This window comes from Glutamicibacter sp. GQ173 (assembly GCF_059759215.1).
The window spans coordinates 1-57,671 of record NZ_JCAXDT010000005.1 but is presented as its reverse complement, the minus strand read 5'-3'; the positions used below and the strand labels follow the sequence as shown (position 1 = coordinate 57,671).

Annotated in this window: 48 protein-coding genes (1 of these 48 running past the window's edge); 36 read left to right on the top strand and 12 right to left on the bottom strand. The window is 55.8% G+C overall.

The window, feature by feature from the left end:
- Positions 1-101: the 3' end of a GTPase gene (locus AC6CHO_RS09555; RefSeq protein WP_498214796.1), read on the top strand. The gene continues 1,543 nt to the left of window position 1, outside the view; the window shows 101 of its 1,644 coding nt (coding positions 1,544-1,644); the start codon falls outside the window, past its left edge; it ends in the stop codon at positions 99-101.
- Between the two features lie 6 nt (positions 102-107).
- On the top strand, positions 108-1,118 hold the full coding sequence (gene thiL, locus AC6CHO_RS09550; RefSeq protein WP_498214795.1) for a thiamine-phosphate kinase: 1,011 nt from the start codon (positions 108-110) through the stop codon (positions 1,116-1,118).
- Positions 1,119-1,145: 27 nt separating this feature from the next.
- Here thiL and AC6CHO_RS09545 read toward each other — a convergent pair whose 3' ends face one another.
- Positions 1,146-1,871, bottom strand: a complete 726-nt coding sequence (locus tag AC6CHO_RS09545) for an IclR family transcriptional regulator (protein ID WP_060701426.1) — start codon at positions 1,869-1,871, stop codon at positions 1,146-1,148.
- A 123-nt stretch (positions 1,872-1,994) separates the two neighbouring features.
- Here AC6CHO_RS09545 and leuC point away from each other — a divergent pair, with 123 nt between their 5' ends.
- From leuC to AC6CHO_RS09515, 6 genes are all read left to right on the top strand, one after another.
- Entirely contained in the window at positions 1,995-3,434 is a 1,440-nt protein-coding gene (gene leuC, locus AC6CHO_RS09540; RefSeq protein WP_146278130.1) for a 3-isopropylmalate dehydratase large subunit, read from the top strand.
- Positions 3,435-3,448: 14 nt separating this feature from the next.
- Positions 3,449-4,054: a 3-isopropylmalate dehydratase small subunit gene (leuD, locus tag AC6CHO_RS09535; protein ID WP_498214794.1), complete on the top strand. Its 606-nt coding sequence runs from the start codon at positions 3,449-3,451 to the stop codon at positions 4,052-4,054.
- Positions 4,055-4,312: 258 nt separating this feature from the next.
- The gene (gene murA / locus AC6CHO_RS09530) at positions 4,313-5,632 is read left to right on the top strand and encodes a UDP-N-acetylglucosamine 1-carboxyvinyltransferase (RefSeq protein WP_498214793.1); all 1,320 of its coding nucleotides are present in this window, start codon (positions 4,313-4,315) and stop codon (positions 5,630-5,632) included.
- 16 nt (positions 5,633-5,648) lie between these two features.
- On the top strand, positions 5,649-6,413 hold the full coding sequence (locus AC6CHO_RS09525; protein WP_498214792.1) for a lysophospholipid acyltransferase family protein: 765 nt from the start codon (positions 5,649-5,651) through the stop codon (positions 6,411-6,413).
- A gap of 37 nt (positions 6,414-6,450) precedes the next feature.
- Positions 6,451-7,485 (top strand): NAD(P)H-dependent glycerol-3-phosphate dehydrogenase, encoded by a 1,035-nt coding sequence (locus AC6CHO_RS09520; RefSeq protein WP_498214791.1) that lies wholly within the window; start codon positions 6,451-6,453, stop codon positions 7,483-7,485.
- Positions 7,485-8,597: a D-alanine--D-alanine ligase family protein gene (locus AC6CHO_RS09515; RefSeq protein WP_498214790.1), complete on the top strand. Its 1,113-nt coding sequence runs from the start codon at positions 7,485-7,487 to the stop codon at positions 8,595-8,597. Before AC6CHO_RS09520 ends, AC6CHO_RS09515 begins: the two co-directional genes overlap by 1 nt.
- Positions 8,598-8,684: 87 nt before the next feature.
- Here the strand turns inward: AC6CHO_RS09515 and AC6CHO_RS09510 are convergent, their stop codons facing one another.
- Positions 8,685-9,200 (bottom strand): DUF3515 family protein, encoded by a 516-nt coding sequence (locus AC6CHO_RS09510; RefSeq protein ID WP_257746349.1) that lies wholly within the window; start codon positions 9,198-9,200, stop codon positions 8,685-8,687.
- 159 nt (positions 9,201-9,359) lie between these two features.
- On the opposite strand from AC6CHO_RS09510, the gene AC6CHO_RS09505 reads away from it, so the two are divergent.
- The 4 genes from AC6CHO_RS09505 to rsmD are packed head-to-tail and all read left to right on the top strand — an operon-like array spanning position 9,360 to position 14,107.
- Positions 9,360-10,331, top strand: a complete 972-nt coding sequence (locus AC6CHO_RS09505) for an LCP family protein (protein WP_498214789.1) — start codon at positions 9,360-9,362, stop codon at positions 10,329-10,331.
- A 23-nt stretch (positions 10,332-10,354) separates the two neighbouring features.
- Positions 10,355-11,323: a DAK2 domain-containing protein gene (locus AC6CHO_RS09500; RefSeq protein WP_498214788.1), complete on the top strand. Its 969-nt coding sequence runs from the start codon at positions 10,355-10,357 to the stop codon at positions 11,321-11,323.
- Complete coding sequence (locus AC6CHO_RS09495) at positions 11,316-13,502, top strand: ATP-dependent DNA helicase RecG (RefSeq protein WP_498214787.1); 2,187 nt, start codon at positions 11,316-11,318, stop codon at positions 13,500-13,502. Before AC6CHO_RS09500 ends, AC6CHO_RS09495 begins: the two co-directional genes overlap by 8 nt.
- A gap of 14 nt (positions 13,503-13,516) precedes the next feature.
- Positions 13,517-14,107 carry a 16S rRNA (guanine(966)-N(2))-methyltransferase RsmD gene (rsmD, locus tag AC6CHO_RS09490; RefSeq protein ID WP_498214786.1) on the top strand — a complete coding sequence of 197 codons (591 nt, stop codon included), beginning with the start codon at positions 13,517-13,519 and terminating at the stop codon, positions 14,105-14,107.
- Here rsmD and AC6CHO_RS09485 read toward each other — a convergent pair.
- A complete protein-coding gene (locus AC6CHO_RS09485) occupies positions 14,078-14,860 on the bottom strand; it encodes a spermidine synthase (RefSeq protein ID WP_498214785.1) in 783 nt (260 codons plus the stop codon). The genes rsmD and AC6CHO_RS09485 overlap by 30 nt on opposite strands.
- On the bottom strand, positions 14,857-16,068 hold the full coding sequence (locus AC6CHO_RS09480; protein ID WP_498214784.1) for an aminotransferase class I/II-fold pyridoxal phosphate-dependent enzyme: 1,212 nt from the start codon (positions 16,066-16,068) through the stop codon (positions 14,857-14,859). The genes AC6CHO_RS09485 and AC6CHO_RS09480 overlap by 4 nt, the downstream gene beginning before the upstream one ends.
- Before the next feature lie 112 nt (positions 16,069-16,180).
- On the opposite strand from AC6CHO_RS09480, the gene coaD reads away from it, so the two are divergent.
- Both coaD and galU read left to right on the top strand, forming a co-directional pair.
- The gene (gene coaD, locus AC6CHO_RS09475; protein ID WP_498214783.1) at positions 16,181-16,648 is read left to right on the top strand and encodes a pantetheine-phosphate adenylyltransferase; all 468 of its coding nucleotides are present in this window, start codon (positions 16,181-16,183) and stop codon (positions 16,646-16,648) included.
- A 92-nt stretch (positions 16,649-16,740) separates the two neighbouring features.
- Positions 16,741-17,640, top strand: coding sequence for a UTP--glucose-1-phosphate uridylyltransferase GalU (gene galU / locus AC6CHO_RS09470; RefSeq protein WP_498214782.1), 900 nt, complete (start codon positions 16,741-16,743; stop codon positions 17,638-17,640).
- 221 nt (positions 17,641-17,861) lie between these two features.
- Here galU and AC6CHO_RS09465 read toward each other — a convergent pair whose 3' ends face one another.
- Entirely contained in the window at positions 17,862-18,581 is a 720-nt protein-coding gene (locus tag AC6CHO_RS09465) for an SGNH/GDSL hydrolase family protein (RefSeq protein ID WP_498214781.1), read from the bottom strand.
- A 553-nt stretch (positions 18,582-19,134) separates the two neighbouring features.
- Here AC6CHO_RS09465 and AC6CHO_RS09460 point away from each other — a divergent pair.
- From AC6CHO_RS09460 to AC6CHO_RS09420, 9 genes are all read left to right on the top strand, one after another.
- The gene (locus tag AC6CHO_RS09460; RefSeq protein WP_498214780.1) at positions 19,135-20,265 is read left to right on the top strand and encodes an LCP family protein; all 1,131 of its coding nucleotides are present in this window, start codon (positions 19,135-19,137) and stop codon (positions 20,263-20,265) included.
- Positions 20,266-20,461: 196 nt separating this feature from the next.
- On the top strand, positions 20,462-21,250 hold the full coding sequence (locus tag AC6CHO_RS09455) for an ABC transporter permease (protein ID WP_498214779.1): 789 nt from the start codon (positions 20,462-20,464) through the stop codon (positions 21,248-21,250).
- Between the two features lie 10 nt (positions 21,251-21,260).
- Entirely contained in the window at positions 21,261-22,118 is an 858-nt protein-coding gene (locus AC6CHO_RS09450; protein WP_498214962.1) for an ABC transporter ATP-binding protein, read from the top strand.
- Between the two features lie 7 nt (positions 22,119-22,125).
- Positions 22,126-23,163, top strand: coding sequence for a glycosyltransferase family 2 protein (locus AC6CHO_RS09445; RefSeq protein ID WP_498214778.1), 1,038 nt, complete (start codon positions 22,126-22,128; stop codon positions 23,161-23,163).
- Complete coding sequence (locus AC6CHO_RS09440; protein WP_498214777.1) at positions 23,160-23,981, top strand: CDP-alcohol phosphatidyltransferase family protein; 822 nt, start codon at positions 23,160-23,162, stop codon at positions 23,979-23,981. The genes AC6CHO_RS09445 and AC6CHO_RS09440 overlap by 4 nt, the downstream gene beginning before the upstream one ends.
- 40 nt (positions 23,982-24,021) lie before the next feature.
- Entirely contained in the window at positions 24,022-24,912 is an 891-nt protein-coding gene (locus AC6CHO_RS09435; RefSeq protein ID WP_498214776.1) for a glycosyltransferase family 2 protein, read from the top strand.
- 241 nt (positions 24,913-25,153) lie between these two features.
- Positions 25,154-25,615, top strand: coding sequence for an FAD synthase family protein (locus AC6CHO_RS09430; protein WP_498214775.1), 462 nt, complete (start codon positions 25,154-25,156; stop codon positions 25,613-25,615).
- A 48-nt stretch (positions 25,616-25,663) separates the two neighbouring features.
- Positions 25,664-26,938: a CDP-glycerol glycerophosphotransferase family protein gene (locus AC6CHO_RS09425; protein WP_498214774.1), complete on the top strand. Its 1,275-nt coding sequence runs from the start codon at positions 25,664-25,666 to the stop codon at positions 26,936-26,938.
- Positions 26,939-27,235: 297 nt separating this feature from the next.
- Positions 27,236-30,760, top strand: coding sequence for a CDP-glycerol glycerophosphotransferase family protein (locus AC6CHO_RS09420; RefSeq protein WP_498214773.1), 3,525 nt, complete (start codon positions 27,236-27,238; stop codon positions 30,758-30,760).
- A gap of 76 nt (positions 30,761-30,836) precedes the next feature.
- On the opposite strand, the gene AC6CHO_RS09415 is transcribed toward AC6CHO_RS09420, so the two are convergent.
- Both AC6CHO_RS09415 and AC6CHO_RS09410 read right to left on the bottom strand, forming a co-directional pair.
- Positions 30,837-32,051, bottom strand: coding sequence for a CDP-glycerol glycerophosphotransferase family protein (locus AC6CHO_RS09415; protein ID WP_498214772.1), 1,215 nt, complete (start codon positions 32,049-32,051; stop codon positions 30,837-30,839).
- Between the two features lie 135 nt (positions 32,052-32,186).
- On the bottom strand, positions 32,187-33,422 hold the full coding sequence (locus AC6CHO_RS09410; RefSeq protein ID WP_498214771.1) for a CDP-glycerol glycerophosphotransferase family protein: 1,236 nt from the start codon (positions 33,420-33,422) through the stop codon (positions 32,187-32,189).
- Between the two features lie 390 nt (positions 33,423-33,812).
- Between AC6CHO_RS09410 and AC6CHO_RS09405 the strand changes: the two genes are divergently transcribed.
- The 8 genes from AC6CHO_RS09405 (at position 33,813) to AC6CHO_RS09370 (ending at position 40,387) form a co-directional block, all read left to right on the top strand.
- Positions 33,813-34,376: a YceD family protein gene (locus AC6CHO_RS09405; protein ID WP_498214961.1), complete on the top strand. Its 564-nt coding sequence runs from the start codon at positions 33,813-33,815 to the stop codon at positions 34,374-34,376.
- Positions 34,377-34,378: 2 nt separating this feature from the next.
- Positions 34,379-34,582, top strand: coding sequence for a 50S ribosomal protein L32 (rpmF, locus tag AC6CHO_RS09400; protein ID WP_060701450.1), 204 nt, complete (start codon positions 34,379-34,381; stop codon positions 34,580-34,582).
- A 24-nt stretch (positions 34,583-34,606) separates the two neighbouring features.
- Positions 34,607-35,284 (top strand): ribonuclease III, encoded by a 678-nt coding sequence (rnc, locus tag AC6CHO_RS09395; protein ID WP_498214770.1) that lies wholly within the window; start codon positions 34,607-34,609, stop codon positions 35,282-35,284.
- Between the two features lie 11 nt (positions 35,285-35,295).
- Positions 35,296-36,216, top strand: coding sequence for a bifunctional DNA-formamidopyrimidine glycosylase/DNA-(apurinic or apyrimidinic site) lyase (gene mutM, locus AC6CHO_RS09390; RefSeq protein WP_498214769.1), 921 nt, complete (start codon positions 35,296-35,298; stop codon positions 36,214-36,216).
- Between the two features lie 1,268 nt (positions 36,217-37,484).
- Positions 37,485-38,054 (top strand): DUF4190 domain-containing protein, encoded by a 570-nt coding sequence (locus AC6CHO_RS09385; protein ID WP_498214768.1) that lies wholly within the window; start codon positions 37,485-37,487, stop codon positions 38,052-38,054.
- Between the two features lie 378 nt (positions 38,055-38,432).
- Positions 38,433-39,263, top strand: coding sequence for an alpha/beta fold hydrolase (locus AC6CHO_RS09380; RefSeq protein ID WP_498214767.1), 831 nt, complete (start codon positions 38,433-38,435; stop codon positions 39,261-39,263).
- Positions 39,264-39,807: 544 nt separating this feature from the next.
- Complete coding sequence (locus AC6CHO_RS09375; RefSeq protein WP_498214766.1) at positions 39,808-39,957, top strand: hypothetical protein; 150 nt, start codon at positions 39,808-39,810, stop codon at positions 39,955-39,957.
- Between the two features lie 217 nt (positions 39,958-40,174).
- Positions 40,175-40,387, top strand: a complete 213-nt coding sequence (locus AC6CHO_RS09370) for a hypothetical protein (protein ID WP_498214765.1) — start codon at positions 40,175-40,177, stop codon at positions 40,385-40,387.
- Here the strand turns inward: AC6CHO_RS09370 and AC6CHO_RS09365 are convergent.
- Together AC6CHO_RS09365 and AC6CHO_RS09360 are read right to left on the bottom strand one after the other, a co-directional pair.
- Complete coding sequence (locus AC6CHO_RS09365; RefSeq protein WP_498214764.1) at positions 40,384-41,229, bottom strand: sulfurtransferase; 846 nt, start codon at positions 41,227-41,229, stop codon at positions 40,384-40,386. The genes AC6CHO_RS09370 and AC6CHO_RS09365 overlap by 4 nt on opposite strands.
- A gap of 147 nt (positions 41,230-41,376) precedes the next feature.
- Complete coding sequence (locus AC6CHO_RS09360) at positions 41,377-42,192, bottom strand: serine hydrolase domain-containing protein (protein WP_498214763.1); 816 nt, start codon at positions 42,190-42,192, stop codon at positions 41,377-41,379.
- A 149-nt stretch (positions 42,193-42,341) separates the two neighbouring features.
- On the opposite strand from AC6CHO_RS09360, the gene smc reads away from it, so the two are divergent.
- The gene (smc, locus tag AC6CHO_RS09355) at positions 42,342-45,911 is read left to right on the top strand and encodes a chromosome segregation protein SMC (RefSeq protein ID WP_498214762.1); all 3,570 of its coding nucleotides are present in this window, start codon (positions 42,342-42,344) and stop codon (positions 45,909-45,911) included.
- Between the two features lie 207 nt (positions 45,912-46,118).
- Here smc and AC6CHO_RS09350 read toward each other — a convergent pair whose 3' ends face one another.
- Complete coding sequence (locus AC6CHO_RS09350; RefSeq protein ID WP_498214761.1) at positions 46,119-47,720, bottom strand: tetratricopeptide repeat protein; 1,602 nt, start codon at positions 47,718-47,720, stop codon at positions 46,119-46,121.
- Positions 47,721-48,066: 346 nt separating this feature from the next.
- On the opposite strand from AC6CHO_RS09350, the gene AC6CHO_RS09345 reads away from it, so the two are divergent.
- A complete protein-coding gene (locus AC6CHO_RS09345) occupies positions 48,067-49,527 on the top strand; it encodes a glycosyltransferase family 2 protein (RefSeq protein ID WP_498214760.1) in 1,461 nt (486 codons plus the stop codon).
- Positions 49,528-49,629: 102 nt separating this feature from the next.
- On the opposite strand, the gene AC6CHO_RS09340 is transcribed toward AC6CHO_RS09345, so the two are convergent.
- Entirely contained in the window at positions 49,630-50,898 is a 1,269-nt protein-coding gene (locus AC6CHO_RS09340) for an MFS transporter (protein WP_498214759.1), read from the bottom strand.
- A gap of 328 nt (positions 50,899-51,226) precedes the next feature.
- Here AC6CHO_RS09340 and AC6CHO_RS09335 point away from each other — a divergent pair, with 328 nt between their 5' ends.
- Positions 51,227-52,450 carry a polysaccharide pyruvyl transferase family protein gene (locus AC6CHO_RS09335; RefSeq protein ID WP_498214758.1) on the top strand — a complete coding sequence of 408 codons (1,224 nt, stop codon included), beginning with the start codon at positions 51,227-51,229 and terminating at the stop codon, positions 52,448-52,450.
- 91 nt (positions 52,451-52,541) lie between these two features.
- On the opposite strand, the gene AC6CHO_RS09330 is transcribed toward AC6CHO_RS09335, so the two are convergent.
- The gene (locus tag AC6CHO_RS09330; RefSeq protein ID WP_498214757.1) at positions 52,542-53,471 is read right to left on the bottom strand and encodes a GT-D fold domain-containing glycosyltransferase; all 930 of its coding nucleotides are present in this window, start codon (positions 53,469-53,471) and stop codon (positions 52,542-52,544) included.
- Positions 53,472-53,946: 475 nt separating this feature from the next.
- Here AC6CHO_RS09330 and ftsY point away from each other — a divergent pair, with 475 nt between their 5' ends.
- On the top strand, positions 53,947-55,128 hold the full coding sequence (ftsY, locus tag AC6CHO_RS09325; protein ID WP_498214756.1) for a signal recognition particle-docking protein FtsY: 1,182 nt from the start codon (positions 53,947-53,949) through the stop codon (positions 55,126-55,128).
- A 361-nt stretch (positions 55,129-55,489) separates the two neighbouring features.
- A complete protein-coding gene (locus tag AC6CHO_RS09320; RefSeq protein ID WP_498214755.1) occupies positions 55,490-57,628 on the top strand; it encodes an acyltransferase family protein in 2,139 nt (712 codons plus the stop codon).
- The last annotated feature ends 43 nt before the right edge of the window (positions 57,629-57,671 follow it).

Sequence of the window (57,671 nt, the reverse complement as noted above, 5' to 3'; positions counted from 1 at the left end):
GGCAAGTCCGCTCCGCCGTGGTTGAACCGGTCGACCAGTATCTGAATACCTACAACAGCTATGCCGCCATTATTACCTCAGCAGCAAAGAAAGCCGAATAGAACTCTGTGACTATTAATCAGCCTGAAGCAAACGTCGGAGACCTTGGCGAGCAAGGAATACTTGATACTATTCTTCCGCTCCTTGACTCGCGCGCGGCTAACCTTGGTCCAGGCGATGATGCTGGCGCACTGAGTGTCCAAGGAACAGAAATCCTCGTTTCGGTCGATACCCTTGTTGAAAACCAGGACTTCAGGTTGATCTGGCCTAGCGGTCTTGAGCACCGTGCGTACGACATTGGCTGGAAATCCATTGCCCAGAACGTTTCGGATATCAATGCGATGGGTGGCCGTTCCACCGGTGCGGTGATTTCCTTGTCGCTGCCTCCAACAACGTCTCTGGAATGGGTCAAGGATTTCGCCCAGGGGATTGCGGACGCAATCAATTCGCTGGGTGCCAAGGAGTTGACTATTCTCGGTGGAGACCTCGGAAAGTCAACGGAGATCTCGGTGACGACTACCGTACTGGGAGAAACCGCGCATGGAAAGGTTCTGCGCAGCGGTGCCAAGCCAGGCGACTTGATTGCGGTGGCAGGGCGTCTGGGGGACGCCGGAGCTGGCCTGTCGGTTTTAGAGCATGGCAGCAGTGCAAGTTCGTGGAGCAGGGCGGTGCGCCGCATAGCTGAAGCACAATGCAAGCCGGTACCGCCTCTTGGCTCTGGCCCCCGTGCCGCAGAAGCTGGTGCCCACGCCATGATGGACATCTCTGATGGCCTCGTGCGCGACACAGCGCGACTTGCCAAGAGCAGCGGTGTCAGTATCGATTTCGAGCGCCAGATACTGCAGAAATTTGCAGCTCGGCTAGCCCCCGCCGCGCAGCTGACCAAGACCGACCCGATGGAATGGGTGCTCCATGGCGGTGAAGATTTCGGACTACTTGCTGCTTTCCCGGCAGATGCTGAGGTGCCTGAAGAATTCACAATTCTCGGTGTCGCCAAGGCACGCAGCGGCCGACGTTCGTTGGTCACGGTTGATGGGAAAACCGTCACGGCAAACGCCGGTTTTGACCACTTCAACTAGCCCGTTGTTGAAGTTGCCGCCCGCTTCCTAGGCATGATCGTTTTGAACCCGAAGCAGCTCGGAAAGTTCATGGGCTGCACTGGTGACGGCTTCATGATGGATTTTTCCGGGCTGCCTAGTGAGGCGTTCAATAGGTCCGGACAACGAGAGCGCGGCGATGACGCGGCCAGACTGTCCACGTACTGGAGCAGAGACGGAAGCGACGCCAGGTTCGCGTTCTCCCAGGGACTGGGCCCATCCACGTCGGCGCACGCCTGCCAAGATCGTTGGCGTGAAGCGGGCGTGGTGCAGCCCTTCGACCATCCGCTCATTGTCTTCCCATGCCAGAAGAACCTGCGCAGCGGAACCTGCCTTCATTGACAGCTGAGTTCCGACAGGAATGGTGTCGCGCAAGCCAATGGGGCGCTCGGCGCTGGCAATGCAGACGCGGAAGTCGCCCTGCTTGCGGAAAATCTGGGTGCTCTCGCCCGTGAGGTCGCGCAGCTTGATGAGGATCGGTCCTGCCGCGCTGACCAACCGGTCCTCGCCGGCAGCGCTTGCCAATTCCACGAGGCGGTTTCCGAGTTCAAAGCGTCCATGCATATCCCTGCCTACCAGCCCGTGGTGAACGAGGGACTGTGCGATGCGGTGCACCGTAGGGCGCGAAATATCGGTCAACTCCACCAACTGGGACAGGGATGTTGGACCATTTTCCAGCGCATTGAGGATGGCTGCCGCTTTGTCGAGAACACCTACACCGCTACCTATTGTCATGGTTCCAGTATCACGTCTCATTATTTGAGATTCAAGTCCGCATACTGGAAATGACTATCTGTGAAGTGTCAAAGTTGAACTACCACAATTTACGTAGCTTGAGGAGTGTGTCGCATGTCCGCCATGCAGTCGCCCCAGACATTGGCAGAAAAAGTTTGGAGCGCACATGTTGTGCGCCAGGGTGAAGGAAATGGAGAGTCACGCCAGCCGGACTTGATTTACATTGATCTTCACCTCCTACACGAGGTGACCTCCCCGCAGGCCTTCGAAGGCCTGCGCTTGGCCGGTCGTCAGTTGCGCCGTCCGGACCTGACTATCGCGACGGAAGATCACAACACTCCCACGCTCGAAATCGACAAGCCCATTGCCGACTTGACCAGCCGCACCCAGATTAATACCCTGCGTGAAAACTGCAAGGAATTCGGTGTTCGCCTGCACTCCCTGGGCGACAAGGAACAGGGCATCGTCCACGTGGTCGGTCCGCAGCTGGGCCTGACCCAGCCGGGCATGACCGTGGTCTGCGGCGACTCCCATACCTCAACGCACGGTGCCTTTGGCGCTCTGGCCTTTGGCATCGGCACCTCAGAGGTTGAGCACGTCATGGCCACCCAGTCCTTGAGCCTGAAGCCATTCAAGACCATGGCCATCAACGTCGAAGGCACGCTGAAGCCGGGGGTGACTTCCAAGGACATCATCTTGGCTGTCATCGCCAAGATCGGCACCGGCGGCGGCCAGGGCTATGTGCTTGAATACCGGGGCTCGGCCATCCGCTCGCTGTCCATGGACGCGCGCATGACCATTTGCAACATGTCCATTGAGGCAGGCGCCCGCGCCGGAATGATTGCCCCGGATGAGACGACCTTTGAGTATGTCAAGGGCCGCCCGCACGCGCCAAAGGGCGAGGATTGGGACGCGGCAGTCGAAGACTGGAAGAAGCTGCACTCCGATGAAGGTGCCCAGTTTGACGCAGAAGTGTTCTTGAACGCTGATGAACTCGAGCCATTTGTCACCTGGGGGACCAATCCGGGCCAGGGAGTCTCGCTGTCCCAGAGCGTTCCTTCGCCCGAAGATTTCGAAGACGAGAATGACCGCAAGGCCTGTGAGCGTGCGCTGAACTACATGGGACTAACCGGCGGTACCCCGATGAAGGATATCCGTGTGGATACGGTCTTCTTGGGTTCTTGCACCAACTCCCGAATGGAAGACCTGCGTGCCGCAGCGGAAGTCATCAAGGGCAAGGTCAAGGATCCGGCGATCCGGATGATTGTTGTGCCAGGATCCGCGCGTGTCCGCCTGGAAGCGGAAGCTGAAGGGTTGGACCAGGTGTTCAAGGACTTCGGGGCCGAATGGCGATTTGCCGGTTGCTCCATGTGCCTGGGAATGAATCCCGACCAGCTGGACGAGGGGGAGCGCTGCGCATCGACCTCCAACCGCAACTTTGAAGGCCGACAGGGCAAGGGCGGGCGCACCCACCTGGTTTCACCACTGGTCGCGGCAGCAACCGCAGTGCGTGGAACCCTGTCCTCGCCAAGCGACCTGGCCAACACTCCGGCCGCAGTCTAGAAAGGATTACCACGATGGAAAAGATTATTACCCACACCGGCATTGGTGTTCCGCTGCGGCAGAGCAACGTGGACACGGATCAGATCATTCCTGCCGTGTACCTCAAGCGCATCACCCGTACCGGCTTCGAGGACGCCTTGTTTGCCGGCTGGCGCCGCGATGAGAACTTCATCCTCAACAAGGAGCCGTTCAATGCCGGATCCGTGCTGGTAGCTGGCCCTGACTTCGGCACTGGCTCATCGCGCGAACACGCTGTCTGGGCACTGAAGGATTACGGCTTCAAAGCCGTGATTTCAGCTCGATTTGCCGACATTTTCCGTGGCAACTCCGGCAAGCAGGGATTGGTGGCAGCCGAAGTTGCGCAAAGCGACATCGAATTGATCTGGAAGGAGCTGGAAAACAATCCAGGCACTACCGTGACCGTGGATCTTGAATCCCGCACCGTTGCCTGCGGTTCGATTTCGGCACCCTTCCAGATCGATGACTACACCCGCTGGCGCTTGATGGAAGGCCTGGATGATATTGGCCTGACCCTGCAGCAGGAAGAGGCCATCACGGCCTACGAAGCCCGGCGTCCGGCACACAAGCCCGAGACGCTGCCCGCGCTGACTGCTGATTAAGATATTCTTTTCCAAGCTGGAATAATAGGCCCGCTCTTCTCCGTTCTTATAGCGGGAGAGCGGGCCTTCTGCTCTTCCTGGGACGCACGCACCGCTCAGTGTCGTGACGTGGCTGAAAGCATGCTCACAATGTGTGCGCCACGGGATGAACTGAACATACCAGCGGGTACATAAGCGGTATGCTTGCTTAGTCCTGCCAGTTCGAAAGCTCAGAAGCTTCGGCGGGCGATAACGACTACGCGATGAGGTAATTCATACATGGGTAAGATCTTGACGATCCATGGTGGTGTTCCACTTGAGGGCACCGTACGAGTCGGCGGAGCAAAGAACCTAGTGCCAAAAGCCATGGTCGCAGCTCTGCTTGGTGGCACTCCTTCGGTTCTGCGCAATGTGCCGGAAATCAAAGACGTCGTCGTAGTACGAAGCTTGCTTGAAATACATGGTGTCAAGGTTGACCAAGACCCAGCCACCGGTGATCTCACCATGGATCCAACCGAAGTCAAGACCGCCTCGAACCAGGCCATTGATGCCCATGCAGGCGACTCTCGCATTCCCATTCTTTTCTGCGGACCGCTGATCCACTCGTTGGGCGAAGCGTTCATCCCTGATCTTGGCGGCTGCCGCATTGGCGACCGCCCAATCGACTTCCACCTGGAGGTCCTGCGCGAATTCGGCGCAGTGGTGGACAAGGCTCCAGACGGCATCCGCATCTCGGCTCCCAACGGATTGACCGGTGCCAAGCTCTCCTTGCAGTACCCAAGCGTCGGCACCACCGAACAGGTACTGCTCTCGGCCGTTCGCGCCAAGGGTGTCACGGAAGTCAGCAACGCAGCCATTGAGCCGGAAATCCTGGATCTCATCTCGCTGCTGCAGAAGATGGGCGCTATCATCTCCGTGCACCGTGACCGCGTCATCCGCATTCAGGGCGTTGACCAACTCACCGGTTTTGACCACACAGCCCTCCCAGACCGCAATGAGGCCGCATCGTGGGCTTCAGCGGCACTGGTCACCAAGGGAGACATCTTCGTACAGGATGCGCAGCAGCGCGACCTGACCGCCTTCCTCCACGTCTACCGCCAGATCGGTGGCGAATTCGAGGTCAAGTCCAACGGCATTCGCTTCTACCACCCAGGCGGAGACCTCAATCCGCTGATCCTGGAAACAGACGTTCACCCGGGCTTCATGACTGACTGGCAGCAGCCGCTGGTTGTCGCACTGACCCAGGCCAAGGGCGTATCCGTGATCCACGAAACTGTCTACGAGAACCGTTTCGGATTCACTGACGCACTCGTGCGCATGGGCTCCACGGTCCAGGTGCACACCGACTGCCTCGGTTCCACTCCTTGCCGTTTTGGCCAGCGCAACTTCAAGCACTCCGCTGTTGTCGTAGGCCCTGCCAAGCTCACCGGCGCCGATATCGACGTTCCAGACCTTCGTGGCGGATTCTCCCACCTGATTGCAGCACTAGCTGCCGAGGGAACCAGCCGTGTCACCGGTATTGAAATCATCAACCGCGGATACGAGCACTTCATGGACAAGCTGCAGAGCTTGGGCGCCAATGTTGAGTTGAGCAACTAAAAAGGGGATCTTGTTCGTGGTTAAGATCCTGGCTCCGGGGGAGTCTGCAAAAACCAAACGAGTCTTTTCAGTCCTGGCAGGAATTGTCCGGCCAGTGATGAACGGGCTGATTGGCAGGTCATGGAAGGGTTTCGAAAACCTTCCGCAAGGCGGCTACATCGTCTGCCCCAATCACCTGACTGAAATTGATCCGCTGGTAGTTGGGCACGCGATTTACAGCAATGGCAGGCTTCCTCGTTGGCTTGCCAAGGAGTCGCTCTTCAAGCCACCGGTACTCGGCTGGTTCTTGCGCACCACCGGACAGGTTCCGGTTTCCCGGAGCTCGGCTAGTGCTGCAGAATCCCTGAGGCAGGCCCAGAAGGTTCTGGACGCCGGTGGAGTAATCGTGATCTATCCCGAAGGCACGCTCACCAGGGATCCAAACCTGTGGCCAATGATAGGCCGCACCGGTGCTGCACGTCTTGCCTTGCAGACTGGCGCGCCGGTTGTGCCCATGGCCCATTGGGGCGATCAGGAGCTATTGCCGAGATATTCCAAGAAGATGTATCTCTTCCCGCGCAAGCACGTCACCGTATCTGTTGGGACGCCGGTAAACTTGGATGACTTGCGGGAAGGACCTCGTACTCGCACCGTGCTCCAGGAGGCCACCAACCGCATCATGGATGCGATCACTGGTTTGCAGGCTGAATTGCGCGAAGAAGAACCGCCAGCCAAGCGCTGGGATCCCAGCGAACACGGTCAGGCGCAAACTGGCCGCAGCTTCGAAAAACCGGATAATTAATCATTACTCCACATCATCACTTTCTAGAGGACTGATAATGACAAAGCCGCTTCCACGTAAGATCGCCGTGATGGGTGCCGGCAGCTGGGGTACCACCTTTGCCAAGGTATTGGCAGACTCCGTTGCGGACCATGGCATCCCAGTGCAGATCTGGGCGCGCCGGGATGACGCAGCCAACGAGATCAATGAACGCCACACCAACTCCCGGTACCTTCGTGAAACCAAGCTCCCGGCCAACATTTCGGCTTCGTCAAACCAGCGCGAGGTCCTGGAGGGCGCGGACCTGGTCGTGCTGGCTATCCCATCTCAGTCGCTGCGCCGCGAACTGGCCGTTTTCAAGAAGTACTTTGAGCCAGAAGCCGTGCTGCTCTCGCTGATGAAGGGCCTTGAACGCGGTACCGATCAGCGCATGAGTGAAGTGATTGCCGAAGTTACCCAGTTCCCTGAGGATCGCGTAGCGGTGCTGTCGGGACCGAATCTCGCCATGGAAATCGCCCGCGAGCAGCCAACGGCTTCGGTGGTTGCCTGCACCGATCCGGAAACAGCACAGTGGATCGCTGAGCTTTGCTCTGCACCATATTTCCGTCCATACACCAACGACGATGTGCTGGGCGTGGAGCTTGGCGGCATTGTCAAGAACATCATTGCCCTCGCTGTCGGCATGTGCGATGGCATGGGCATGGGAGACAACACGAAGTCCACGGTGATCACTCGTGGCTTGGCGGAGACGACCAGGCTTGTGCTCTCGCTTGGCGGGCGCTTGGATACCCTGGCTGGCTTGTCGGGCCTCGGCGATCTGGTGGCAACTTGCTCTTCTTCGCTCTCGCGCAACAACACCGCCGGACGGTTGCTGGGGCAGGGGCTCTTCCTCGATGAAGTCAATGACCGCATGTCCCAGACTGCCGAAGGCATCAAGTCGGCCCGTGCCGTCTTCGACCTGGCTCGTGCGCACGAAGTAGAAATGCCAATTACCGAAGCAGTTGTCATGGTGCTTGAAGGCTCATTGAGCGTCGAAAACATGGCAGCGCGCCTGCTGTCACGTGAACTGAAATCCGAAGGGGAACTGAACTGATGACCGATCGCAAGCTTCGTGTCCTGCTCCTCTTTGGCGGACGCTCTTCCGAGCACTCGGTATCCTGCGTCACCGCGGCCGGCGTCATGCACGCCATCGATCGTGAACGCTTTGACGTCATTCCCGTGGGCATCACCCGCGATGGCGGATGGACCCTGTTGGACAAGGATCCGGAAGGATGGGCTCTGGACTCCGGGCAGCTGCCCGAGATTTCATCCATTGAGCACCCTGTACAGCTGTCTCCCGAACCAAATAAGACATCGCTCCAGGCTTTCGGCAACGCAAAGATTTCTGAAATTTCAGAAGTGGATGTAGTCTTCCCGCTGCTTCATGGTCCCTTCGGCGAGGACGGCTCGATCCAGGGGATGTTGGAAACCGCCGGAGTGCCTTATGTCGGCTCGGGCATCGCCGCCAGCGCCATGGGCATGGACAAGCACTTCATGAAGGTGATTTTTGAACAAGCCGGATTCAACGTCGGCCCATACGAAGTCATCACCAACAAGCAGTGGCTACGGGACAGCGAGGCGGCCCTGGCCCGTTGCCAGCATTTGGAATACCCGCTGTTCGTAAAGCCAGCCCGCGCCGGTTCGTCTGTCGGCATCACCAAGGTCGACGTTCCTTCTGGGCTTCGAGCTGCCGTGGAGCTTGCACGCGCCGAAGATCCCAAGGTGATTGTCGAGCAGGGAATTGCCGGTCGTGAAATCGAATGCGGAGTGCTCGAGGGCCGTGGTAGTTCTGCTGCGCGAGCGTCTTTGCCAGGCGAGATTTCCGTAGCTGATAACGGCCACACATTCTATGATTTTGAAGCTAAGTATGTAGATGGCGCCGCTGCGCAATTGAGCTGTCCTGCAGAACTCAGCGAAGAGGCCACCGCGGAAATTCGCGGGCTTGCAGTCAAGGCTTTTGACTCCTTGGATGCCGAGGGCCTTTCACGTGTTGATTTCTTCTACACGCCGGATGGCCAATGGATCATCAATGAAATCAACACCATGCCAGGCTTTACGCCCTCAAGCATGTACCCGCAGATGTGGGGCAAGACAGGCATTGACTACCGTGAGCTGATCAATGAGCTCATTGCCTTGGCAACTGAACGAAACGTCGGGCTGCGGTAAGTCTTCGATAGGCAACTAATAATGGTGTGGTGCTCTGAATTCATTCGGAGCACCACACCATTATTAGTTGTATATACAGCCTGCGGACTACAGCTGCTCTGATTTATCCACGCTGACACAGGCCTTCTGTGCCGGAATTTTTGCTGCGGCATCAGCGAGTGACGCGAGCACTGTGCTTGAAGGAATGACATTCGGATCAAGTACTACTTCGGTCGCCGGGGTACGGCCGTAAGTCGTCAGCGTCCATATTCCGGTCTTGTCGTCTTCGTGGGCAACCCAATCAACATCATTGACCGAAACACACGGGTCAGAGGTGGGTGTCGGCACTTGAACACCACAACGCAAAACCACTTTGGATGGATCGCCCCACGCGGAGGTCGACTGCGATGTAGTCGTGCGGCGATCAGCATCACCGATAACGTCTGGAAGAACTACCATCATGTCTGCGCAGAGTGGATTGGAAGCATCCGGAGCTGCGTCCACAGCTGCCACTGATGAGCATGCGGTGAGAAGAGGCAAAAATAGTGCTCCAACTATGGCGCTTCGGACTAATTGGCCTGCTTTTGGATTAAGTTTTGGTGACAGTCGGGCTGTGACACTGATTTTAGACACGTTATAAGCGTACATCGGCTATCTGAAAGATAAGATGTATTGAGTTGAAACTGTGAAAGGTAGCATATGTCCTTCGAAGAGCAGCCAGCAAGGCAGCAGGCAAAGAAGAAGCGCACTGGGCGTGTAGTACTTTTTAGTGTTCTATCCGTAATGGTGATCGCAGCGTTGGTTGCCGGGCTCTACGCCTGGAACCTGGCACGCACCTTCGACGAAAACAGCAACAAGCTTGCTGATGCTTTCCCGGCTGAGGAAACTCGTCCCGAGGTCAAGGACGAATCCAAGGACGCTGTCAACATTCTTTTGCTCGGAACTGACACTCGTGAAGAGCGCTCCGATGATGAGCAAGGCGATGATTTTGCAACGCTTCCCAATGGTGGCCGCTCCGACACGATGATGCTGGTTCACATCCCGTCAGATCGAAAGAACGTTTTTGTCACTTCGATCATGCGTGATACCTGGCTGGACATTCCGGGCGTTGGCACGGCCAAGATCAACCGTGCTTTTGCCAGTGGCGGCGTGCCCAAGGCTGTAGAGACCCTCGAGGGGCTTTTTGGCATCCGCATCAACCATGTGGCCTCCATTGACTTCGAAGGATTCAAGGGACTGACTGATGCCGTTGGCGGCGTGACTATTAATAACCCGATCGCCTTCACACCGGTACACGCCAAGGGATATTACTTCCCGGAGGGCGTTCAAAAGCTGGATGGCGATAACGCCCTGGCCTTTGTTCGCGAGCGCAAGGCCTTCACCGGCGCCGGAGGCAGCGATTACCGCCGCGTGAAAAACCAGCAGCTGTTCGTCAAGGCCCTGATCGGGCAAGTCCTGTCGAAGGAAACTTTGACAAGCCCGTCAAAGATCCAGAATGTTGTTAGCGAGATCGCACCGTATGTCGCAGTTGATGACACGTTGGATTCGGCTAAGATTGCGGGAATCGCCTCGTCAATGCTTAATATCCGCTCTGACGACATGACGTTCTTCACCCTTCCGAACAATGGTCCGGGACGTTCCGCTGATGGACAGTCGATTGTGATTCCAGATATGGAAACAATCAACAAGTTCGGCGAAGCACTTCAGAATGACACTGTGGACGAATTCGTAGCGTCAACAGACCTGTCACAGTAATACCACTTAAGGACCAACTTTCCATGACCCCCCAGAAGCTCGATACTTCCGTGCGTGCCATTGACGAATGGCTTGCACGGAGCGTCAAGAGTCTCGGGAACCATTCTGACCGGCTCAATGCCATCAATGTTTTCCCGGTGGCCGACGGCGATACAGGGAGCAATCTCTACCTCACCGCGCGGGCTGGCCATGATGCTGTCAGCGAATTGGAAAGTGACGATATAGGTGGTTTTCTCGAAGTTGCCGCGCGAGCCTCAATGGAATCAGCGCGCGGCAACTCCGGCACCCTTTTCGCCGTATTCCTCAGCGGCCTGAGCGAACCGTGGATAGGGCACGAGCGGTTGACAGCCCCATTGCTTGCCCTCGGCCTGGAGCGGGCAAAAGTCCGTTCCTGGTCCGCGCTGAGTGAACCGGTGGAGGGCACCATGCTTTCGGTGATCAATGCGATCGCCTTGGCCGCTGGGTCTACACTGGCCCATATCAAGACTGACCATGAAAGCCGTGCCGCATTAGACACGCTTTTGGTGCAGATGAAGCAGGCCGCGCAGCTGGCGGTCAAAGGTACCGAAACCGAGCTTGCGCCATTGCTTGAAGCAGGCGTTGTAGACGCAGGTGCTGTAGGCATGCTGATCATCATCGATGAATTATGCGCTGCAATCCGCAACGCGGACACCGACTTTACCTCTTATGAGGATTTCCACGGCTATAAGATCCAGGACCCCCATGTGCATCTGAATCGCGAGGCAGAATCGGGCGTCGAAGTAATGTGCACCGTTTCGCTGGACGCCCTGGGCGCAGCGACCTTGCGTGGCCAGTTGGATGCCATGGGCAATTCGGTGATCATGTCTCCGGTGAATCAGCTGGAAGAAGATACATATCGATGGCGTGTGCACGTGCATGTCGATGAAGCCCAGCCCGCGCTTGAACTCATTGGCAAGTATGGTGAACCAGTAAATGTCAGCGTAACCGACCTTTGCACTCACGATGACTAGTCAGGGTTCTGTGCAATTCGAGGATTCAGAGCTAGCCAGCTACTTGGGCGGCAAGAATGCCCAAGCCTTGGAGAAGGCTTTTGGCTACACAACGGTGGGGGATTTCCTCTGGCACTTTCCGCGTCGCTACGTCGAGGTGGGCGAACTTACCCCCATAGCCGAACTGCCATTCGATGAACATGTCACCGTCGTCGCGCAAGTAGTCGACGTCAGCCAACGACAGATGCACTCCCGCCGCGGATTCATTTTCGAGGTGACGGTCAGTGATGAGCTCAGCGCAGGCGGGCAAGAACTGAAAATGACGTTCTTCAACGGCTACCAAGCACGCACGGACTTGACCGTTGGAACGATCGCAATGTTCAGTGGAAAAGTGGGCTGGTACCAGGACCACCTCCAGTTGAGCCAGCCGGATTACGCGGTTCTTGACGAAGCCTCGCAAGCTGATCCTCGTCCAATCCCGATTTACCCGGCTTCAGCGAAGATGCCGAATAAGCGAATCCGCGATTTGATGGGTCTGCTGCTCCCGCACCTTTCAGAAGAAAACTTGCCTGAGTTCCTTCCCGAGGAAGTCCTGGGCTCCCATCGTTATCCCGAACGCCACAGGGCCTTTTTAGAACGCCACGCACCTCGTGAGATCAAGCACGCCTACATCGCGAGGCAGCGATTTGCCTTTGAAGAAGCATTCATTCTCCAGCTTTCACTGGCTGAGCGCAGCCGCCAGCTGGGCACACAGCCAGCGATTGCCCGTCCGCGGGTTGCCGGGAAGCTGGCCGATAGATTCGAAAGCCAGCTGCCTTTCGACCTGACCGTGGATCAGCTCCAAGTCGGGGATCAAATCGCCGCTGATTTGTCACAGGCCCACCCGATGCATCGCCTGCTGCAAGGCGAAGTGGGTTCGGGAAAGACCATCGTTGCGTTGCGAGCGATACTCCAGGTCATCGATGCCGGCGGCCAGGCAGCCCTCTTGGCCCCCACCGAAGTGCTCGCCGCGCAGCACTTTGCCTCCATCAGGAAAATGCTCGGTACGCTGGCGGAACCAGGCCTATTCGGCGAAGGCGAAGGCACCGGAGTTGCGCTGTTGACAGGTTCGGCAAAAACAGCTCAACGACGGGAGGCACTGCTGGGCATAGCCAGCGGAGAAACCGGACTGATCATCGGTACGCATGCCCTATTAGGCGACCAAGTCCAATTTGCCGAACTCGGACTCGTCGTTGTTGACGAACAGCACCGTTTCGGAGTGGAACAGCGCGATGCCTTGCGGGCAAAATCAGGCGATGCCCTCCCGCATACGCTGGTGATGACCGCGACCCCGATCCCTCGAACGGTCGCCATGACGGTCTTCGGCGATTTGGATACATCAACTATCAAGCGCCTGCCCGCTGGCCGTGCCCCGATTCAAACGCATATTGTTCCCATGCAGCTTTCCGGGTATCGCCAGCGGTTATATTCGCGGATGACCGAAGAAGTTTCCAAGGGGCATCAGGTCTATGTGGTGTGCCCGCGGATTACGGATACTGCTGCAGAGCAAGGCGTGCTTCTTTCAACCTATGATGAGCCATCTGGCCAAACCATGAGCGTCGAGGCGATGACAGAGCAGTTGGCTGGCATGCCTGAGTTTGACGGTATCCGTGTAGAGGCCTTGCATTCTCAACTTGATTCCGTGCAGAAACAACAAGTCATGGATTCCTTTGCCCGGGGTGAAATTGACGTACTTGTTTCGACAACGGTAATTGAGGTTGGCGTTGACGTGCACAACGCGACACTGATGGTCATCATGGACGCAGAACGATTCGGGATCTCGCAGCTCCATCAGCTGCGCGGGCGTGTCGGACGAGGCGGTTTGCCGGGGACTTGCCTGATGACGACCTGGCTCGATGCTGACCATGCTTCCGTCTCAAGGCTGAAAACAATTGAGTCCACGATGGATGGTTTTGAACTGGCGGAGGCAGACTTGGCCGAACGGCGGGAAGGGAACATCCTGGGCGTCCAGCAGTCAGGCAGCCAATCGTCCCTGAAGGAACTGAGCATCATCAAGGACCGCACGCTCATCGAGCAAGCGCGCAACCATGTCGATGCGCTGATGAAGATGCCGTTGTGGGAAGAAAAGTATCCGCGTCTTGTGGAAATAGCCGGAGCATGGGCCGACGAGTCAACCAAAGAATTCTTGAACAAGAATTAGCAGGAGAGAGTGGAATGAGCCGAATTATTGCTGGTGCAGCTGGAGGTCAGCCGCTGAAATCGGTTCCCGGGGACGCGACTCGACCGACAACGGATCGGGTCAAGGAAGCGCTTTTTTCCCGCCTTGAAAGCTGGAACCTTCTTGCCGGAGCACGGGTCCTGGACCTCTTCGCGGGTTCGGGCGCATTGGGAATTGAAGCCGCTAGCCGGGGAGCACGACAGGTAGTTCTTGTTGAGAAGGCGCCCAAGGCGGCCAGCGTCTGCCAGCAAAACGCGGCTCTAGTCAATAAGGTGCTGAAAACGTCAGCGGTTTCTGTTCAACGAGGCTCGGTTGATGCCGTTCTGGACAGCTATGTGAATGCTGCTTCTGGTCTGCCCAGCCGAACCTTCGACTTGGTCCTGCTGGATCCTCCGTATCCGCTGACCGAATCTGAGCTCGCGGTAACTTTGCAGAAAATCTCAAGAATCCTGGCCGAAGACGCGACCATCGTCATTGAACGGTCAAGCCGTTCCCCAGAACCGGAATGGCCAAGCCAGTTGGTGAATTTCTCCGATAAGAAGTACGGAGAAACTCACCTATGGTTTGCTGAACCTGTCGAGGTCTAGACCAGAGCGAACTTCTGCAGGATAGGGTCCGGCGTCTTGGCAACGCTGGACCAATTCCTCGGAAATCTCTTGCCTTGAAGCGGTGAGGATGAGATTGCCCGGGTATCTCTGCGTAAACATCTCCGGGGTTGAACTGAGCATCACGAAGTTAAAAGCAGAGCGTGCCGCCGCAACTTGTGATTTTGTGAATCGCAAGGGGGGATCGTCGCCGACGTTGACGAAGAGCAACCCGTCGGAAGCCAGCGATTCCCTGAGCTCGGTGTAGTACTCGGGGACTGTTAGATGCTCGGGCGCCTCTGGCCCGGAAAAGATGTCGAGAACGATTACATCGAATTTTTCTCCGGCAAGTTCTTCAGCTAAAACCGATCGGGCATCGGCCACGAGTGGTGTGAGCTTGCAGTTGGCAGGCAGGGGCAACTGCGTGAGGACAAAATCGAGAAGTTCTCGTTCAATATCGACCGCCACGTGGCTGCTCGCTGGGTAAGCAATGCTGGCCCAGCGCGCCAAAGTTAATGCTCCTGCACCAAGATGAAGCATCCTCAATGGCTTATCGGGACTGCGCAATACCTGCAGGTGATTGGCAATGCGTGCCAAATATTCGTAGAAGACTTCCTCCGGGTGCGCCAAATTGACGTGTGATTGCGGGGCATCGCCAATGGCAAGAATTTTTGAACCAGGGATCAGGTCGTCATCGTAGATCGTGGCATGTTCCTGCACGAATCCCAGCCAGCGTTTTGGTGTCTTATTGCTCATCGGTTCAGGACCTCGGGGAGCAGCTGCAGTTTCCCAACCGCAGCGGAGAGGACCTCGGGTTTCTTGCAGAATGCGAAGCGCAGCAACCCCTGGTAGCTGGATACGTTTTCGGGATGAACGAAAACTGACAAGGGAATAGCAGCAACTCCCACCGATGCCGGCATCTTGCGAGCCACCTTAATGGCGTCGCTATGTTTGAAGCCATTGATATCTGCCACAAGAAAGTACGTGCCTTTGGGCCTGATCACCGGAATACCCGCGTTTTCAAGTCCGTCGGCGAGAAGTTGCGCGCCATCTGCCAGTGCAGAGGCGAAACCTTCGAAGAAAGCCACCGGCAGGTCCAGGGCCTTGGCGACAGCCGGTTGAAAAGCCGGGCCTGAAGAATACGTGAGGAATTGCTTCACGGTGCGAACCGCGGTGATCAAGTTCTTTGGACCGGTTGCCCAACCGACTTTCCAGCCGGTAAATGAAAACGACTTTCCGGCGGAAGATATTGTAATTGTGCGTTCGAAGCCGCCGGGCAAGCTGGCGATTGGCACATGTTTGGTACCGAACGTCAGATGTTCATAGACTTCGTCGGCAACAATGATGCAGTCATGCCTGTGCGCCAGGGCAATGACTTCGTTGAGGACCTGTGTTGAGAACACCGTTCCTGTTGGGTTATGCGGATTGTTGACGAGTATGACCCGCGTTTTGTCTGTGACGGCTTGACGCAGTTCCTCTATGCTCGGCTCAAAAGCGGGAGCTTTCAACTGAACGACTTTGTGTTGCGCATTGGCCAAGCTGATCATTGCTGCATAAGAGTCATAGTACGGTTCGAAGGTCACCACTTCGTCGCCGGGTTCCAAGAAGGCCAGCATCGCCGCTGCGATGGCTTCGGTTGCGCCGGTGGAGACGACTACTTCGGTTTCGGGATCAATATCCAATGAGTAGAAACGGTTCTGGTGCTCCGAGATGGCTTGGCGCAATTGGAGGATTCCGGAACCGGGCGCATATTGATTTGCGCCGGAAAGTATTGCGTCAACGGCGATTTGCCGAATCTCTGCTGGCCCCTCCGTATCGGGAAATCCTTGACCCAGATTGATGGCTTCATGCTGAGTGGCAAGAGCGGTAATCTCTTCAAAGATGGTCACCCCGGGCTGGCCAGATGCGTCTAGCAAATTCGCGCCGTGTGCTGTTCTCTGCCAAGGAGTCATGGAAATGCTCATAGGTTCATTATGGACGTGTCGCAGTTAAATGTTATTCATTGAGTCGACGAATCGTTACGGGACATTCACCGAAGTTCCAACAATCGGCGCCAATCCTTGATAAGTTCAATTCATGCGAAGAGCAGTATGTCCCGGTTCCTTTGACCCGATTCACAATGGTCATGTCGAAATCATCGCGCGCGCGGCCAGCCTTTTTGACGAGGTGATCGTAGCGGTATCCACCAACTACTCGAAGAAATACCGCTTTAGCGAAGATGAGAGAGTGGCCATGGTCGAGGAAACTGTGGGCGGACTGCGAGGCGTGAGCACAATTCCCATGGACCAAGGACTATTGGCAGATTTTTGCAAAGAGCACGGAGCCGAGGCAATCGTGAAGGGGCTTCGAAGCACGGTCGACTATGCCTACGAAATCCCAATGGCCACGATGAATCGGCACTTGACCGGTGTCGAAACCGTATTTCTGCAGGCTGATTCCCGGTATACGCACTTGTCGTCGTCGCTTCTCAAGGAAGTGCAATCGCTGGGCGGAGACGTCGCGGAATACTTTCCGCGCGCCGTCATGAAAAGGCTGCTGCGCTGATTGCATCTCAATGTAATTTGTAATTACACAGGGTAGATATAAGATGAGACCCTTGAAAGTTCCCTCAAACCAACTCGGACGGTTTTCCTAATATGAATCAACGGGCCATCACCAAGGCAGTCATTCCAGCCGCAGGACTCGGAACTCGATTCCTGCCAGCAACCAAGGCAATGCCTAAAGAAATGCTGCCGGTAGTCGATAAACCTGCAATTCAGTACGTCGTGTCCGAGGCTGTAAAGGCAGGATTCACTGACCTGCTCATGGTTACGGGCCGTAGCAAGCGAGCATTGGAAGATCACTTTGACCGTGTTCCTTCGCTGGAGTACTCGCTGGAAGCCAAGGGCGACAAGAAGAAACTGGACGCAATCCACGAAGCTACGCACCTCGGCGATATTCACTACGTTCGCCAGGGAGATCCCAAGGGGCTCGGTCATGCAGTCCTTTGCGCCAAGCAGCACGTAGGAAACGAGCCATTTGCAGTATTGCTCGGTGACGACCTGATTGACGAGCGCGATGAGCTTCTTTCGATCATGGCTGACGTGCAGCGGAAGACGGGTGGCTCGGTGATCGCATTGATGGAAGTGGAGCCGCAGCAGATCAGCGCCTATGGTTGCGCTGACGTTTCTGCTGTCGAAGGCGAAGAATTCGTCAAGGTCAGTGGTTTGGTAGAAAAGCCTGCCGTAGACGAGGCGCCTAGCAATTTGGCAATTATTGGCCGCTACTTGCTTCACCCGCGCGTCTTTGAAGTTCTGGAGCACACTGCTCCAGGTCGTGGCAATGAAATTCAGCTCACCGACGCATTGCAGGTATTGGCTTCGGCTGAAGGTGAAGGCTCCGGCGTTCACGCAGTTGTATTCCGCGGTCGCCGTTACGACACGGGCGACAAGCTCAGCTACCTGCAGGCCAACATCACCCTCGCGGTAGATCACGAGGATCTTGGTGCCGGCCTGAAGGCTTGGCTGAAAGATTTCGTAGCTAAGATCGACGACTAATTAGGCACGGACTGCTTTGACGGACGTTCTGGCAGCCTTTGTCCCCAAGCTGTTTTTGCGGTTTTTATTAAGTGATGGCGACCTAGTTCTAGGACTAGGTCGCCATTGTTGTATCAATTAGAGAGGTCCTGGTCTGGCCTGATCTCATCTCCAGTACTCTGATAGGGTCCTTAACGGGCGGACTTCTCTCTGACGAAAACGCAATTGTTCTCGCCCCCAATCTAAGATGCGGGCTGGGATAACTCCTTGATGAGTTTATTGGCTATTTCCAGATGCCCTTGCGTGTTGGGGTGAAACAAGTCGGACTTACCCTTCCACGTCTTCGTTCCTCGTGGCCCGCGATTCTGGGTATTTGCGTAAAGGTCTGACAGCGGAATGAAGATTCCGCTGTTTTGTGCACAGGTTCCTTTGACGACGGCATCCAGATCCTGCGCGATTTTAGTTTCTGGGCTGTACCAGACTCCTAAGCAAACGAATTCTACTGAAGGGGAGTGGGTCTTGATCCTCTTCAGATAATTCTGGTACTCCTTGCGAAAAGTATCGGTCGGTGTCTTGCCACCGGCGTCATTGGTGCCCAGTTCGATGATGGCGAGATCAAGGTCCTTGGGCATGGTTTTGCTATGGGCGATGTAATGCAACTTCGCTCCAGATTTGGCAACGGTTGTGATGGACTGAGTCCCCGTCGCCTTGAGCCTCCGCGACGTGATGGCGCGGAAGCTTTCAGGTAGTAGCTGTGCATCGCGGCCGACAGTGATCGAGTCGCCTGCAAACAGCACCTGGTCAAAATTACTTGTCCTGGAAGAATGTGTGGGTGTTGGGCTCGGAATTGAATCGACAGCGTGGCTGTTAGCCGAGACGATGCCTTGGATAGCGGGAACAAGGGCGACAGCCAATACAACGAACAGCACTAGTGCAAATGCTGCTCTTTGTCGGAATGACATTTTTCTATCCGTATTTACGTCAGGCACGTTCGGATCTCGCTTCAGATGTATGGGTGTTTGTCGATTGCTCAAAGTTTATCGGGCGGACCGGTTAATCCGTGGCCGGCTGTGAAGCCCAAAGCGTGAGTCTTAACGCTGAAGAGTCAGACCGCATATTCTTGAATCTAACTCATCGGAGTTTGAAAATGGCGACTGACCAAGCAGCCCAGGAATCTGCGACGTGGATCTCTAAAGGCGAACTTCGGTCTCTAAGCCCGCCACTGTCGGCGCAACAGATGCGCCTCATAGAGGTCCTCCCGAAGAGGAAGCTGCAGATTCGGGTCCGGAAGCCGGATGATTGCCCCACGAATGGTTCTGGAGAAAACGTGCTCCCACTTATCGATTTTGATTCAATTGCAGATTTTGCTCGGGAATAGATTTCTGGATATTTTCTTCGAATTTAGCGGAACCGTCTAAGCTGATTTTCTATGCCTCTACTTGCGTGGCGTTTATCACTCTGGTTTGCGGTCAATGCACTCAGCATAATCACAAGTAGCTTATGTATGCTTGCTCTTTGCGTGAAGTCTCCCGGATGGTCCGTTGGCTTCAGTTTGGTAGCCCGGGTGGAGATGATTTGAAACACGAAGAACCTGAAGAATTCTTATTTGCGTCTCGAAGCGCGCGCAATGAAGTTGAGCGAAAGAGGAAAAAGCGAACGAGAAACATAGTTGTCGCCGTGGTGGCGGCAATGCTGGTTTGCGTACTTGGCGCGGGTTATTTCGTCTTTGACCTCCAGCGGCAGTTCAACTCCAAATCCAATTCGCTGGCGCTTGGGTTTTCTGATGCTGATCAGGAAGCGCGCCCAGTGAAAGACCCAGACGACAAGTCGATGAACATTCTGATGCTTGGTGTTGACCATGCAGCGGATGACAGCGACGGTTCTGCCGCATTGAGCGGAGCAGTGGAACAGCGAAGTGATTCGATGATGCTGGTTCATATCCCGGAAGACCGCTCACAGGTGTACGTGATGTCCATGGTCCGTGACATGTACGTGGACATTCCTGGATACGGGAGCAACAAGTTAAACGCGGCTGTATCCTTGGGCGGGGTCCCGCTATTAATGCGAACGGTTGAAGGGCTCTTTGACACCAAAATCGACCATGTCGCCATGGTTGATTTTGAGGGGTTTAAGGAATTATCAACTGCGCTTGGGGGAGTCACCGTCGAGAATGACATTCCGTTCACTGCCCACGACACCGACTATTTTTATCCAGCAGGAAAAATTGATCTCGAAGGCGACCGTGCGCTGCGCTTCGTTCGCGAGCGCAAATCATTCACGAATGGCGATTACCAGCGAGTAGCCAACCAGCGTAAGTTCATCGCCGCTGCTGCAAACAAACTTCTCTCCTCTGACACCCTCACGAATCCGGTGAAGCTGTACGACATTGTCGACACCGTGTCGCCGTATCTGACATTCGATGAAGACTTCGATGCGGCGACCCTTGTCGGGCTCGGGATGCAGCTTAAGAAAGTCGATACTCAGAACATGGCAATGTTCACCATGCCCACCGCTGGTACATCGGTCAGCGCTGACGGTCAGTCCATTGAATTGGCTAGCGAATTGGCGATTGCCCAAATTGGTGAAGCGCTGCGGACAGACACGATGCAGAAGTATCTGGAAGAGAATCCTCCCGAAACAGAATAAACCCTGTGATCGGTGTGACAAATGCGTGGATGCACCTGTCCAATCACGTGGATGACGGATCCTATCTACTAGACTTTGAACATCTGTGCTTACTAACCAAGCGACAGTTGGCATTCGAGAATGAGGACTTTTGAGCATGACAGTTGCAGAGGAGGCCGACAAGTTCGGCTTGCACCGTGTAGGTGCGCGTCCTTCGTTGGGCGACTATCTGAGGCAAACTTGGGAGCGTCGTGAGTTCATTTATGAATTAGCGAAGGCTCGAGTTCAGAAGCAGAATCAGCAAAACCGTTTGGGAATGCTCTGGGTAGTCCTGAAGCCAACCATGAATGCAATCATGTACGGCGTGATTTTTGGAGTCTTGCAAGGCGACAAGAAAGCAGCAGATTTCCCGGTTTTCGTGGTTATCGGCGTCTTCCTTTTTGAATTCTTCACCAGCTCGATGAACGGCGGGGCAAAGTCGATCACTGGCAACTCTGCCTTGGTCCAATCCCTATCCTTTCCGCGCCTCAGCTTGCCAGTTGCACAGATAACGCAGAACTTGCTGACGCTGATGCCGATGGTGGCCATCATGTTCATTTATTCGATGATCCTGGGCACGTCACCGAAGTGGTCATGGTTCGGGATTATTCCGCTCATCGCATTATTCAGTGTTTTCAACATGGGTGTTGCGCTTATTTGCGCCAGGATCACTGTCCACGTGCGGGACTTCACGCAGATTCTTCCGCTGGTCACACGCATGCTCTTCTACACCTCCGGTGTCCTCTTCAGCGTCGACCGCATCCTCAGCCATTGGCCATGGCTGGTAACCGTCTTTGATTTCCACCCGTTGTATCAGACGCTGCAGCTAGCGCGAGCGATGATCATGGACACCGCCGACTATGATCCGATGGGTTGGGTCGTCGTGGGTGTCTGGTCTCTCGTGATGCTCGTCGTGGGACTTATTTTCTTCTGGAAGGCTGAGGAGCGTTACGGCCGTGCCAATTAGTTTTGATGATCTGATCAACCCGGAGTTGCACCCGGAGTATGAACCCGCACCGATTTTTTCTGACGATACATCCTTCATCGATGTCGTTAAGCCGGAGGACATCACGTCTTCCACGCTGACCGTTGATGAATCCCGTACGCCGGTCGTCATGGTGGACAACCTGCATGTTAAATACCAGGTGTTCTCCAGCGGCAAAGCGTTGGGCAATGCAGGTGCGCGGAGGCTATTGCAGCCAAAGATGCGTGGCGTGCGCACAGTGCATGCGCTCAAGGGTATTTCCTTCGTTGCCTACGAAAATGAATCCATTGGCATCATCGGTTCCAACGGCTCGGGTAAGTCAACACTTTTGCGTGCAATCACCGGGCTGACACCGCCTGCTGCTGGGTCAGTTTATGCACGGTCGCGCCCGAGCCTTCTGGGCGTCGGCGCTGCCCTGATTCCTGACCTCTCTGGTGACAAGAACATCACCCTGGGCGGCCTGGCTTTGGGATACAACCGCGAGCAGGTCGAACATATGCGTGAGGAAATCACCAAGTTTGCCGAGCTGGAAGAATTTATCGATCTTCCCATGCGGACTTACTCCTCAGGAATGGCCGCACGACTGAAATTCGCCATCGCCGCATCCAAAGAACACGACATCCTTATTGTCGATGAAGCCTTGGCAGTGGGCGACGCGAAGTTCCGCAAGCGCAGTGAAGCCAAGATCCGTGAAATTCGCGAGAATGCCGGCACCGTGTTCCTGGTTTCGCACTCAATGAATTCAATCAAGGAAACCTGCAATCGGTGCATCTGGATTGAAAAGGGTGTCCAGAAAATGGACGGCGACCCGGACACCGTGATCAAGGCCTACCAGAAGCACAAGAAGTAAGAGACGAATGACTGAATTTCCCGGCGTATCCTACGTCATGCCCGTGCTGAACGAGGCCGACTACCTGGAAGAGGCTGTCAACTCGATTCTCACCCAGGACTATGACGGAGAAAAGGAGCTGGTCATTGCGCTCGGCCCAAGTACCGACGACACCGATGCTGTTGCGCGCCGCCTGGCCGAAGCGGACTCCCGCATCACCCTGGTTGACAACCCCAAAGGCCGTACGCCGATTGCGCTGAATTTGGCAATCAAAGAGTCAGTTCATCCAATCATCATGCGCGTAGATGCGCACAGCGAGCTTCCATCCAACTACACCCGTCGCGGGGTAGAAACGCTGTATCGCGTCGGCGCCCACGACGTTGGCGGGCTGATGGACGCTCGGGGCCGTACAACGGTACAACGGGCCATCGCAGCGGCCTACCACTCCAAATTCGGTTTTGGTGGCCCCGCGTATCATTCTGGTGCTCCCGAGGGCGAAGCTGAGTCCGCTTATCTAGGAATATTTCGCCGCGAAGTGTTTGACGAGGTCGGCTTTTACGATGAGAACATGTGGCGTGCCCAGGACTGGGAACTCTGCCTTCGTATTCGCCAGGCAGGCCACAAGGTGTGGTTCGACCCTGAACTGAAGGTCGGTTACTACCCGCGCGAGACCTTCAAGGCCTTGGCACGGCAGTCCTATGCATCTGGCACGTGGCGCGGTGAAATCGCACGTCGATTCCCGGAGGGCAAATCGCTGCGACATGATATTCCACCCCTGCTTCTTGCCGGAGTGGGTCTCGGATCGATTGCCTTGATCGTTGCGCCCTTGACCAAGGATCGCGCACCCCGTGCACTTCAGGTCCTGATCAATGTTGCCGCTTCGGCGCCGCTGGTCTATGTGGCGGCAACGATGGCTGCTGGCTTTGCTTCCAAGGGCGAAGGGCTCAAGGAGAAACTCCTTACCGCTGGCGCGTTCCAATCAATTCATCTTCCGTGGGCGGCCGGGTACCTCAAGGGACGCATCTTTGGCGCCGGTGGAACTTTGGATAAAGGCCGGGTCAAGTGACTGTCGACCGCCCAAAGAATCCGACGCTGGATCAGCTCCGAGCTGTCTGCCAGCCACCTGAGGTGAAAGCTCGGAAGAACGCTGAACACTGGACCGCTGAACTCTATCTTCGCCATATCTCCATTTACCTGACGGCCCTCTTGGTCAGAACACGCATCACTGCTAATGGAGTCACCGGTTTGATGATTCTTGCCGGCTGGTGCATGTCGCTTGCGCTGCTCATACCGGGTATTTGGGGGCCGATTCTAGCGGTTGTCCTGTCGCAAGTACAGCTGTATTTCGATTGCTCTGATGGCGAGGTGGCGCGGTGGCGCGCCTCCCAGTCGCCACGTGGAATCTTCATCGATATGGTGGGGCACCATACGACAGAAGCCTTGATTCCCATTGCGCTGGGTTACCGGGTGTTCAAAGAACTCTCAGTCGACGGAGCAATGAGCGCACAAGCATGGCCTGCCCTGTTCATGGGTGCTTGCTTGTCTGTCCTGCTGGTGCTCAATCGTTCACAGTCCCTGATGGTTCACGCTGCTCGGGGCATGGCCGGTTTGCCGAAGCTTCCGGATACTGCTGCCGCGCGAGCTGTCTCTACTGCAACTGCCATCGGCCGTTTACGCGCGATGGCGCGATTCCTTCCGTTCCACCGTTTGCTGCATGCTGTGGAGCTGAGCTTGCTCATTCTCCTGTGCTCCATCATTTCGGCGATTGCAGGGATGCCAGGGCTGGCGGAAAAGTGGATGATATGGATTCTGCTTCCTGCCTGCGTATTGGTGAATATCGGGCACTTTTTATCAAATATGGTGTCTTCGCGGTTGAAAGCGTAAATCTTCGCTACCGCAACTAAACAAACGGAAAGGGCAGAGCATGGATAATCGACTCGCTCCAACAGTCGGCGTTGTCGTATTGACCATGGGCAACCGCCCGGTAGAACTTCGTCGCGCGTTGGATTCGTTGCTCGCGCAACGGGATGTCGTCATCAATGCGGTAGTCGTTGGCAACGGTTGGGATCCAACCGACATCCCTGAAGGAATCAAGACGCATTTCTTGCCAGAAAACCTCGGCATTCCTGCCGGTAGAAATGCCGGGGTGGCTCAAGTCGAGGGGGAGTACCTTTGCTTCCTCGATGATGATTCATGGTTCCTGGACGACGATTTCTTGATTACCGCCGTAAACCGTTTTAAGAAGTACCCGAGGATGGGGCTGCTCCAGCCTCGTATCACCGATCCTGAGCACAGTGATCAGAATCCAACTCGCTGGATTCCCCGATTGAAGAAGCGCACCGCGGAAGAACCAAGCCGAGTCTTCCACGTCGGAGAGACCTGCCTCGTGACAACCCGCGAGCTCTTTGACCTCACAGGTGGTTGGGCCGGTGGATTCTGGTACGCGCACGAAGGCATCGAACTGGCCTGGCGCATTTGGGACACCGGAACGTACGTCTGGTATGCCGGCGACATGCGTATCGGACACCCTGTAGTGGACCCGCGCCGGCATGAAGAGTTCTATCGCCTTAACGCGCGCAATCGTGTTTGGCTTGCTCGCAGGAATTTGCCTGCACCGTTCACCTGGATCTACCCGACAACGTGGATGCTCATTGAATGCCTGCGAATGCGCAAGAAACCCAACGCAGTCAACCAGTACTTGGCTGGTTGGAAGGCGGGTTGGAAGGGAAGTCCCTGGTACCGGGAACCACGCTCGAAGCTGCGTTGGATAACGCTGCTTCGAATGACTCTTTCGGGACGTCCACCGATTATTTGACCGGTGCGGCTCAAGCGGAAGGGATGACTGCCTGAATATCGGCCGGTCGAAATCGGTTTAGCCGATCGAGTGGACTACCGCTAGGCTAGCTGGTAGGTAAATAGAAGATTAACGCTTATCGGACTACTGGCGCGATAATTAGTGTGTACCCACAAAGAACAGCGATTGCCTTGTTCTTCCAGAACACCAGCTAGAGCGCCCGTTTAATTGCCAGTAATAGACTTTGCAGAAGGAAATTCAAATGACTAAGACCGTGTTGACCTATGGAACCTTCGACTTGTTCCACATTGGGCACCTGAACATCTTGAAGCGTTTGAAGGCCAAGGGTGACCGCTTGATCGTTGGTGTCTCCACCGACGAATTCAACGCGATCAAGGGTAAAAAGCCGGTAGTGCCATTCGAACAGCGTCGTGAAATCGTCCAGGCCATCGAGTACGTTGACCTTGCTATCCCGGAGGAGAACTGGGAGCAGAAGCGCCTTGATATCAAGAAGTACGATGCCAAGGTCTTCGGAATTGGTGAAGACTGGAAGGGCAAATTCGATGACCTCGGGGATGAAGTAGAGGTCGTCTACCTTCCGCGTACTACGGGAATCTCAACGACTGAGATGAAGCGCGTGCTGAGCGAATTTGATGAACGCCATGTCCAGTCCTTGAAGAGCACGCTGGATACGCTGAGCCAGATTGTCAAGGAACTGAGCTAAGCGAAGTTTCTGACTGCAAGCATTTGTAATACCTTATTGAAAGATCTCATGTCCAACGAGTACTTCAGCAGTTCAATCAAAGGCAGCGTTAAGTCCCTATTGCGCATGGTCGGGCGTCAGCCCGGAGCTAAGCGACTAAATCGGGCCATGGGCTTCGTCAACCGACCGGCTGGAGCAAACGTTGGCGTGTCCAACATTCAGCTTCCTGGATCTGTTGCCGTGTACTTCGGAGACGGCGCCGATAAGATTTATCAGGTTGCCCAGTGGCTGCCCGTTCTAGAAGAACTGCATCAAAAAGAAGAAGTCTTACTGGTGTTCCGCACGCTCGGCGCCTTTAAGGCTGCTGGAAAGCTGACTGCACTTCCAAAGGTTTTCGTTCGACGATTCTCGGACCTCATGGACGTTTATGATGACAATGAATTAAAACTTGTTATTTACGTTAACAACTCTCGCAGTAATTTCCAGTCCTTGGATCACCCTCGACTGGTCCATGTGCACGTAAACCATGGCGAGAGCGACAAGCTTTCGATGGTCTCCAATAAGGCCAAGGCTTATGACAAGGTATTTGTCGCGGGCCCGGCAGCCATCAAACGGCATCAGACCATGCTGATTGATTTCGATTACAACAAGTTGCTTGTGACAGGGCGCCCACAACTAGATATCGACTTCAAGTTGGAGCTATCGCCGAGCGACAAACTGGATGTAATGTATGCGCCGACGTGGGAAGGCGAAAACGAAGATAATAACTACACTTCGTTGGATAAATACGGTGTCGCTATAGTCGAGGCGCTGCTTGAAAACCCACTATGGCGGGTCATTTACAAACCGCACCCTCGCATTCAGTCCAGTACTACTCCGGGTATTGCTCAAGCCCATACTCGCATTCTGGAGCTGCTCAAGACTGCGAATGATGCTGGGGCGAAACACGTAATTTCTGAACAGGGCAATATCTTGGCCATGTTCGACTCGACTGATGCGCTGATTACTGATGTTTCAAGTGTGGGCCTGGACTATCTTTATCTTCACCCGGACAACCCTTTGGTCATCTCCGATCGTCGCACTAACCGGGATATTCTTCACCGCGATGCTCCCGTCGCGCAGTCGTGCCATGTTGTAGATGCAGCTAGCGTAAAAAATATCCAAGACCTGCTGACCAGTGCGCTGACGCATGACGTGCATAAGGAGCAGCGCATGGAGATGCGCCAGTTCTATTTTGGAGATCTTGATCGAGGCGATTCAACTACGCGCTTCCAAAACGTGATTCAGGAATTGATCAGTGAACGCCAAGGAAAGCTGCAGAGCTTCCGGGGGTGGCATAGCTAGTTCGCCCCTTGTGCTACCGCCCAGGCTGCAGATGATTTCACTTCCGCAGCTATCGGATCGTCACTCCGTTTAGTCAAGTATCCCTGAAGCCGACTCCAAGACTATTTTTAGGTTAGCAGTGGCATTTCAACACTGTTTGAGTGATGACGAGGGGTAACCTTGTTCAGTGGATCACATGGGACGGTAGCCAACGCACTACGTTGCTGGTGACTTTCCCATGCCATTCGCGCAGGAACGCCGAGCGTCTTCCCGAAGGTCATCCGGGAAAGAACGGCTAAAATAATGAAGGACTTATTCGTGCCAGTTGAGATTCGATCTGTGCAAGATCTAGCGCAGTCTGCAATGCAAAGTTTGCGTACCCGTCGGTTGAAGCGCAAGAAGTACCGCTACTATCCCGGATACCAACAGCTGGATCTCTCGGTTCGAGGGGAAACACTTCATATCGGTGCGCGTGTCGAGCATCAAGTGCGTTCGGTATCCGTACTGCACGGCAACCACATTGTTTCTTCTGTGGAACCACTTTCATCGGCTTTAGCCAACAAAGCGGGCGGCGAATTGCGCCAGATCAACGCAGATCTGGATCTGTCCTCGCTTCTTGAACAATGGCATGAATATCGTGAACGTTCTTCTGTCTACGAAGAGCTTGAATTCACCGAGACCGATGCCGACACCGATGAGGACGAAGCCGAAGACAACTCGGTTACTTTAGAAGATGACCAGTATTCCGGTACGGTTCGCCTTGCTCTTACCTTTAATGTGGATTTTGATGCTTTGCCAACAGGCATAGCATGGTTGCAGCTGTCTGAAGGCGGAGAACTAGTTCGCCGCAGAGAAGTTCGGCGGCAAATTGAAGCTGGCGAGATCACTCTCAACGGCCCGGTAATTGCACATCGAATATTGGGGCGATTCTCATCAACCACGCTCAGCGAAGGCTCGGTATACGTCTCGGGCGAACGCAGCGTAGGGCTGTATATCAATAAGAAGGCCGAAGTGGCTTTGGGGCTGAACCGTCCACTGAAGTTCAAGCACCGTATCCGCACTGACATCACTCAAGTTCGAGATGGCGAGTTGTCATTGGGCGGCGTTTTGGAAACGCAGAGCGATCGCCTGACTGAGGTGACTCTACAACTTGTTGGGCGTAAATCGGACTTCGCCGTTGAGACGCCAGTTAAGCTGTCCTTTGACGAGAATCTTGCAACAAAGCGCTTTGGACGTGCTATTTATAATTGGTCTGCTTCAGTGGATTTCAAGTCGGTCGACTGGAGCAAGATCGACCGCGGAGATAACTACGACCTCTATCTTTTGGTGTCATCCAATTCAAGCAGTGAAGTCTCGCGAATGCGCGTGACACGAACTCCGTTTGGCGTGCGGTCTACAACGCGTGCCGATACTTCGACAGTTGGCGACAAGACGCTAGCCATATCGCCATATTTCACCTTCAAGGCCAAATCGACATCACTCATTCTGGAAGTGTTCGACAAGGATGCCTTCGCAGTGCTTGCCGAGACCAAGCAACGTAGTTTCCCAGATGACCAGAGCGTAGGCTCCAAGCCAATTTGGATCGTTGGCGAACTGTCTTATAAAGCGCAGGACAACGGGCTGCACTTGTTTAAGTATCTGCGAAGCGAGCGCAAAGACATTGATGCTTACTACGTGATCGATGAAAATGCTCCGGATCTGCGGAATTTTGACTCCTTGGACCACGTCGTATTCCATGGCAGCAAGGAGCATTTTGAACTAGCTATTCGTTGCCAGCGTTTTATTGGGACGCATCACGCGGATTACCTATTCCCAACTAGGCACTATAGCTTCTCTTCACGTTGCAGGGCCACACGAGTATTTTTGCAGCATGGCGTCATGGGGACTAAATGGATGGTTCCTAACTATGGCAAGAACTCTCCTGGTTTTGCCACTGACCTCTTCATGGTTTCATCAGAACGCGAAAAGCAATACATTGTCAATGATTTCCTTTACTCGCCGGACGAAGTCAAAGTTACCGGGCTGTCCCGCTTTGACGCGTTGCTTGCCAACGACCTTGCGATCAACGAAAACATGCTGCTGATAATACCGACGTGGCGTGATTGGTTGCAGAATGAAGAAGTTTTCCTTGAATCAGAGTATCTAGAACAATGGAAAAATTTACTGAATTCGCCGGAGCTTCAGGCACTTGTTGAAAAGCACGGATTGGAAGTCGTCTTTTGCTTGCACCCTAATATGATGCAATTCAGGGACCACTTCGAGGGTGCCCCGGCTCGATTGATAGTCCAAGGCGAGATCGACGTTCAGGAGCTTATTAAGACTTCTGCGATTATGATTACCGATTATTCATCGGTGAATTTTGACTTCAGTTTCCTGCACAAGCCGGTTCACTACTTCCAATTTGATCGTGCGCGCTTCCTCGGGCCAAAAGGTTCCCACTTGAATCTTGACGAAGAATTGCCAGGACGTATTGCCTTTGACGCTGAGACGTTGTTGGAGGATCTTGCGCAAACCTTGCAACGCGGCAAGAGCATGGAAGACAAATACCGCAATCGTGCAGACGTCTTTATGACGTATCGGGATCAAAATAATTCGCAGCGGGTAACAGAGGAAATTGAGAAAGCAGAGTTGCGGAAAAACTCTGGCATCGGCTGGCGCGCCGAATTACCGGTGAAGTTGAAAAACAAGTTCCGACGAAACAAGCACTACTTCGACGTCATGCGCAAGCTATTCAAGCTCTTCAAGCTTGCTCCCATGGAAGAAGACCTGATCGTATTTGAATCAGGCCTTGGGCGACAATATGGGGATTCACCGCGATACATTTACGAGGAATTGATTCGTCAAGGCGATACTCGTCGTAAGGTCTGGGTTTATTCAGGAGGGCACCGATTCACGGATCCCTTGACCACCACCGTCAAGCGACTGTCGCCCGAATACTTCTGGTACCTAGCCAGGGCAAAGTACTGGGTGAATAATCAGAGCTTCCCGCATTACGTGCAGCGTCGTTCCAAGGGAGTGTTCCTGCAAACTTGGCATGGAACTCCCCTCAAGCAGATGGCCCTCGATATTCGAGAAGTTCATGGTCGCGACGAAGGGTACCTGGAGCGAGTTACTAGAGCAACGCGTCAGTGGACGCATCTCATTTCACCCTCAAGTTACACCAGCGACATCATGCGATCTGCATACGCTTTCTCAGGTGAAGCTGTGGAGGTTGGGTATCCTCGAAACGATATCTTGACAAGCCAAGACGTTGTGGACCGTGAGAAAAATATTCGTGATGAGCTCGCAATACCGCCCGGAGTTAAAACCGTTCTATACGCTCCGACGTTCCGCGACGACGCTGCCTCAGGCCGTGGCAAATTCAGGTTTGATTTGCCAATGGACTTGGATGAGTTTGATATGCGCTTCGGCGAAGACACGATCCTCTTGCTTCGTATGCATGTGTTGGTATCGAACGCAGTTACCATTCCGGAACGCCTGAGGCATCGCATCATCGATGTTTCGCGGCATCCAGATATCCAGGAGCTGTACTTGGCATCCGATGTTCTCATAACGGATTATTCATCGGTGTTTTTTGACTACTCTTTGTTGCGTCGACCAATTATCTTCTACGCATACGATTTGGAGAACTACCGGGACAACCTTCGCGGTTTCTATTTGGATTACGAAAGTGCACTGCCGGGGCCAATCGTTGAAAACCAAAGTGACCTTTGGGCGACATTATCCTCGGCCTTGGCCGGTGAACCCCTAGCCGGCGTGGACCGTGAGGAGTTCATTAAGAAATTCGCTCCTCATGATGACGGATTAGCATCACAGCGGGTCGTGGAGCGTTTCTTTAAATAGAAGGGCTTGGCCAACTGCCAAAACGACGTGATACCGGACCTCTCAAAGGTCCGGTACCACGTCGTGTTAAAGTCGACTAGCGGCCAGCTTCGCTATGCTTTTCAACTAATGCAAGAGTTTCTGAAATGAATCTTTGCATGCTGGCACCTGGAGAAATGTCGCCAAAGTAGTAGTTGACCAGCTCCGGTTGCCGCAAGCTTTCGTCGGCTAAGGCATCTCGTGCCGAACTGGCGAAATCTTCTATTCCATTCGCCTTCAACGTTGTGACTTGCGCGAGCGCCGGAGAGTCAACGATGCTGGCATTGTCTGACACGGGTTTCGTTACGTACAGTAGTTTTCCCGTGGCCAAGAAGTCATAAGCTATGGCGGATATATCTGTGACGCAGACATCGGCAACCGACCATTGCCAACCCCAGTGGGCAGAATCGTCGAAAAAGAACTGAGCTTCTGAGCCTTCGTTAGTTGTGCTCAGTTGCATTTTTATTCGTTCTAGAGCTTGTCGGTAAGCCTTTGAGTTCTGGCCCGAACGTGGGTGCGGACGAAAAATAATGTTAAACCCGCCGTCTCTGATCAGCGCGTCAACCAGCTGTTCACCATGAGAAAGCACCGATCCGTAATTCATGGACGGCCTGTCGCCTTCCCAGGTTGGTGCGTAGAGTATCGTCGGCAGTTCGTTGTTTAAATCTATTGGTGACGCATAGTGAACATCAATTTGTGGACGGCCAACTAAGCGGCAGCGCGTTGACGCGTCGAAATTTCGCAAGTGCTTTTGTAGACGGTCGTGGGCAGCCTGGCCAGCTGAAAAAACATAATCGTAGGCCTTGAGCTGGTTGGACCACATGTACGCTTTCTCGCTTTCCCCATGGCAAATGAATACATGGTCAGGAGAATTGAAACGCATGATTTGGAAATTGCGGATATTTTGATTCACATAGAACACCACGCGCAGATCCTGGGACTGTACTAGCCGCTCAACGTCCTCAATTTTTGGCGCAAAGTGAATCGGCAGAGGGCATTCTTTGTATAAATGCATGGCCGCGTCAGGATTTCGCACGATGATTACTACAGGAACAAACTCGGCTAGAGCGAGAAGCGGTTCATACCATTGCCTGATCTGATATGCATTGACCATCGCGTCGGGAAAGTGCAAGGCAACTTTGTACCTGTCCGGACCGCCAGGTAGTTTGCGCAGCTCTGCAGCGTGATCGCGAATGAACTTCAGATGTTTTCGGGTAGCAAGACTCGTATGGATTTTATTGATGACCCTATTGATGGTTCGATTAACGTTCATAAAAGTTCCTTCACCACGAAATTCGACGCAAGACTAAGCATAATTGCCGGATCCTCTTTCTCGAGGCCCATGTTCTCAGCACTTGCGTCGGGTGCAGTCTTGTCAATATTTCTAGTCGCCAATGAGGTCTTAGGATTAAGCGGCTTTTCTCAGCGGTAGCTGCTCTGCCTGTACATCCCCTACAACTAGCTTGAGGGACTCGGTGATGAATCGGCGCATGCTGGCGCCTGCAGTCACATCCCCAAAGTAGTATTCAACGACTTCGCGCAAGTCCACATTATTTTCCGTGAGAGCGGAACGAATGAGCGATGGCGCATTTTCTGAGGCCTCTGCGCTCAGAGAAGGCACCCTGGCCAGTGCCGGTGAATCATGAACCGCGGCTTCGCTAGAGGCTGGTCGGGTGACATGCATTGGCTTGCCCGTTGCCAAGAAGTCGTAAGCGACTGCCGAGATGTCGGTGACGCAAAAGTCCGATGTGCTCCATTGCCAACCCCAACCAGCGGTGTCGTCAAAGAACAACTGTGCGCTCGAATTGGCATTGGCCTCTGCCAGCTTCCGGCGAATTCTTTCTACTGCCTTTCCATAGGCTGCCGAATTCTTGCCGGACCGAGGATGCGGACGGAAGATCAAATTGAACCCGCCGTCACTGATGAGTGCATCGACCAGTTGCTCGCCGTGCGAAATTACAGACCCGTACTGCATTGACGGACGGTCGCCCTCCCACGTTGGCGCATAGAGCACCGTGGGTAAGGCAGGGTCTGGAGAAAAAGGGGCCACATATGAAACGTCAATCTGCGGACGTCCAATGAGGCGAGTCCGTTCTTGGGCATCGAAATTATGCAATTGCGAGGAGAGGCGGTCACGTGCGGCCTGACCAGCGGAGAATACGAAGTCGTACGCCTTCAGCTGGTTGGACCACATGTAGGACTTTTCGCTCTCACCGTGGCAGATAAAGACATGCTTAGGTTCGTTGAAGCGCAACATCTGGAAATTATGAATGTTCTGGTTCACATAGAACATCAGGCGCAAGTCTTGAGAGTCAACGAGGCGCTCAAGATCTTCAACCGTTGGGGCGTAGTACACAGGCAACGGGCATTCATCGCGCAAAGCTAAAGCGGTATCCGGGCGACGAGTGATGACAGCTATTGGCATGAAATCGGCCAGTTGCTTCATCGGTTCGTACCACTGGCGAATTTGATACGCGTTGACCATCTCGTCTGCGAAGTACAAGGCGGCCTTATAGCGGTCTTCGCCAACCGGAGCGTGGATTAGATCAGTGGCATAACGCTCGATGAATTGACGCTGCTGCTTATCAGCAAGACTTTGACGGGCACGATTTGCCACCCTTTGCAGGGTATTCAATAGCTTCATCTCAGATCCTTTGCCGATAGTAACTGCACCGTTCTCACAAGCATAAGATCAAGATCTAGTTAAGGGCTGTTTACATGCCTTGAAACGCCCATGAACCTAGGTAATTTTAAGGTTATGACCTAAATTCGTACAGGTAAGCCTACTGGCAGGGGGTCAAAAACAGCTTTTTGGCCCTTCACGCCAGACGTGCGTGAACTTCATTTTGAATCGCGCTACGATATGTTGTGGTGAGTGCAACACCAACGGGAGGGTTCTATAACTGGTTTCAGTTTGGGATCTTGGGTTGTGGCAAGCTAAGATGAAATGTCGGACTATGTTTTAGTAGGAGTCATCATTAGCGAAAAGCGTTCTGATCGATCGTCACATGGCGCACTCGATCGCAACTCGCCTCTGGTTTTTTCAACCAGGGATCTCGGCCGTTCGCCGGGCTCAATGGAGATTCTCAACGAGCAGGTTCCGGCACCCGCAGATGTGGGAAATGCACTCATCGGCATTCGTGGAGGATCTGAGCTTGACTTAGATCTTCGCCTTGAAGCCGTGCATGAAGGAATTTTGGTATCGGGTACCGCTACAGCGCTAATTGCTGGGGAATGTGGACGATGCCTGGATTCCATCGAGTACGACTACGAGGCTGATATTCAGGAGCTCTTCTACTATGAAGAGAGCGAAGAATTCGAAGACGATGATGATGTGGATCAGTATTGGGTAATCGGTGACTTGATTGACATCGATCCGGTATTACGGAGCGCAGTGGTTACCGCCCTGCCGTTCCAGCCGGTTTGCCGGGAAGATTGCTTGGGGCTCTGCAATGAATGCGGAATCAACCTCAACGAAGACCCTGAGCATCACCATGAGATTCTGGATCCACGTTGGGCAGCGCTAGCGCAGCTGTCCGACAATGTCGCAGAGGATGCGGCAACAAATAAAACGTCAGACAAGAGAGAAGAGAAGTAGTCGTGGCTGTTCCAAAGCGGAAGATGTCCCGTGCGAATACTCGTGCCCGCCGTTCTCAGTGGAAGGCTACCGCACCGAGCTTGGTGAAGACCGTTGAAAACGGTCGCGTAACCTACAGCCTGCCTCACCAGGCTAAGGTTGTCACTGACTCGGCTGGTACCGAATTGTTCCTTGAGTACAAGGGTCGCAAGGTCGCAGACGTCTAAGACATGTCTTCTAAAGAAGAACTTATGAAACGTCTCGGAATCGATATTGATTCCGAGACGTTTCGTCTTGCATTCACCCATCGCTCGTACTCATACGAGAACGGTGGCATTCCAACGAACGAACGCCTTGAATTCCTCGGCGACTCCATCCTTGGCTTCTGCGTTGCAGAATACCTTTACGCAAAATTCCCGGATCTGCCCGAAGGCGATCTCGCGAAGCGCCGTGCTGCCATTGTCAGCACCCGTGCCCTGGCGATGATCGCTCGTGATCTGGAAGTTGGAGAGCACTTGCTGCTTGGACGCGGGGAAGCCCAGTCCAACGGTGCCAACAAGTCCTCCATTTTGGCTGACACCATGGAATCGATTCTTGGTGCCACCTACCTGGTGCAGGGGATGGACGCCGCACGGGCCTTTGTGCTGCGCTTTGTCACCCCACTGCTAGAGGATCCCCGGCTGATTGGAGCCACAACCGACTGGAAAACTGTTATCCAGGAAGTTGTTGCCTCCCGCAAACTTGGCGAGCTTCGCTACCAAGTCACCGGATCCGGCCCGGACCACGCCCGCACTTACATTGCAGTACTGCATATTGGCGACGAGGGATACGGCCAGGGACATGGCCCCTCGAAAAAAGAAGCTGAGCAGGAAGCTGCCCACCAAACGTGGTTGCAGTTCAATCCTGGCCAGCAAGTACCCAAAAGCTAAGCGCCACCCAGATGCCTGAACTGCCAGAAGTGGAAGTAGTCCGTCGAGGGCTGGAAAAATGGGTGCGCACGCGAAGGATCGAAGCCGTACAGGTGCTGGATCCGCGTTCAGTCAGGCGGCACCTTGATGGCCCGCTCGATTTCGAGCAAACTTTGATAGGCTGCACCATCTCCTCGGTGGTGCGCCGAGGAAAATTTCTCTGGCTAGGACTCGATGGGCTGGATGTGCCGGCGGTCCTCGTCGCGCACCTGGGGATGAGTGGCCAACTATTGGTTGAGCAGCCACACGCGGCAGACGAAAAGCACCTCAAAGTCAGGCTGTCTCTCGGGGAGCACCTGGACTATCCAGATGAACTCAGATTTGTTGATCAACGGATATTCGGCGGGATGTTCCTCTCGCCATTGGTAGCAACCTCCGACGGGCTGCCGGCCGGACTAGGATCCCCAGAACCTGCCATACCCCAGGCCGCCGCGCACATCGCCCGCGATGTCCTTGACCCGAATCGCAGCGCCGAGGATTTCTATTTGTCCCTGCGCCGCCGTAATACCGACCTCAAGCGCGCCATCCTGGACCAGGCCGTCATTTCCGGGGTGGGCAACATCTACGCTGATGAGGCGCTATGGCAGGCCAAGCTGTCGGGATCCCGGAAAACTGCCACGATCAGGCGTCCTGAAGTACAACGGCTCAACGATGCACTGGTCGATGTCATGACCCGCGCGCTGGCGGCAGGCGGCACGAGCTTCGATTCCTTGTACGTGAATGTCAACGGGGCCAGCGGCTATTTTGCCCGCTCGCTCAACGCCTACGGACGCGAAGGCAAACCCTGCCTGCGCTGCGCCGAAAACGGGGTGGCCTCGGTGATCCGCCGGGACGCGTTCATGGGGCGCTCGTCCTACACTTGCCCGGTGTGCCAGCCACGTCCGCGGCGTTAGAAGTCAATCGCTCGGACGCGTGGTTTGAGCCTCACCCAGCTAGAGGTGGTCTCAACAAATGGTGGTACCGCTTATCACGTCAAGGAGTGGGGCTGTTCTGTTTATTGCTCCTCGGGCCATTCGCGTGTATGTCACGTACGTGTCAGGCAGGCCTGGGCGTATTGTTAACGAACGGTTTCCGTGTGCTTCAGCCATGCCAGAGGTCGTGTGTTTTCCAATTTCCGGGTGTTCCCATTGATTCGATAGAAAAGTGCGTGAGGCTGGGAACTCTTGCAAGAGCGCGGCCAATTGTTTAGATCAATCCGTTCCAGAACCGATGGACTGCAGAACATAGGCAATGATTGCCAGAACGTTCTAGGAACCGAAGAAAACTTTCGCGCTTTCATCCTCCCGCAAGTGGTCGAGGGCAGCGATCTGCCCGATTTTTTCGCCTTACAGGGGCGTTCTGAAGCTTACTGTTGAACAGACGAAAGCGTTGAGCGGCGACATCGCGGATGCAGTTAAGGCTGGCCAGCCAGCTCGTCATGAACATTTTGACGGGGCGCCGAGCGCAAATGCGATCTGTACCTTGTCCCGTTGGCGCAGGCCGCGGTATGGGACCGTGAAGCGACCCAGTTTTATGTGCTCCAAATGCAGCTGTAAAAAGAACTCTAAATTCCACCTGCAGGAAGTGACATGGAACTATTCAGATGCGAATCATGCTGGTTGTCCTCCTGCAGGGACTAGCGGCATGAAAGCGGCAAACCTAGTTTGCCGCTCAGCGACATCCCACTGGGGCAGTGCTTCTTGGAGAAGCCCTGCCCTTCTTTATTGCCAGGAGAAATTTCTTCTCAGCCGAGCACCTTCTCATGGCTGAGCAAGGGCACCGGAAAGCAACCATTGGGACAAGGTTGATGGGGCCGGATATGTCCGCTCGACTTCATCTGATCAGACTCGAACGCCTAGCCTCATCGTCTTGTTTAGCGGGTTTAGCACAATGTGGGTTCGTCCAGTCTCCTAGAATAACTATCCTGGCCGAAGCGTGCGTAGAGGTTTACGTGATTATAGAAAAGCTAACCAAAGATTTTCTATTGATCTTCTTCTTCGCCACGGAAATCGAGTCGAGCTAAACACACCGCTTTGATTTCTTGCTGACAATTTTAGCCCAGCATGAATATTCGACGCAGATCGTTCTTCTAAAGATTAGATTTTTATTGGCATTTCAAATAAACTGCAGCTCTGTAGATACATTTCCTCGTCTACATTCATCACTCATTCAAGGAGTTCACTTGACCATGTCACCATCTGGCTCTGCGCCATTGGATCCGCGTAATGGATTCGGCGTTACAGCTCTTGTCCTCGGAATCATCGCCGTTATTTTCTCATTCATTCCTCTCGTGGGAATAGTCTCCTTCTTCGTTGGCGGACTAGCCGTAATCTTCGGCATTATTGGTCTCACCCGAAAGAATCGGGCAAAAGGGCTGTCTATTGCAGGTCTAATCCTCGGGGCTGTAGGAATCATCATTGCTGGAATTGTCACTGCGACAACTGCTGCATTTGTCAGCAGCGTTGATGAGGAAATGAACAAAGAAGCCACAGTCGTATACAAGGCAACTTCAGAAAATAATGCGACAGTCATGTTCGGGGCGACAAGCGGTACGTCCAACGAGGATTTCAAGGGTAAATGGGAGCAAGAAACCACCGTCACCGGGTGGGACGCAACTTCCCTCATTGTAACCAGTGGCGATTACACTACATCGCAGAAGGTATCCTGCGAGATCATCATTGATGGGGAGAGCGTTGCCAAGCAGTCCGGAACCGACAATGTCAGCTGCACGGCGGATACCATCTCCAAGTAGCAGCACCAACGAAAAGCAGCCCGATCCCATTCAGGACTTCCCGAATAGGATCGGGCTGCTTATTTCTGCCTCGTCTTTGTTGCGTAGAACTTCGGTATTCGAAGCATAATTCCAGTGCATCACTTGCTTGGGGAATCCAGGAAAGCGAAAATGCAGGACCCGTTGGATTAGCTTTGGTAGGAATGCTTGCTGCAATTATCGGCCTGTACCTGGGCTATTATGTGTCCTCAAAGAATCAATGCTAATGCTGCCACCAATGCTGGTGTTGCTATTACCAGGCGCAGTCAGGATTATTATCGGCGTCAGCGCGGAATGGTATTCAGGCAGAAAACCGCGCCAATCTCATTGTGCAAATGGGACGGATGCTAGCATTTAAAAATGACCGTTATACCCGATTCCTCGCCCGTGGTCCTGTTGCATGGCTGGCCAGTCACGGAGAATCACTGGCGGCACTTGGTGCCAGTTCTCGGCAAAGCAGGGTACAGCATCATCCCAATCACTTTGCCTGGACTCGGAGCTGCACCAGAAGGATCTCAGAGCTTCCGAAAAACAGACCTCGCCATGTGGGTTCGTAACGAACTGGCACGACAAGGAATCACACGTTTCGCCCTGATTGGGCACGACTGGGGTGCCACAGTGGCCGCCCTACTAGCTGCGGAACTGGGATCCGCGGTGACCGCGCTCGTCGTAGAAGAAGAAATCCTACCGGGAATCGACATCGACATCCCCGCCCCAGGGCGAGACTACTACCCGACTTGGCACGGCTCATTCAACAGCGTGCCTGGACTTGCCGACCACCTTGTGCCCACAAACGAAGCTGTCTTTTACGGAGAGTTTCTTGCGCAAAGCGCAGGGCCACCGAGGCTAGATGACGAAGCAGTTAATTCATACATCCAGGCCTATTCTCGATCGGGCGTCTTGGAAGCGGGTCTCAGCTACTACCGCACCCGGAGCGGTGATGTCGCCGACGTTCGAGGGCTGCTGACCGGCCCTTTGATGAAGACCCCGGTACTCGCCATAGGAGGAAGATTTGCGATGGGATCTGCCGTTGCCGAAGGCATGCGATTGCTGGCCACAAATGTAAACGGTCTCGTTTTCAATAGCTCTGGGCACTACCCCCTGGAACAAGAACCCATCGAAACCTCGCAGGCGATTCTTGCCTTCCTGCACCGCTATCACTCGACGGAAAAACATGGTCTTTCTATTTAGCCCCACTATGCTGACTCGCTTGAAAACAAGCGACTAGCAGTCACATAAATTTGTCCAGCCCTCACCGAACATCAATCCGGTGAGGGCTGGCTGCGAGTTTTGCGCCAAGAGAAGGATTTCTCCTTTTCCCATGGACCTCCGTTTCCCCCAAAAAATGGAAGTCCGGCGTGAAACTTAGACATAGACTACCCCTCGTATCCAAACTCAGCGACGCTTTACACGGGTGAGTCCTCTTTCGGCGTGAGCAGCCATTGGCCCCTTTGCCCGAACGGTGAGTGAGTGGGGAGAAGTTTCTTTGTGTCTAGTCGAGGTAGAACAAAGGCTGGCTGGCAATATGCCACTGCGAAATATCACCGGTCAATCCGCAAATCCGGCCCCCCAAGAATGAATGCGTGCTGGTGAACAGCTAGGAATCCCAAATGCTGCAGAGTCGCCTACATAACGAACTAACCACCGCACTCGGCGCGAGGATGGGGCGACCCGACGCGTGTGTTCAACGTCGCTGGGTATTACACCTAGGCCACCACCGCATTTGGCGGCTGCGATGGCAAAGGCACGGAAGTCGCTTCGGCGGGCTTGCTTGAAGTCCGCGGGCGTGATCGAAGACGTTTCGACCATTGAAGAAATGTACGCCGTGGCGATCGCCGAAGTGGACTCGGAGCGCAGCATGGCCGTGGTCCGAAGGGATTGCTGAGAAACACATCGCGGCGTTGATGGCGACTGTTCAGCGCCTGATATTCGTCAGCCGTTCTCACTAGCTGGCTGGAGAATCGAAAATATACAAGACAGGGGGACAGCGCCCGGAATGAATGCCGGGCTCAATGCCACGAAACTTCAACGATTGTGAATTGGATCCTCAATTCTCCCCTAGGGGAAAAATGGCTCAGGCGTTTGAGGAAAGGAGAACAACCTTGAAACCTGTACTCGCGGGCGGCACCGCCGACCGCCCGGATCCGACGATGCCGGACGACCTCGCTGGCCTCGCCAGGATGGATGCGACCTGCTATGGCGTGCTCTCCAACATGGGTTCCGGCGGCGGATGGCTTGTCTTCCTAAGAGTTCCTGGAGGTGAACCAGGTTGCTGGCGCTGGCAGGAAGTTTTGCCGATGCGGGGGACGACCTAGGACGGGTGCCGGATCGCAGCAGGTAGCGCAGGGTCCCGGCTCCATGCGCTCCAGCTTCCTGGATAGAGCCTGCCCTGTCCAAGCCCGGCGTATTCCATCGCCAGCAGGTTGTGGCAGGCTGTCACTCCGGCCCCGCAGTAGCTGACCACGCCGGAGGCATCGACAATGCCCGCAGCCGCGAACCTGTCGCGAATGACCTGGGGCGGCTTGATCGTTCCGCCATCTTTGAGGTGGTCCCGGCACGGAACATTGACCGCGCCCGGGATATGCCCTCTGCGGGGATCGGCTTCGGGAACCTTGCCCAGCCGCGGATCGGTTTCAGGTTCCTCGCCGCGGTACCGGTTATTCGGACGGGCATCGATCAGCACGGCTTCCGAGAGGGCTGACACGTCCCGAGTGGACAATAGGAATCCTGCAGGCCATGGTCGGGGAGGGAAAACGGCTGGAATCGGATGAATCGGTGAGGAGTCCAGAGCGCCTGAATAGGCTTGGATGCCGCCAGAAATCACGGCGGCAGGAACATCTAGCAACCGCAGCATCCACACCAAGCGTGCAGCGATGACCCCGCCCGCGTCATCGTAGGCGGCCACCGGCCTGGAACCGTCAATCCCGGCTCGGGACATGGCCCGGGCGAAATCCTCCGGCGCCGGGAAAGGTCCCCGTCCGGAGTCCCCGGTGATTTCTCCGGTGAGGTCGGCATCGAGATCGATAAATACCGCACCGGGCACATGCCCCGTCAGGTAGGCATCAAAACCCGGGCGGTCCCAGTACCAGCGCGCATCAACTAGGACGATTTCTTGGACATGATTTTTGCACCATTGCCAACTGACAAACGGTTCCATGCGGCCTCACAAATGGCGATAGGACTACGGAAAGTACTGCTGTTGTCCATATTCGGCCCGATTCGTGCACCCCGCCAAGTCATGTCCACCATGTGGCGAGCGAAGGCCCTTCGAATTCAACAAGGGAAAGGCCTTCCTTGAAATGCGTCAGGGCAACTGCGAAACCAGGACCTGCTCGTTGAACGGCGCCCAGGCGTCCACCGCCCACTGGCCGAAATTCTTATCGGTCAGCGTCACGCACGCCAGCCGGTGTTCCGGATCAACCCACAGGAACGTCCCGGATTGGCCAAAGTGCCCGAAGGTGCTGGACGGGTGGTCTTTGCCGGTCCAGTGCGGATTCTTGGTGGAACGGATCTCAAAGCCCAGGCCCCAGTCGTTGGGATTCTGCCGCCCGTAACCGGGCAGGATGCCGGCCAGGTTTTCAAAATGAACCCGGGTGGCATCGTCCAGTGTTTCCCGGGCCACGATGGTGGGGTTGAGCAATTCGGCGGCGAACTTTGCCAGATCCGCGGCCGTGGACCGGCCATCCTTGGCGCAGCTGCCCGCGATACCAGTGCTGGCCATGCCCAGCGGCGCAAAAACCGCCTCTTGAGCGTAGTCGGCCATGCTGATCGAGGTCTGCGCCTCAAGGTGGGCGGCAAGCTTCTCGAAACCGGTATTGGAGTAGCCGCGCTTGGCACCCGGCGCAAAGCGGATGGTCTCGGAATCAAAGTCGTAGCCGGCGGTGTGGGCCAGCAGATGGTGGACCGTGGACCCTTCAGGGCCGGCGGGATCGTCGAGGCTGATCGCTTCTTCTTCCAGCGCTACCAGGAAGGTGTAGGCGCTGAGCAGCTTGGTGACCGATGCCAGCGAATACAGGCGGTCCAAGTCACCGTGCTGGTCGACCACGCCACCGTGGCCATCAATGACAACGGAAACTGCGTTCGCGGAAGGCCACTGGTCAATTTGGCTCAGAATGCTCATGGAATGATCTATCCCTCGATATTTCTTGATGGTATGTGCGAGCAGAATCAGAAAAAGCCGAGCACGCTTCGCTAGAATTGCGTGAAGGATTGAGTGCTACTGCCCAAACCAACCTTAGCGATCCGACCCAAACTTAGGAACTTCACGCCGTGCATCTAAAGACTCTTACCGTTCGCGGATTCAAGTCTTTCGCGTCGGCAACAACGTTCGAATTCGAACCCGGGGTCACCGCGGTAGTTGGCCCCAACGGCTCCGGCAAATCCAATGTCGTTGATGCGCTCGCCTGGGTGATGGGGGAGCAGGGGGCCAAGACGCTTCGTGGCGGGAAGATGGAAGACGTCATCTTCGCCGGCACGTCCGGACGCCCGCCTTTGGGCCGCGCCCACGTTTCGCTGACCATCGACAACGCCGACGGACAGCTTCCCATTGACTATGCGGAAGTGACCATCTCCCGCACGCTGTTCCGCGCTGGCGGTTCGGAATACGCCATCAATGGGAACTCCTGCCGCCTGCTCGATATCCAAGAGCTGCTCTCGGATTCAGGACTTGGCCGGGAAATGCACGTCATCGTCGGGCAGGGGCAGCTGGACCGCATCCTGCACGCTACTGCCGAAGACCGCCGGGGATTCATTGAAGAGGCCGCCGGGGTGCTCAAGCACCGTCGCAGGAAAGAAAAAACCCTGCGCAAGCTGCAGGCCATGCAGGGCAACCTCGACCGTCTTGAAGACCTCAATGCCGAGGTCCGCCGCCAGCTGGCTCCCTTGGGGCGGCAAGCAAAGGTAGCGCGCCGCGCCCAGAGCGTGCAGCACGATGTGCGTGATGCCAAGTCGCGCCTGCTCGCTGATGACTTGGTGACCCTCAATAACCGGCTTGCCCAGGACATCGATGACGAGTCCAAGGTCCAGGCGCAGCAGCAAGAAGCCTCGGATCGGCTTGAACGGGTCAAAAGGCATATCGCCGAACTCAGCGGCCAGGTTGAAAATGTCACCCCGCGCTTGGGGCAAATGCAAGATACCTGGGTGGCATTGAGCACCCAGGCCGAACGGTTCCGCTCCTTGGCCGCCTTGGCGCGCGAACGCAGCAAACTGCTGGAAAGCAATGAAACCCACTTTGATTCCAGCCGTGATCCTGAACGGCTCGAATCCCAGGCCGAGCGCCTGGGCGAAGAACTCGAAGAGCTTGAACTGGCGCTGGAAGACCGCCACGAAATCCTCGCCGAAGCCGTGGAAGCCAAGGAAGAGGCTGAAGAGCAGTCCCGGGCCGAGCAGCAGCGCATGGCGGCCATGCTCCGTGCCGCGGCAGACCGCCGCGAAGGGATCTCCCGGCTGGCCTCGCAGGTCGCTTCGGCGCGCAGCCGGGTGGACGTGACCCGGGCAGAGATCATACGGCTGCAGGAAAGCGTTCAATCATTTGACTCAGACCTGGAACTCGATCAGCGTTCCCATGATGAAGTCTCAGCCGAGCTGGATACCCAGCTTGCCGGCGAAACAGACCTGAACGAGGAATTTGAGCTGGCGGACAAGGAATTCTCCGCCCTGGTCCAAGCCCAGCAGGCCGACACCCAGCGGGAACGCGAACTATCGGTGCGCGTCTCCGGCCTGCGCTCAAGGCTTGAAGCGCTGAAGCTCAACACCAAGCCCGATGACCAGTCCTCGCACCTGCTGCAGTCGGCCTCGACTGCGCTGTTCGGGCGCCTTGGCGAGCTGATGACCGTGAACCCAGGCTACGAGCAAGCCGTCGCAGCGATCCTTCGGGACAACGCGGAATCGCTCGTGGCAGTTGATGCCCAGTCGGCAGCCAGTCTGCTGGAGCAGCTCCAGTCCGAGGAGTCCAGCGCCGTCTTCTTGCACGCGGATATCGGCCAAACCGCCACGCCATCGCCAAAGTTGCGCAACGCTATTAGCGCCCGCGAAATCGTCAGTTCCGAGAATAAGGTCTCCGCCCTGCTGGACCAGCTGTTCGAGGGCCACTACGTCGTTGAAGAACTCGGCCAAGCACGCAGCGTGCTGGCTGAATATCCACAGGCGAAGGTAACCACCTTGGACGGGACCACGTTCTCGTCCCTGCGCAGCTCCGTGGGTGATGCCGCTGGAGCGTCGCTGATTGCCCAACAGGCCATGGTGGAGCAAACCGAGGCCGAACTGAACGAATGCCAGGGCGAACTCGGGTTGGTCGAGGAGCGCATTGCCGCACGCGCACCGCAGCTTTCTGTCGCCGGGCAGCAACGGGAAGACGCGCTCTCGGCGCTGACCGAATCGGACGCCACGATCGATGAGCTCAGTTCGTATCTGGCGCGACTGGGACAGAAGCTGCGCAGCGCGCAGGCGGACAAGCTCCAGCTCATCGAGCGCCTGGAAACCTCGAACGAGAAGCTGGAAATCGAGCAGGAATCCCTTGAAGAGATCACCGAGCGCATGGAGCTTGCCTCCACGGACCAGGAAGAAGAAACCATCGATGACGCAGCGCGTGCCGCGCTCGCCGATGCCGCCGCTGCCGCGCGCCAGCAGGAACTAGAAGCCCGCCTGGCGTTGCGCAGCAGCGAGGAGCGGGTATCGGCGCTGCGCTCGCGGATCGAGAGTCTTCGACGCACCGCAGCTGCCGAACGCAACCACCGCGAAGTCGCAGCCCGCCGGGCCGAACAGCGCCAGGCGCAGGCTGCCAACGCGAGCCGTGTCGAACAGGCCGCCGAACGCGTTTTGCGCTTCATCGAAGTCTCGGTGTCCATGGCCGGGCAGGAACGCGAGGAACTTGCTTCCAAAAAGGCCGAACTCGACCAGATGCTCGGCAACCAGCGCACCGAGGCCGAGCAGTTAAGTGCCGAACTGGCCAGGCTGGCCGACGCGGTGCACCGCGATGAGATGGCCCGCGCCGAATTGCGCCTGCGCATCGAAAACCTGGAAATCAAGGCCCTGGAAGAACTGGGATTCACTCCCGATCACCTGATTGCCAACTATGGCCCGGATCAACTGATCCCTGAAGCCATCGATGAAGATGATAAATGGGGGAGCCTGCGCCAAAATGTCGACGAAGACGGCAACCCCATTGGAACCAAGCCCTTTGAACGCGTTGAACAGGAAAAGCGCCTGAAGAAAGCGGAGCGGGATCTATCAGCCTTGGGCAAGGTCAATCCGCTCGCGCTCGAGGAATTTGCGGCTCTCGAAGAACGGCACAAGTTCCTCTCCGGCCAGCTTGAAGACCTGAAGAAGTCCCGGGGAGACCTGGAACAGATCATTGCCGATGTGGATGCCCACGTGGAGCGGGTCTTCACCGAGGCCTATAACGACACCGCGGTACAGTTCAAGCGGATCTTTGACCGGCTGTTCCCCGGCGGCGAGGGCCAACTCGTGCTCACCGATCCAGAACACATGTTGACCACGGGCATCGAAGTGGAAGCGCGTCCCGCCGGCAAGAAGATCAAGCGCCTGTCGCTGCTCTCCGGTGGCGAGCGCTCACTGACGGCAGTGGCGCTGCTCGTCGCCATCTTCAAGGCGCGCCCTTCTCCCTTCTATGTCATGGACGAGGTCGAGGCAGCACTCGATGACATGAACCTGGGCCGTCTGATCACGATTTTCGAGGAGCTTCGCGAGTCCTCCCAGCTGATCGTCATTACCCACCAGAAGAAGACCATGGAGGTGGCCGACGCGCTTTATGGCGTCACCATGCGCGGTGACGGTGTCACCACGGTCATCAGCCAGAAGATGGAACGAACCCTGACGTAGCGGGGACGCTGCCCCTCGCCCCCCAGCCATTAAATGGCCAAGGGGGAGAAGGGCTCCTGCAGGGAATTGCGCATTGCGGATACGGGCGAACCTCCCCGCGCCTACCGGCTGGCGCTGGCCAGATGGCGCCGTGCGATGGCCGACTGCACTGCTGCCAAGCGTTCCTGGGCTCGCAGCCATTGCGGATACGGGCGAACCTCCCCGCGCCTACCGGCTGGCGCTGGCCAGATGGCGCCGTGCGATGGCCGACTGCACTGCTGCCAAGCGTTCCTGGGCTCGCAGCCATTGCGGATCCAGCCGAACGGCCTCACCCATGGCGGCTTCTGCTCCGGAGAGGTTACCGGCCTTGATCAGGCATTCGCCCAAGCGCAGGTGCGAGGCTGGCTTGTCCGGTGAAATGCGGCAGGCCTGTTCCATGGCGCTGGCTGCTTGCTGGTAGTCCTTTTGCGCGGCATAGGCGTAGCTGATGCGAACGTAGTAGTGCGAATTCCCGGGGGCCAGTTCGATGGCCCGTTGCATCGAGTCTTGAGCAGGGCGGTAGTCCTGTGCTTTCATCTGCCATTCACCCAGGCGAAGGTAGTATTCCGGTTTCTCGGGTGCCAGCGCAACGGCGTGCTGCATTGCATCAACGGCATCGGTCCAGCGGTTCTGATCTGCGTACGCATAGCTCAAGCGGACGTGCGCCGCCGGTTGGTTGGCATTGATCTGCAGGGAGCGGCTGATGGAGGCTTCTGCCTCCTTTGATCTGCCAGCTTTCAGCAGCAGCTCTCCTAGGCGCAAGCGGGCATCTGCTTTTGTCGGCGCCGCTTTGATTCCCTGGCGAATGGCCCGGATGGCATCCGACAGGTTCCCTTGTTTTTCGTGAATCCGGCTGAGGCGCGCGTGCGCACGGGCCAACGACGGGTCAACGGCTATGGCCCTTTGGAATGCCAATTTGGCTTCGTCGAATTCGCCGGCGGCGAGCAGCATTTCGCCAAGCCGATAGGGCAGCCGCGCGATTTTTGGATTCATGGACTCAGCGGTGCTCATGGCCTTAATGGCGGCGGCACTATTTCCTTGCCGGGAAAACTCGGCAGCTTGCTTTTCGTGCGGATAGTGCGTGAGTTCAGTATTGGTTCTCACCACGTTATAGAAGTTGTCCAGGTCGAACTCGCCGTGGGCAATCTCGCTGACGAGGCGCTTGAGCTTGTAGGTGTCGTTCAAGAAGAACGAAACCGGATGCCCTCCATATTCCAATGGGACCAGTGTTCCCTTGGTCATGCGCTCGATGCCTTGGGCGTGTTCCACGTCTACTGTATCGGGGCAATAGAAGACGTAGCCTTCGGCGTCCTTGCAGTCTCCCGAGCGGATGTAATTGTGCTTGAAGTCAAAAAGATGTCCTTCGTCGCCCCATCGATCGTCCTTGACCTCGCCGTCAGCGGCGATATCGTACAGCGGTGAAAGGGCAATGAACGTTTTCGCGCCAAGTTTCGTTGCGAGGCTGATGGCGGCCATGCCACCCATGCTCCCGCCGTAGGTGATTAACGTGGTCCCCTTGGCACGTTCCTTGATGATGTCAACGACTTGCTCGATTTCATCTGTTTGGTACCAGTGGTTTCTGCTGCGCTTAACCAGGAATTCATTCAAGCCGAGTTGTGCAAAGATGCCACGCCCGTAGCCACCCTCGAAGGGGCTGGGATCAACGGCGTCAATATACTTATTCCTCGCCTCGAAAGTGACGATTGATATGGGAAAACCGCCGTCGTGATAGTCGAGGGCGAGGTCGTGGCCGACAAACAGCTCTTCGTGGATAACGGAATTCTTTTGCACGGGTAAACCCTAGCTTCGCGAGGATGGCGGGTTCAATTCATTACCGAGGTGTCGTGTCGATTTCCATCGAGGTGAAGCGGTCCGTGGTGGCCGAAGCGTGAGAGTTCGCGATCTTCAATCGACATGATTAGAGTGGTCACACCCTACTCGGAACGATCGTTATGAATTTGTAACATTACTAATCAGGTGGGAAATAGCACCTTCTTTCTGGTCGCATCTAGTGTTGCTTCTCTGTATATAATTAGGGTAGACATACATCGAACCCGGAAGGGTTCTGGAATTTGGGAAATTGATGGCTCTGTTTAGAAGGCGCAGTAAAGCTTCAAGTGGCAACGTTTCGCATGAGGTGTCCCCGCCGGATCAGGGCGAACCCGCGGCACCAGTGATCCCCGCGGCGCCCGCCAAGGCCACGGCCCCGCAAATTTCCGGTGATTTCGAAGCAATGGCAAAGGCCGCTGAGCCGAAACCGGCCGGAGTTTTCGTCAGCGTCATTATTCCTGTTTACAACTCAATGCCCTACCTGACTGAATTGCTCAACTCCTTGGAACTGCAGGATTTGGACAAGAGCCTTTACGAGGTCATTGCAGTCAACGACGGATCCACTGATTTCGGTGGCGAGATCCTGGATGTCTATGCCAAGCGCAATGACAACTTCACCGTCGTGCATCAGGAAAACAGCGGGTGGCCCGGCAAGCCGCGCAATGTCGGAACTGCACTGGCCAAGGGCGAGTATGTTTTCTACGCGGATTCTGATGACACCTTGGGAACCGAAGCGCTGCGCCGCATGCGCGACTTCGCCTTGGAGCATGATGTAGATGTCCTCGCCCCAAAACTCGTTCCCGTTGGCGGTCGAGTGATTCGCACTTCGCTGTTCTCCTCAACCCAGATCGATGTGCCACTCGAACAGATCTTTGCGACTTTGATGCCGCAGAAGCTCATTCGCCGCCAGATGATCCTCGATCACGACCTGCGCTTTGCAGAGGAAAAAGTCCGTCTCGAAGATGGAATGGTGCTGGCAGGATGCTACTTGCATGCCAAGCGCGTGAGCGTCCTTGGAGATTACGACTACTACTACATTCGTGAACGCGGGGACGGGAACAACATCAGTGCCCAGCCTTTCGAGCCAATGGGCTACGTCGAATCCATGACGCACATCAGCAATACGATTCGCAGCAACACCCTTGACGATCCAGAGCTGGGCCGCCGCCTGATTGCCGGCCTGTTCAAGCGCAAGGGCTTGAAGTTCTTCGTCGGAGAGCGGTTCTTGAAATACCGTGAAGCCCGCGCCAAGCTGTGGACGGCGGCATTCGGCCCATACGTCCAGGAGTTCCTGGCCGAGCGCACCGGCGAAGTGCTCAGCGAGCACGATGCTGCCAAGGCCTCGGCAATTATTGCCGGGGACTACGAGGAACTGAAGCGGCTGGCGGCGAAGGATGATGACGTTGCTGGGCGCCCGGAGCTGATCAAGGCCACCAGCAAGAGCGATCATTTTGAATTGCGCTTCTCCAGCCCAGCCAACGGGCCGGCTCCTCGTGGAATATATGTTGATGAACGCGAAACCGATCGTCGTCTTCAGTTCCCCATTGTGGCGCAAGAATCCGGGCAGTACATTGCCAAGATTTCCTACGCAACGCTGGGCGCCAGCCTCAAGGGCAAAGCGGACATGCACGTCAATTACGACCATGCCGAAACCCGGCGTATTCGCATGCCGGCCAACGTCAAGGAAGCAACTTATGCCGGTGCAATTGTGTTCCGGACAGTCACTGGTGCGTTGAGCATCGATCTGCGCAAGGCCAAGCTCGCCTGAACGCGCCCAAGAAAATGATGGAGTGAATGCCGATAATTGGCATTCACTCCATCATTCTAAAACCAGGTTCCGGCGCCGAGCGATGCTGCGGGCCGCCGGTGACTAGCGCGGGTTCTTGGGAGCCGGGGATCCCTCGTCCAACGCCACAGGGCGGATCGTGCGGGGGACCAGGGCCCAACCGATCAAGCCCACCAGAGCAACCAGGGCTGAGATTCCAAAGGCAATTTCATAGTTCAGCGTGTCAGCCAGGAAGCCTGCAAGCAGCGGGCCGATAATCGCCCCGAAATCCTGGCACATCTGGAAACCGGCCAAAGCCTTGCCGCCGTTGCGTCCCGTGCCGATGACATCGGAAACCGACGCCTGCTGCGCCGGTCCGAGGATGCCGCCGCCGAAGCCGGCGAAAATCGAGCAAATCACGAACCCGGCCCCCGAGGTGAAAATCCCCATGGATCCGATGGACAGCAGCAAGAGGGCCAAGCCAATCATGACTGGCATCTTGCGGCCCACCTTATCGGTCAGCTTCCCGGAGAAAAGCAATGCGCAGCCATTGCCAATGGCAAACAGCGCCATCGACAATCCGGCAATCGTGGTGCCCAAGCCCTGCCCGAAAACGGATAAGGCAAAGAGCGGAATCATGCTGTTTCGAATGCCGAAGGCCAGCCATCCGTAGCTGAAACCGGAGAACAGCGCCGCGCGATAGGCGGGGGAGCTCAGCGCCTCCCGGGTCGTGACCACTTCGATGGCTTGGCGGGTCGTGGCAGAATCCTCGGCATCCCGATCCAGGTCGCGGCGGCGGCCCAGGGCGAAGTAGACCACGGCGGCAGCGATCACCAGGGCGGTACCGTAAATGAAGAACGGCAGGCGCATGCCCAGCGGCGCCAAGAAGCTTCCAAGCACTGGACCGGCAACGTTGCCCAGCAAGAAGGCGCCGGCGTACAGCCCGGAAATGCGGCCACGGGACTCTTCTGGCGAAAGCCGCGCAATCAGGGCCATCGCGGAAATGGTGAACATGGTGGAGCCGAAGCCGCCGAGCCCGCGAGCGATCAGCAACTGGGTGTAATCCTGGACAATGCCGCACAACAGCGTTGAGACGGCCACCAGCAAAACTCCTGTGACGTAGATGCGCGGTTCCCCGAGCTTGCCCACCAACGCGCCCGCCACCGGAGCGAAAATCAAACGGGTAAAGGCAAAGATGCTCACGATGACACTTGCCGCCGCCGCTCCGACATCAAAACTCACCGCATACTGCGGCAGGATCGGGGCGATGAGCCCAAACCCCAAAGCGATAATGAATGCCGCCACCAGAAGGACGCCAATTTCGCGGGGGATCGGGGCGCGTGAAGCCGCTGTGCGGTTGAAAAACTTGATCATTGCCGATGGCCTGGGGCTAAACAGGCCTTCCAGCCTTTCTACGGGACAGATAAGGGCGATAGGGCCAAACTAAGTCTATGTCCTCTTGGTCTTTCATATTTTGGCTAAATGATCATGGCTCGGTGTGGATATCCCTAGGCTGAACCAGGCCATTCACCTGCAAGTTCACAATGGGCCGGAACATTGAGCAAAGTGGGCACGCATATGATTGGCTAGAGTGGGATTCGGGCATGCATCCCTCAGGCGAGACGATGCTCTGTCTTATACAGCGTGATGAAGCTACGACCAATTCATTCGTATTCGAAGCCGAACTACATGGAGGAAGAACTTGGCAGAGCTGGCCGGCGCCCATCATTGTGCTATTGCCGAATTGGCTAATGACCCCATCGGTAGCGCAATTTTTACGAAGTTGTCCAGTGACGACACCGAGATTCGTGCCGCGGTACCTGTCCTGGGGTCGACCGTTGCAGTCCGATGCGTACCTTCGAGCGAGGGGTATATTGTCGGATGCGTCGGAACCAATGCCGCTGCCCTCCAATGGCTTAACGACGTGCTGATTACGCAGGCATCGGTGGAATTCGATGTGCATGGTAATCCAATGCATGCGCTAGCCACCCGCGTGCCAACCGGAAATGTCCCGGCGGAGATGATCCGCGCGGGACAAAAATTGTTGGCATTGCGCAGGCAAGAGGAAGTTGGGGATTTCGACCCGGGGACCCACATTCCCATGTATTGGTATTCGGCGAAACTCAACTTTGGCGACTGGGTGGGTCCGCAATTGGTCCAGGCATATTCGGGTCGTCAACCTATTCAGTTCAACCGCCCTGGAACCAATGCCCGAGCCTTGTTCAGCGTTGGTTCGATTGCAGGCAAGATCAACCGGAACAATGTTGATGTCTGGGGCAGTGGCTTGATGCGTCCATTGACGATCAAAGAAGTTGAAGTGCGCAAGCGGCTCAAAGGGATTAAGGTCCACGCGGTGCGTGGCAAGCTGACCCGTCGTGAACTGCAAGATTCACTCGGTTGGGAAGTTCCCGAGGTCTATGGCGACCCAGCGCTACTATTGCCCGATGTGATTGTGCCCCGGGACCAAGATCATGGCCAAGTCGCAGTCGTTCCGCACTACGTTCATTTGCCAAGAATTGACCACAATGCTGTGAGTGGACGAGTGGTAGATGTGCGCAATGATGTCAAGGCGGTCGTCGAGGAGATCGCCGGGGCCCAAGCTGTGGTGTCCAGCTCCTTGCATGGTTTGATTGTTGCGCAGGCATATGGTGTGCCTTGGGTATGGCTTGATGTCATTGACCATCAGCTGGGGGGCAAGGACTTCAAGTTCGAGGACTTCTTCAGCTGTCTGGACCGCGAGACCGTAAGCCGGATTCAGATCAGCGCAAGCGAGCTCGCAAGTATCGATCTAGCGGCACTGGGAGCCAAGGCGACGCTGCCGGCGCTTCAGATTGACTTGTCCCTGTTAAGCGACACGTTTCCGATCGATCCTGTGACTGGCCCGCTACACGAAGATTTTCGTGCCCGTGTAGAAGTGCTCCGCTAGCCCGGAACTGCCCATCAACAAGGCCCCCTAGCCAGATGCGGACGTGTCTGGCAGGTGCTTTGTCTACAGCCGAAAGGCTTGCCGCCTGACGCTACGGATTTTTCTCGCCATCGGTAGTCACTGCGGTGGCTTCGGGGCGCGGTGCGTCCTTGAAGACATTCTCATAGCTGTTTGAGAGATGGCCGATATCCAGCGCTCGTTTTCCGGCCCCAGCAAGGCGGTGGGCAAGAATCCCTCCGGCGGGCCCCAAGGCGATGAGCACGAGTTCACAGTCGCTGTCGGCAACGAGAGCTTGAACGCGATCCAAATCGTCGTACGCTCCCACTGGTTCCGAATAGATAAACTCGTGGCTCGCAAGGTTGTCGAACAGTTCAGGAATTAGATCAAATCGTGACCCTTCACCGGTCACGATAGCCACCTTTTTGCCATCCCATACTTGACGCCACAGATCGACGGCACGCTGTCCCAAGGTCGAAAAGGCTTGGGGTCGAGTAACATGGGCGCAAGCGTAGGTGCGGTCAGAAGCTGTAAGCTGCACTAAGCGCGGCCATAGTTCTTGATATACGCCAGACCAATGTGCATCACGGAACAGCTGAGGAAAACCGACTGCCAAGTTGGCATCATTACTGGTGAAAACATTCCGAAGGTCTTCTTGGAGTTCGGGGGAGTTCTTCTGAAAGCGAAGATTGAAATCATCGAGCAGCATGAGCCGGAACTCGCCGTCACCGAATCGGGACATGGACACATCAGTTGTGGCTAGCAGTTCCAAGGTTTCCAGCAGCGTTTTGACTTGATTGCGGTGGAACTTTGATACGTCCTGCATGACTTCAGAGGTTGCCGCAAGCCGGATGGTTTCGAGCTCCCGTCGATGTGTCTTCAGCTCTTTGTGAATCTGGCGCAGCAGGGTCTTCTGATCCCGGTCGGCAGTAATTGGCGGGTCCAGCGTTACTGCGATTGGCCTGCTATTGACTACTTTGACGCTGAAAATACGGTTGGCGACTTTTCGAATGCGATCTAACATGCGGAAATCCTCTTTCACTTCAGCTCTTGTTGAGCTTATCATTCTGCTCCTGCGTTATTTCCATTGCGTTTGGCGCTGTAGACACGTAGTCAGCAGGTTCTGACTAGGATGATCATCAACGCGGTCAACCAATGGACCTAGTTCAATCCGCAGACCTTGAAAGAATAATCGTCGAACCGTGGGACGTATTTGAAGCCGCTGATGCATCATGGCGGGCTCGGGCTTCACATCGCCCATTGGCGACATCATTTCGGCGATAATCTGCGGGCCTGCCCGGCAGGTCCAGCTTGTCGGGCCAGTGCCCTAAGAAGGGGCACCTTGCTTGACGGTTTGCAGCCGAGATTCAGCAGCAGTGGCACTGCCTGCGGGCCTCGCCGGTCGAGCTCCAAGAAGTATCAAGAAACAAGGCTCTTCTTTCATGGTGCAGTACGGGGCATCGTCCCCAAAGACGCGGAGGTGTGAGACGATTTAACGCGTGTCTGATTCGCTTACATTAACCATCATCATTGTCGCGGTTGTTGCCGTGGTGGGCATTGGCGTCATTGCCTTTGTCACCAAGGGCCGCAAGCCCAAGACTCCATATACTTCCGAGCGCGATGCTGACGACCTGCCAGCCGGTCAAACCGCAGAAGGCACGACCGAGGCCGTTGCTGACGCCGCCGGTGCAGCTGATGCGGCCCTCGCCGTTGAAGAGCTCGTCGTACCGGCAACGCCGCAGCTCGATGTTCCCGAACCGGTCCAGGGCCGATTGGCGCGACTGCGTGCCCGCCTGACCAAGTCCAACAACATGTTCTCCAAGGGCCTGCTGGCTCTGCTCAGCCAGGACACCATTGACGAGGATGTCTGGGAAGAAATCGAAGAAAATCTGCTGATGGCAGACCTCGGCACCGAACCAGCCATGGAACTCGTCGATGCCCTGCGCGAACGCGTGAAGATCGAAGGCAGCAAGGATCCTGCCCGCGTGAAGGCAATGCTCCGCGAGGAACTGCTCAAGCTCGTGGATCCAAGCCTGGACCGCAGCTACCTGCCTGAGCCGCACCCGGATCGTCCAAGCATCATCATGGTCGTGGGCGTCAACGGCGTTGGCAAAACCACCACCATCGGCAAAATGGCCCGTGTCCTCGTCGCCGAGGACAAGGACGTGCTGTTGGGTGCCGCTGACACCTTCCGCGCCGCGGCCGCGGAGCAGCTGGCCACCTGGGGCGACCGCGTGGGTGTCCCAACGGTCCGCTCCGACATCGACGGTGCCGACCCTGCCTCGGTGGCATTCGAAGCAGTTTCCGCCGGCATCGACCAGGAAGTCGACATTGTCATGATCGACACCGCTGGCCGTCTGCAGAACAAGGTCGGTTTGATGGACGAGCTTGGAAAGATCAAGCGCGTCGTCGAAAAGAAGGCCACCATTGACGAGGTGCTGCTCGTCTTGGATGCAACCACCGGCCAGAATGGCCTGCAACAGGCCAAGGTCTTCTCGGAAGTGGTCAACGTGACCGGCATCGTGCTGACCAAGCTTGACGGCACCGCCAAGGGCGGCATCGTGGTCGCGATCCAGCGGCAGCTGGGCGTACCAGTGAAGCTGGTTGGCCTGGGCGAGGGACCGGATGATCTGGCGCCGTTCAGCCCAGAGGATTTCGTGGACGCATTGCTCGAAGGCTAGTAGGCAACGACGGGCCGGGTGGGCCTCGCTATGGCGGTCCCACCCGGCCTGTTTGTGCGCCAAATTCGATGCGCCACGCCGATGACGCCCAGTTAATGAAAAATCTGGATCGGCAGAAACGTGGCCGGCTTGCGCGGTCCGTTGTGCCATGTCAATACCAGAAAATGAGGCGTATAGCCGCAGCCGGTGGATCCAAGCGGCCGCTTGGATGCCCAGGATTCCCAGAAACATGCCAGTTACCTTCGGTAGAAATGAAGGCTGGAAGTTTAACGTGAAATTACTACACCTGAACACCAGATGAGGTTGGCACGGCCAACTGTTTGGATCGTTCGGTCTCCACCCGCAAAGGATCTCTTAGGACGTGACGTCGAACCAAGACCTGCCCTTGCCCATTCAACGCGACCCGAGGCCCCGGGCCTTCCGCGCTGACATCCAGGGACTTCGCGCCATTGCTGTTGGCATTGTGGTGCTCTATCACTTCTGGGGACATTACCTTCCAGGTGGATTCGTCGGCGTTGATGTCTTCTTTGTCATCTCAGGATTCCTGATCACCTCGCACCTCATTTCCAAGCCGCCAAAGAACCTGGCGGATGTAGGGCGTTTCTGGATGCGCCGAGTCAAGCGGCTTATCCCTGCTTCCTTCGTCGTGATCTTATGCAGCGTCGTGGGGATTTGGCTCATAGCCCCCACTACGGTGTGGCAAGACTGGGGCTTGCAGGCCATAGCTGCGACCTTTTATTTCCAGAACTGGTTCCTCGCCCTCACCAAGGTCGATTATCTGGCCGAAGGCGATGCCGTAAGCCCGTTCCAGCATTTCTGGTCGCTGTCCGCAGAAGAGCAGTTCTACTTCGTATGGCCAATCCTGATTGGCGCGCTGGTCTTTGTGGCGGTGCGGTTCCGGCGGAAGCCTGGGGCCATGGCGCTAGCTGGAGTAGGCACAGTCTTTGCCGTGTCCCTGGGGTATTCCATCTACGCCACGGCCACCGATCCGGGCAGCGCTTATTTCTCCACCTTCACCCGTGCGTGGGAGTTCTCCGCCGGGGCTCTGGTGGCTGCCTTGGGAACCAAGATCCACGCAGCGAAGAAGGACTGGGTCAGTCTGGTAGGCGCATGGGGAGGCATATTGGCCCTCACCTTCAGCGCGCTGGCCTTCAGCGGCGATATGCCGTTCCCCGGCTATATTGCTGCCGTCCCGGTATTGGGCACGGCCTTGCTGCTGCTTTCGCATTCCACACACACGTATTCGCCCAACATCTTCCTGAACACCAGGATTTTCCAATTCTTCGGTGACAACTCCTATGCGATCTACCTTTGGCACTGGCCGCTGCTGATCCTCATGCCGTACCTGGTCGATGACTTTGGATGGCCGCAGAAGATCATCGCCTTGGCCCTCACCTTGGTTCTTGCTGTCCTGACGCAGAAGCTGGTGGAAGTTCGCTTCCGGAAATTCATCGACACTTCCGCCCTCCTCTCCGCCCCGCGCTTCCTGGTCGCTGGAAGCCTGGTCCTCGCTCTTGTGGCAGGCAGCTTCTATCTGACCAGCACACGCATCATCCGGAATGCAGAAAATGTCGACGCGGCCCTTGCGTCGGTGCAAAAAGAACTGGGCGAGGACTGCTTCGGGCCAGAAGGCTTGTCGGATAATTGTGATAATCCGCAGACGCTTCAAACCTCCTACGAGAGCGCTGCGCCGGCACCTGTCGTCGCGAAAGAAGACAAGCCGCGGGTTTATGCGGACGACTGCTTCTCGGGCGCGGGGACAGATTTCGCGACTCGCCCCGTATGCAACTACGGACACGGGGAAATCAAGGTGGCACTGGTGGGCAATTCCCATGCGGGACAGTGGTTCCCTGCCATTGACAAGGTCGCCAAGGCACATGGTTGGAGCCTGGATACCTATCTGGCCAGCCGGTGTGCAGTACTCGATGCCCCGCAGGAGTTCGAGTCGGAAGAAGACGTTCAAGGCTGTAATGACTATGCCCGCTGGGCTACAAAGCAGTTTGAAAAAGAGGACTACGACCTGATCATCAGCTCCAACAGATTCGCCCAGCCTCTTGCGGGACGCACCCTAGCGGAGAGCGAGGCCCCAGGGCGCGATGCCTATGAAGAAATGCTCCAGGACTGGAGCGATACCGGGGCAGAGGTCGCGGTGATCCGAGACACTCCCTGGCCCGGGGCGACTGTAGGGAACATTCCGGATTGCGTGGCAGCGAATTCCGCGGACTACAAGGATTGCTCCGCAGCTGCTGAAGAATGGATTCCCATGGACCCGCAGGCCGAAGCGGTCAAGGCGCTGGATGATCCAGACGTCGTGAGCATCGACATGAATGATCAGTTGTGCGATGACACCACGTGCTACCCAGTCGTCGGAGGAGTCATGGCCTATTGGGACCATTCTCATTTGAGTGAGACCTACGTGCAGATGCTGGCCAAGACCGTCGACTCCCGCTTGCAGAAAGCCGTTGAATCAAAGGATCTCTTTCCTGGATCCTCCAGCTGATACTGCAAGTTAATAGCAAAACAGAGCTGGCGCTGAACCATTC

Bases quoted from the DNA above. Each gene is read 5' to 3' on its own strand.
- AC6CHO_RS09480 (WP_498214784.1), bottom strand. From the start codon at position 16,068: ATGAGCATTTCCATGACTCCTTGGCAGAGAACAGCACACGGCGCGAAT.
- AC6CHO_RS09545 (WP_060701426.1), bottom strand. From the start codon at position 1,871: ATGACAATAGGTAGCGGTGTAGGTGTTCTCGACAAAGCGGCAGCCATC.
- AC6CHO_RS09330 (WP_498214757.1), bottom strand. From the start codon at position 53,471: ATGTTAGATCGCATTCGAAAAGTCGCCAACCGTATTTTCAGCGTCAAA.
- AC6CHO_RS09520 (WP_498214791.1), top strand. From the start codon at position 6,451: ATGACAAAGCCGCTTCCACGTAAGATCGCCGTGATGGGTGCCGGCAGC.
- AC6CHO_RS09375 (WP_498214766.1), top strand. From the start codon at position 39,808: ATGGCAAAGGCACGGAAGTCGCTTCGGCGGGCTTGCTTGAAGTCCGCG.
- AC6CHO_RS09430 (WP_498214775.1), top strand. From the start codon at position 25,154: ATGACTAAGACCGTGTTGACCTATGGAACCTTCGACTTGTTCCACATT.
- AC6CHO_RS09360 (WP_498214763.1), bottom strand. From the start codon at position 42,192: ATGAGCATTCTGAGCCAAATTGACCAGTGGCCTTCCGCGAACGCAGTT.
- galU (WP_498214782.1), top strand. From the start codon at position 16,741: ATGAATCAACGGGCCATCACCAAGGCAGTCATTCCAGCCGCAGGACTC.
- AC6CHO_RS09465 (WP_498214781.1), bottom strand. From the start codon at position 18,581: ATGTCATTCCGACAAAGAGCAGCATTTGCACTAGTGCTGTTCGTTGTA.
- leuC (WP_146278130.1), top strand. From the start codon at position 1,995: ATGCAGTCGCCCCAGACATTGGCAGAAAAAGTTTGGAGCGCACATGTT.
- AC6CHO_RS09365 (WP_498214764.1), bottom strand. From the start codon at position 41,229: ATGGAACCGTTTGTCAGTTGGCAATGGTGCAAAAATCATGTCCAAGAA.
- AC6CHO_RS09425 (WP_498214774.1), top strand. From the start codon at position 25,664: ATGTCCAACGAGTACTTCAGCAGTTCAATCAAAGGCAGCGTTAAGTCC.
- AC6CHO_RS09485 (WP_498214785.1), bottom strand. From the start codon at position 14,860: ATGAGCAATAAGACACCAAAACGCTGGCTGGGATTCGTGCAGGAACAT.
- mutM (WP_498214769.1), top strand. From the start codon at position 35,296: ATGCCTGAACTGCCAGAAGTGGAAGTAGTCCGTCGAGGGCTGGAAAAA.
- AC6CHO_RS09515 (WP_498214790.1), top strand. From the start codon at position 7,485: ATGACCGATCGCAAGCTTCGTGTCCTGCTCCTCTTTGGCGGACGCTCT.
- AC6CHO_RS09500 (WP_498214788.1), top strand. From the start codon at position 10,355: ATGACCCCCCAGAAGCTCGATACTTCCGTGCGTGCCATTGACGAATGG.
- AC6CHO_RS09445 (WP_498214778.1), top strand. From the start codon at position 22,126: ATGACTGAATTTCCCGGCGTATCCTACGTCATGCCCGTGCTGAACGAG.
- coaD (WP_498214783.1), top strand. From the start codon at position 16,181: ATGCGAAGAGCAGTATGTCCCGGTTCCTTTGACCCGATTCACAATGGT.
- AC6CHO_RS09415 (WP_498214772.1), bottom strand. From the start codon at position 32,051: ATGAACGTTAATCGAACCATCAATAGGGTCATCAATAAAATCCATACG.
- AC6CHO_RS09340 (WP_498214759.1), bottom strand. From the start codon at position 50,898: ATGATCAAGTTTTTCAACCGCACAGCGGCTTCACGCGCCCCGATCCCC.
- AC6CHO_RS09435 (WP_498214776.1), top strand. From the start codon at position 24,022: ATGGATAATCGACTCGCTCCAACAGTCGGCGTTGTCGTATTGACCATG.
- leuD (WP_498214794.1), top strand. From the start codon at position 3,449: ATGGAAAAGATTATTACCCACACCGGCATTGGTGTTCCGCTGCGGCAG.
- rsmD (WP_498214786.1), top strand. From the start codon at position 13,517: ATGAGCCGAATTATTGCTGGTGCAGCTGGAGGTCAGCCGCTGAAATCG.
- AC6CHO_RS09380 (WP_498214767.1), top strand. From the start codon at position 38,433: ATGACCGTTATACCCGATTCCTCGCCCGTGGTCCTGTTGCATGGCTGG.
- murA (WP_498214793.1), top strand. From the start codon at position 4,313: ATGGGTAAGATCTTGACGATCCATGGTGGTGTTCCACTTGAGGGCACC.
- rnc (WP_498214770.1), top strand. From the start codon at position 34,607: ATGAAACGTCTCGGAATCGATATTGATTCCGAGACGTTTCGTCTTGCA.
- AC6CHO_RS09495 (WP_498214787.1), top strand. From the start codon at position 11,316: ATGACTAGTCAGGGTTCTGTGCAATTCGAGGATTCAGAGCTAGCCAGC.
- AC6CHO_RS09410 (WP_498214771.1), bottom strand. From the start codon at position 33,422: ATGAAGCTATTGAATACCCTGCAAAGGGTGGCAAATCGTGCCCGTCAA.
- AC6CHO_RS09505 (WP_498214789.1), top strand. From the start codon at position 9,360: ATGGTGATCGCAGCGTTGGTTGCCGGGCTCTACGCCTGGAACCTGGCA.